Source organism: Streptomyces sp. NPDC004721, from assembly GCF_053601495.1.
Genome location: NZ_JBSGBZ010000009.1, coordinates 1 through 57671 on the forward strand (window position 1 = coordinate 1; position 57671 = coordinate 57671).

General features: G+C 70.2%; 54 protein-coding genes and 2 pseudogenes (1 of these 56 running past the window's edge). 13 read left to right on the top strand and 43 right to left on the bottom strand.

What is annotated here, in order from left to right:
- Positions 1-581: 581 nt before the first annotated feature.
- A complete protein-coding gene (locus ACWEK3_RS10190) occupies positions 582-3722 on the bottom strand; it encodes an ATP-binding protein (protein ID WP_453249463.1) in 3141 nt (1046 codons plus the stop codon).
- Between the two features lie 13 nt (positions 3723-3735).
- On the bottom strand, positions 3736-4164 hold the full coding sequence (locus tag ACWEK3_RS10195; protein ID WP_453249464.1) for a hypothetical protein: 429 nt from the start codon (positions 4162-4164) through the stop codon (positions 3736-3738).
- 385 nt (positions 4165-4549) lie between these two features.
- Here ACWEK3_RS10195 and ACWEK3_RS10200 point away from each other — a divergent pair, with 385 nt between their 5' ends.
- Both ACWEK3_RS10200 and ACWEK3_RS10205 read left to right on the top strand, forming a co-directional pair.
- Positions 4550-5242, top strand: a complete 693-nt coding sequence (locus ACWEK3_RS10200; RefSeq protein ID WP_453249465.1) for a hypothetical protein — start codon at positions 4550-4552, stop codon at positions 5240-5242.
- A gap of 37 nt (positions 5243-5279) precedes the next feature.
- Positions 5280-5498 carry a hypothetical protein gene (locus ACWEK3_RS10205; RefSeq protein WP_453249466.1) on the top strand — a complete coding sequence of 73 codons (219 nt, stop codon included), beginning with the start codon at positions 5280-5282 and terminating at the stop codon, positions 5496-5498.
- 2 nt (positions 5499-5500) lie between these two features.
- On the opposite strand, the gene ACWEK3_RS10210 is transcribed toward ACWEK3_RS10205, so the two are convergent.
- The 4 genes and pseudogenes from ACWEK3_RS10210 to ACWEK3_RS10225 form a co-directional block, all read right to left on the bottom strand.
- Positions 5501-7060 (bottom strand): UvrD-helicase domain-containing protein, encoded by a 1560-nt coding sequence (locus ACWEK3_RS10210; protein ID WP_453249467.1) that lies wholly within the window; start codon positions 7058-7060, stop codon positions 5501-5503.
- 380 nt (positions 7061-7440) lie between these two features.
- Entirely contained in the window at positions 7441-7848 is a 408-nt protein-coding gene (locus tag ACWEK3_RS10215) for a hypothetical protein (protein ID WP_453249549.1), read from the bottom strand.
- Between the two features lie 93 nt (positions 7849-7941).
- A pseudogene (locus tag ACWEK3_RS10220) lies at positions 7942-8400 on the bottom strand (DUF6083 domain-containing protein); the annotation flags it as partial.
- 87 nt (positions 8401-8487) lie between these two features.
- Positions 8488-8751, bottom strand: coding sequence for a helix-turn-helix transcriptional regulator (locus ACWEK3_RS10225; RefSeq protein WP_453249468.1), 264 nt, complete (start codon positions 8749-8751; stop codon positions 8488-8490).
- A 615-nt stretch (positions 8752-9366) separates the two neighbouring features.
- On the opposite strand from ACWEK3_RS10225, the gene ACWEK3_RS10230 reads away from it, so the two are divergent.
- Both ACWEK3_RS10230 and ACWEK3_RS10235 read left to right on the top strand, forming a co-directional pair.
- A complete protein-coding gene (locus ACWEK3_RS10230) occupies positions 9367-10023 on the top strand; it encodes a hypothetical protein (RefSeq protein WP_453249469.1) in 657 nt (218 codons plus the stop codon).
- A 337-nt stretch (positions 10024-10360) separates the two neighbouring features.
- Positions 10361-11097, top strand: a pseudogene (locus ACWEK3_RS10235) (IS5 family transposase).
- Between the two features lie 83 nt (positions 11098-11180).
- Here the strand turns inward: ACWEK3_RS10235 and ACWEK3_RS10240 are convergent.
- Positions 11181-12371 carry an ABC transporter substrate-binding protein gene (locus ACWEK3_RS10240; RefSeq protein WP_390873720.1) on the bottom strand — a complete coding sequence of 397 codons (1191 nt, stop codon included), beginning with the start codon at positions 12369-12371 and terminating at the stop codon, positions 11181-11183.
- Between the two features lie 256 nt (positions 12372-12627).
- A complete protein-coding gene (locus ACWEK3_RS10245) occupies positions 12628-14067 on the bottom strand; it encodes a gamma-aminobutyraldehyde dehydrogenase (protein WP_453249470.1) in 1440 nt (479 codons plus the stop codon).
- Between the two features lie 171 nt (positions 14068-14238).
- On the opposite strand from ACWEK3_RS10245, the gene ACWEK3_RS10250 reads away from it, so the two are divergent.
- From ACWEK3_RS10250 to ACWEK3_RS10275, 6 genes are all read left to right on the top strand, one after another.
- On the top strand, positions 14239-14757 hold the full coding sequence (locus tag ACWEK3_RS10250) for an Lrp/AsnC family transcriptional regulator (RefSeq protein ID WP_141357882.1): 519 nt from the start codon (positions 14239-14241) through the stop codon (positions 14755-14757).
- Complete coding sequence (locus ACWEK3_RS10255) at positions 14742-16121, top strand: aspartate aminotransferase family protein (protein ID WP_225079348.1); 1380 nt, start codon at positions 14742-14744, stop codon at positions 16119-16121. Before ACWEK3_RS10250 ends, ACWEK3_RS10255 begins: the two co-directional genes overlap by 16 nt.
- A 256-nt stretch (positions 16122-16377) precedes the next feature.
- Positions 16378-17121, top strand: a complete 744-nt coding sequence (locus ACWEK3_RS10260) for an ABC transporter ATP-binding protein (RefSeq protein WP_450541246.1) — start codon at positions 16378-16380, stop codon at positions 17119-17121.
- On the top strand, positions 17103-18608 hold the full coding sequence (locus ACWEK3_RS10265) for a hypothetical protein (RefSeq protein WP_453249471.1): 1506 nt from the start codon (positions 17103-17105) through the stop codon (positions 18606-18608). Before ACWEK3_RS10260 ends, ACWEK3_RS10265 begins: the two co-directional genes overlap by 19 nt.
- Positions 18609-18732: 124 nt before the next feature.
- Positions 18733-19140: a VOC family protein gene (locus ACWEK3_RS10270; protein WP_376550220.1), complete on the top strand. Its 408-nt coding sequence runs from the start codon at positions 18733-18735 to the stop codon at positions 19138-19140.
- 261 nt (positions 19141-19401) lie between these two features.
- Positions 19402-20139 (top strand): LAETG motif-containing sortase-dependent surface protein, encoded by a 738-nt coding sequence (locus ACWEK3_RS10275; RefSeq protein WP_453249472.1) that lies wholly within the window; start codon positions 19402-19404, stop codon positions 20137-20139.
- A gap of 59 nt (positions 20140-20198) precedes the next feature.
- Here the strand turns inward: ACWEK3_RS10275 and ACWEK3_RS10280 are convergent, their stop codons facing one another.
- The 5 genes from ACWEK3_RS10280 to rlmN form a co-directional block, all read right to left on the bottom strand.
- Positions 20199-20996: a maleylpyruvate isomerase N-terminal domain-containing protein gene (locus tag ACWEK3_RS10280; RefSeq protein WP_453249473.1), complete on the bottom strand. Its 798-nt coding sequence runs from the start codon at positions 20994-20996 to the stop codon at positions 20199-20201.
- 9 nt (positions 20997-21005) lie between these two features.
- On the bottom strand, positions 21006-22040 hold the full coding sequence (locus tag ACWEK3_RS10285; protein WP_450541239.1) for an ABC transporter ATP-binding protein: 1035 nt from the start codon (positions 22038-22040) through the stop codon (positions 21006-21008).
- 1 nt (position 22041) lies between these two features.
- On the bottom strand, positions 22042-23679 hold the full coding sequence (locus ACWEK3_RS10290; RefSeq protein ID WP_453249474.1) for an ABC transporter permease: 1638 nt from the start codon (positions 23677-23679) through the stop codon (positions 22042-22044).
- A gap of 47 nt (positions 23680-23726) precedes the next feature.
- Positions 23727-24803: a thiamine ABC transporter substrate-binding protein gene (locus ACWEK3_RS10295; protein WP_450541235.1), complete on the bottom strand. Its 1077-nt coding sequence runs from the start codon at positions 24801-24803 to the stop codon at positions 23727-23729.
- A 219-nt stretch (positions 24804-25022) separates the two neighbouring features.
- Positions 25023-26129: a 23S rRNA (adenine(2503)-C(2))-methyltransferase RlmN gene (gene rlmN, locus ACWEK3_RS10300; protein WP_361421491.1), complete on the bottom strand. Its 1107-nt coding sequence runs from the start codon at positions 26127-26129 to the stop codon at positions 25023-25025.
- Positions 26130-26558: 429 nt separating this feature from the next.
- On the opposite strand from rlmN, the gene ACWEK3_RS10305 reads away from it, so the two are divergent.
- Entirely contained in the window at positions 26559-26807 is a 249-nt protein-coding gene (locus tag ACWEK3_RS10305) for a hypothetical protein (RefSeq protein ID WP_450541233.1), read from the top strand.
- 732 nt (positions 26808-27539) lie between these two features.
- On the opposite strand, the gene ACWEK3_RS10310 is transcribed toward ACWEK3_RS10305, so the two are convergent.
- The 7 genes from ACWEK3_RS10310 to rpsB all read right to left on the bottom strand — a co-directional run bounded on the left by ACWEK3_RS10310 (position 27540) and on the right by rpsB (position 33569).
- Positions 27540-27755 (bottom strand): hypothetical protein, encoded by a 216-nt coding sequence (locus tag ACWEK3_RS10310; protein ID WP_453249475.1) that lies wholly within the window; start codon positions 27753-27755, stop codon positions 27540-27542.
- A 196-nt stretch (positions 27756-27951) separates the two neighbouring features.
- Entirely contained in the window at positions 27952-28470 is a 519-nt protein-coding gene (locus ACWEK3_RS10315) for a hypothetical protein (protein WP_453249476.1), read from the bottom strand.
- Between the two features lie 286 nt (positions 28471-28756).
- The gene (locus ACWEK3_RS10320) at positions 28757-29944 is read right to left on the bottom strand and encodes a phosphatidate cytidylyltransferase (RefSeq protein ID WP_453249477.1); all 1188 of its coding nucleotides are present in this window, start codon (positions 29942-29944) and stop codon (positions 28757-28759) included.
- Entirely contained in the window at positions 29944-30501 is a 558-nt protein-coding gene (gene frr, locus ACWEK3_RS10325) for a ribosome recycling factor (protein ID WP_100571789.1), read from the bottom strand. The genes ACWEK3_RS10320 and frr overlap by 1 nt, the downstream gene beginning before the upstream one ends.
- Before the next feature lie 190 nt (positions 30502-30691).
- On the bottom strand, positions 30692-31444 hold the full coding sequence (gene pyrH / locus ACWEK3_RS10330) for a UMP kinase (RefSeq protein WP_390723637.1): 753 nt from the start codon (positions 31442-31444) through the stop codon (positions 30692-30694).
- 209 nt (positions 31445-31653) lie between these two features.
- A complete protein-coding gene (gene tsf / locus ACWEK3_RS10335; protein WP_450541223.1) occupies positions 31654-32490 on the bottom strand; it encodes a translation elongation factor Ts in 837 nt (278 codons plus the stop codon).
- Between the two features lie 158 nt (positions 32491-32648).
- On the bottom strand, positions 32649-33569 hold the full coding sequence (rpsB, locus tag ACWEK3_RS10340) for a 30S ribosomal protein S2 (protein WP_384436707.1): 921 nt from the start codon (positions 33567-33569) through the stop codon (positions 32649-32651).
- Positions 33570-33839: 270 nt separating this feature from the next.
- Between rpsB and ACWEK3_RS10345 the strand changes: the two genes are divergently transcribed.
- Positions 33840-34580 carry a murein hydrolase activator EnvC family protein gene (locus ACWEK3_RS10345; RefSeq protein ID WP_453249478.1) on the top strand — a complete coding sequence of 247 codons (741 nt, stop codon included), beginning with the start codon at positions 33840-33842 and terminating at the stop codon, positions 34578-34580.
- Between the two features lie 93 nt (positions 34581-34673).
- Here ACWEK3_RS10345 and ACWEK3_RS10350 read toward each other — a convergent pair whose 3' ends face one another.
- From ACWEK3_RS10350 to ACWEK3_RS10430, 17 genes are all read right to left on the bottom strand, one after another.
- Positions 34674-35231 carry a TetR/AcrR family transcriptional regulator gene (locus ACWEK3_RS10350; RefSeq protein WP_450541302.1) on the bottom strand — a complete coding sequence of 186 codons (558 nt, stop codon included), beginning with the start codon at positions 35229-35231 and terminating at the stop codon, positions 34674-34676.
- Between the two features lie 75 nt (positions 35232-35306).
- Positions 35307-36149 carry an RNA polymerase sigma factor WhiG gene (gene whiG, locus ACWEK3_RS10355; protein WP_361425415.1) on the bottom strand — a complete coding sequence of 281 codons (843 nt, stop codon included), beginning with the start codon at positions 36147-36149 and terminating at the stop codon, positions 35307-35309.
- Between the two features lie 262 nt (positions 36150-36411).
- A complete protein-coding gene (gene dprA / locus ACWEK3_RS10360; RefSeq protein ID WP_453249479.1) occupies positions 36412-37572 on the bottom strand; it encodes a DNA-processing protein DprA in 1161 nt (386 codons plus the stop codon).
- Entirely contained in the window at positions 37569-39194 is a 1626-nt protein-coding gene (locus ACWEK3_RS10365; protein ID WP_453249480.1) for a YifB family Mg chelatase-like AAA ATPase, read from the bottom strand. The genes dprA and ACWEK3_RS10365 overlap by 4 nt, the downstream gene beginning before the upstream one ends.
- Complete coding sequence (locus ACWEK3_RS10370) at positions 39194-39556, bottom strand: YraN family protein (RefSeq protein ID WP_450545280.1); 363 nt, start codon at positions 39554-39556, stop codon at positions 39194-39196. Before ACWEK3_RS10370 ends, ACWEK3_RS10365 begins: the two co-directional genes overlap by 1 nt.
- 130 nt (positions 39557-39686) lie before the next feature.
- On the bottom strand, positions 39687-39995 hold the full coding sequence (locus ACWEK3_RS10375; RefSeq protein WP_008745401.1) for a DUF2469 domain-containing protein: 309 nt from the start codon (positions 39993-39995) through the stop codon (positions 39687-39689).
- A 56-nt stretch (positions 39996-40051) separates the two neighbouring features.
- A complete protein-coding gene (locus ACWEK3_RS10380; protein ID WP_376652188.1) occupies positions 40052-40591 on the bottom strand; it encodes an NUDIX hydrolase in 540 nt (179 codons plus the stop codon).
- Positions 40581-41357, bottom strand: a complete 777-nt coding sequence (gene lepB / locus ACWEK3_RS10385; RefSeq protein WP_450545277.1) for a signal peptidase I — start codon at positions 41355-41357, stop codon at positions 40581-40583. The genes ACWEK3_RS10380 and lepB (ACWEK3_RS10385) overlap by 11 nt, the downstream gene beginning before the upstream one ends.
- A gap of 148 nt (positions 41358-41505) precedes the next feature.
- Positions 41506-42516, bottom strand: a complete 1011-nt coding sequence (lepB, locus tag ACWEK3_RS10390; protein WP_450545276.1) for a signal peptidase I — start codon at positions 42514-42516, stop codon at positions 41506-41508.
- Complete coding sequence (gene lepB / locus ACWEK3_RS10395; protein WP_450545274.1) at positions 42404-43495, bottom strand: signal peptidase I; 1092 nt, start codon at positions 43493-43495, stop codon at positions 42404-42406. Before lepB (ACWEK3_RS10395) ends, lepB (ACWEK3_RS10390) begins: the two co-directional genes overlap by 113 nt.
- Complete coding sequence (lepB, locus tag ACWEK3_RS10400; RefSeq protein ID WP_453249481.1) at positions 43488-44219, bottom strand: signal peptidase I; 732 nt, start codon at positions 44217-44219, stop codon at positions 43488-43490. Before lepB (ACWEK3_RS10400) ends, lepB (ACWEK3_RS10395) begins: the two co-directional genes overlap by 8 nt.
- A 45-nt stretch (positions 44220-44264) precedes the next feature.
- Entirely contained in the window at positions 44265-44615 is a 351-nt protein-coding gene (gene rplS, locus ACWEK3_RS10405; protein WP_361425388.1) for a 50S ribosomal protein L19, read from the bottom strand.
- A 135-nt stretch (positions 44616-44750) separates the two neighbouring features.
- Positions 44751-45584 carry a tRNA (guanosine(37)-N1)-methyltransferase TrmD gene (gene trmD, locus ACWEK3_RS10410; RefSeq protein WP_390723625.1) on the bottom strand — a complete coding sequence of 278 codons (834 nt, stop codon included), beginning with the start codon at positions 45582-45584 and terminating at the stop codon, positions 44751-44753.
- Positions 45584-46162 (bottom strand): ribosome maturation factor RimM, encoded by a 579-nt coding sequence (gene rimM / locus ACWEK3_RS10415; RefSeq protein ID WP_450545270.1) that lies wholly within the window; start codon positions 46160-46162, stop codon positions 45584-45586. The genes trmD and rimM overlap by 1 nt, the downstream gene beginning before the upstream one ends.
- A 111-nt stretch (positions 46163-46273) precedes the next feature.
- Positions 46274-46513 carry an RNA-binding protein gene (locus tag ACWEK3_RS10420; RefSeq protein WP_005479813.1) on the bottom strand — a complete coding sequence of 80 codons (240 nt, stop codon included), beginning with the start codon at positions 46511-46513 and terminating at the stop codon, positions 46274-46276.
- A 5-nt stretch (positions 46514-46518) separates the two neighbouring features.
- Positions 46519-46947: a 30S ribosomal protein S16 gene (rpsP, locus tag ACWEK3_RS10425; protein WP_365419675.1), complete on the bottom strand. Its 429-nt coding sequence runs from the start codon at positions 46945-46947 to the stop codon at positions 46519-46521.
- Between the two features lie 341 nt (positions 46948-47288).
- Complete coding sequence (locus ACWEK3_RS10430; protein WP_453249482.1) at positions 47289-47885, bottom strand: hypothetical protein; 597 nt, start codon at positions 47883-47885, stop codon at positions 47289-47291.
- A 542-nt stretch (positions 47886-48427) separates the two neighbouring features.
- Between ACWEK3_RS10430 and ACWEK3_RS10435 the strand changes: the two genes are divergently transcribed.
- A complete protein-coding gene (locus tag ACWEK3_RS10435) occupies positions 48428-49285 on the top strand; it encodes an SAM-dependent methyltransferase (protein ID WP_450545266.1) in 858 nt (285 codons plus the stop codon).
- Positions 49286-49340: 55 nt separating this feature from the next.
- On the opposite strand, the gene ftsH is transcribed toward ACWEK3_RS10435, so the two are convergent.
- The 6 genes from ftsH to nsdA form a co-directional block, all read right to left on the bottom strand.
- Positions 49341-51290 (bottom strand): ATP-dependent zinc metalloprotease FtsH, encoded by a 1950-nt coding sequence (ftsH, locus tag ACWEK3_RS10440; RefSeq protein WP_453249483.1) that lies wholly within the window; start codon positions 51288-51290, stop codon positions 49341-49343.
- 130 nt (positions 51291-51420) lie between these two features.
- Positions 51421-52968, bottom strand: coding sequence for a signal recognition particle protein (ffh, locus tag ACWEK3_RS10445; RefSeq protein ID WP_361416417.1), 1548 nt, complete (start codon positions 52966-52968; stop codon positions 51421-51423).
- 91 nt (positions 52969-53059) lie between these two features.
- Entirely contained in the window at positions 53060-55507 is a 2448-nt protein-coding gene (locus ACWEK3_RS10450) for a [protein-PII] uridylyltransferase (RefSeq protein ID WP_453249484.1), read from the bottom strand.
- 22 nt (positions 55508-55529) lie between these two features.
- The gene (locus ACWEK3_RS10455; protein ID WP_361416405.1) at positions 55530-55868 is read right to left on the bottom strand and encodes a P-II family nitrogen regulator; all 339 of its coding nucleotides are present in this window, start codon (positions 55866-55868) and stop codon (positions 55530-55532) included.
- On the bottom strand, positions 55865-57229 hold the full coding sequence (locus ACWEK3_RS10460; RefSeq protein ID WP_450545260.1) for an ammonium transporter: 1365 nt from the start codon (positions 57227-57229) through the stop codon (positions 55865-55867). The genes ACWEK3_RS10455 and ACWEK3_RS10460 overlap by 4 nt, the downstream gene beginning before the upstream one ends.
- Before the next feature lie 316 nt (positions 57230-57545).
- Positions 57546-57671, bottom strand: the end of a protein-coding gene (nsdA, locus tag ACWEK3_RS10465) for a transcriptional repressor NsdA (protein ID WP_450545258.1). It continues 1359 nt past the right edge of the window; the window shows 126 of its 1485 coding nt (coding positions 1360-1485); its start codon lies off the right edge, out of view — the gene reads right to left on this strand; it ends in the stop codon at positions 57546-57548.

The window sequence follows — 57671 nt, forward strand, 5'->3', positions numbered from 1 at the left end:
TCCGAATAGTCTTTCATCGCCATCGGCGGTGTTCTCGCTTCCTCCGGATCAAGCAGATCCAGTATCAGCGTGTCCACCACTCAGGGGGAGGCCCCGTTCTGTCACTCGTCACTTGTACCGGTCCCGATGCGACTCATCAATGGCGGCCGGTCCAAGCCCGCACGCGGCAAGGCTTCGGCGTCGTCGCACGATCACGAACCGGACATCCCGCGACTACGCCGAAGCCAGTACCAGGGCCCGGATCACCCGCGGAGCCCGCCGCCTACGCCTCCGGATCGCCGCCACCTGGCCCTGGCGTCACGAACTGACCGCGGCGTTCAGCCCCCTCGTCGCACTGCCCCGACCGGCCACCTGACCGACGACGTCGCCGCTGACCGCCCACGCCCCGAGGACCCAGGAGCACCCGGCCCCAGCGCCGGGACCTCGCCATGCCCAACGTCCGACGGCAGCCCCGCGACCCCCGGCACATGGATCACCCCAGATCAGCCGACGCCAACCGAAACAGCGAGGCTAGCTGTTGGGGACTCGCAGGGTCGCCGCGAACGAACGAGAGGTGGTGGAGCGCCTTCGTGCTCGCTTCACTATTGCAGGAGGCCCTGAAAGTAGTCCGCGAGCGGCGTGCCGAGAACAGGCGCGTCGTCTGCTGTAGATGGCATACCTGTCTTCGACTCTCGCATAAGGTCGGAGACCGCCCGGCGCACGGTTGCCGGAGGCGCTTGGGGCTCGGCCGTCAGCATGTGCTGTCCGAAGCACAGAGCCACCCGGTCAGCGACCTCGCGGAGACGTGACGCCGTCTCCGAGTCCGTCTCCGTCTCCGGAAACTCCACCAGCTGATAGGAGGCGTCCTTGCAGAGGTCCCACAGTGCAGGACGGCCTGGCGTTTCCGAGGCTCGGTCGGCTTCCCGCGCCCTGGCCCAGGCGTCCGCGAAGTCGCCTGATGCGACAAGTTCGGCAACCGGCGCACGGCACAGGCATGGCGCCGGTCGCCCAGCCCATATGCGGGGGCAATCCTGGAAGGGGCCGCAGCTGCCCCCTTGCTGAGCGAGCAGCCTCCCCCGCAGTTCCTCCACGGCAGCGTCTGCCGGTTCGCCGTTGAGGTGTTTGCCCACAACCTGGCTCATGAGGTTGGCGGTCGTCGCCGTCTCGCCATAGCTCCAACCCATCCGGGCCCCACGGATGTCGGCGAGCCGTCGGCAGGCATGGCGTGCGAATCTGTGCAATACGGTGGGTGCGTCAACCCAGCATGGCAGTGATGGTGAGACCACCGCGAGTACATCCGGCCACGTACGGGCCAGTCCGCCCGGCGTCAGCACCGCGGACAGCAGTGTCCGGGCAAACGTCCTCAGCACCTTCGCGTCATCGACGAGGGGGCGGGCCGCCTCGCACGCCGACGGGTCGGCCAGGCATCCGCCGTCGCAGTCGCCGGACGCCGACAGCGGCTCTGCCCCCTGCGCGCGCATGTGCTCACGCACGTCTGTGTCGGTGGGCCAGGCGCGGGAGCCGCCCTTGACCTGTGGCACCTGCACGAGCAGGGGAGCGTCCTCGCCGTCGGTGAAGACCGCGGCCCGGCCGGCAGGCAGGCTCGCCATCGCCACGTCCTGACGGGCGGTCATCACCATGGCATCGCCGAGTACCTGGCGGTCATCGCCGGCGACAATGCGGTGAGCGACCTTCAGGTTGGTGTTCTTCAGCACGTCTCGGGCGACCTTGGTGGGGATCTGGTCAACCACGACGACACCTTGCCCATAGGCACGGATTTCCGACAGCAGGCTGGTGAACGTCTCCACGGCCTTGCCCTTGACGTCTGCCTCTGCCTCCGAACGGGCAGCCGCGGAGCCGGTGTCGGCGAGCAGCCGGTGGGCCTCCTCCACGATGAGGAGGTGCCTTAGCTCTTCCGTGTCTCCCTGGGTGCGGCGCTGCTCTGCCAGCCGGATCATCAGCAGGCCCATCATGAAGGCCTTGTCGTCGTCATCACCCATACCCTCGAGTTCCAGCACGGTCGACTGCCCAAGCAGGCTGGATATCGGCAGCGAGTGGCGGGTGTCGAGCATGCGCCCCTTTCCGCCGGTGCGCAGGCTGTTCAGCCGAGTGCAAAGCGCCGCGCGCATGTCACCGGTGACCTTGTCCTCGTAGCCGAGCCGCGGGACAATCTCCTCTACCTTCCGAACCAGGTCGCTCAGCGTGGGAAAGGCGTCGGCGCGGTCGGCGGTGGCATCCAGGCGTCGGTTACCGCCAGTGGTGATGTCCCACCCCCGGTCCGTATAGATGCCGTGCAGGCTCATCTCCAAGATCTGCGGCAGCGGCGTCCACATGCCGAAGCTCGCGTTGAACACCGAGCGCAGCAGATCGAGGTGGACCGCGACGGGGATGCCCTCGGGCACCTCGAAGGGGTTGAGGCGGAAGGGCGAGACGTTCTCGTTGCCGAGGGTGAGGACCCGCAACACCGGGCCAAGGCGAGGATCCCGCAGAAGTGCGCGATACTCGGTCTTCGCGGGCTCCAGCACCAAAAACGGCACCGCGAGTGCGCCTGCCTGCCGAAGGAGATGGAAGACCGTGTTGGTCTTGCCAGAGCCGGTGACGCCGGTGACGAAGGCGTGCCGCGTGAGTTTGGCCGGGCAGATCCCGTACCCGGTCGGTGTGACGGCAGCGCGCTCGACGACCGAGCCGAGCATCAGTGCGTCCGCGCCGTTGGTCGGGGGCACGGTGTCGAAGTTGGGGATCTCGGAAATGCCGAATCCGTGCGTCTCCGTCTCGGGGAAGCGTACGTACGTCGCCAACTGGGACGACGTCAGCAGCGTCTGGTGTTCGAAAGGCCGCTGGTACAGGCCCGGGGCCGGGTGGTTGTCCACGAGGTCGGGCATCGCCCACGCCGCCGCCAGCCCTGGAACGTTGTCACGCTCCCACACCCGTACTGGCTCGGGCAGCGAGTCCTGCCCGGAGAACACGCCCCGCCACAGACTGCTCGTCTCGGCGAAGCCGTCGCCGTCGGACAGCAGATACACGGCTGTGCGCCAGGCGCCGGTGCCCAGCCCCTCGGTGAGGCGGTGCAACTGCCGGGCGAGCAGTTCGACGTAGTGCTCGGCGAGTGGGCTGGGCACTCCGTTCAGCTCCACGCCGGTCTGCACCGAGCGCATTTCGTTGATCAGGCTCATCCGCAGTTCGCGTACGACTTCCTCGGCCACGGGCTGGGCGAGGACCAGGGCGCTCCAGCGGGCGCTCCCGAGGCCCTGCAGGAGCCGGTCGAGCTGTCCGAGGCCGTCCGTGTCAGCGGTCGCCTTCAGTGTGGGCATGCCCAGCGCAAGGCCGCCAAGGGGCCAGCCGCCGGTGTCCGCTTCGTCTGGGGCGAGGACGACGGCGGGGTAGAGGGCCCGTAGCGCAGACTGCAGCAGGCGGCAGTTGCGGCATGCCAAGGGCTCCTGTCCGCCGGCGGGAAGCCAGGTTGCGATCCGCAAACTCACCCTCCCTGGCTCGCCCCCGGCCAGAAACGCCACCGGAACCTTGTACTGGTGCAGCCCCACGAGCAGGTCCCGGGTGACCGGGGCAACCGGATCCTTCGCATCGGATCGGCGGCCCTTGTCGAACCGTCCAATGCTTTCGACTCGTAGCAGGATCCGCAGCCCGGGCGGTGCCCCGGTGTATGTGACGGAGTCAGGCAACGGGGGCGGGGAGTCGGCGCGCTGCAGATAGTCCAGGCTGCCTGCGGTCAGACCCTCGATCGGCATGGCGACCCCGCCTTCAGGGACCCGAGAACCCAGGTCCGGGATTCATCTGCATATAGGCGAGGAAGCCGAACCACCCGAGCATGAAGAGAATGAAGAATGCAATGGAGACTTTGGCGGCCCTGGGAAGGCCTTTGGCGAGCACGGACGCTCCCGTGCTCAGGTTCTCCAGGCGGGAGACGCGCAACGTGCCGGACCGCACCCGCCCGCGGGCTCGCACCCAGTCACCGTCGTTGATAGAGCCTTCGAAGGTTCTGCCCCGCATCTCCACGGGCACGAGCAGGATGCGGTTTCCCTCACTGTCGTACCGCTCGATGCGGAAGGTCCAGATCTCTTTGGTCTGGTTCTCTCCACGGTTCTCAGACCGCACCTGCACCGCACGGACCTGTCCCTCTGCGAAGGTCGTACCGCCAGCGACGGCGGTCGGCCCGAGGGACCGGCGCAAGGGAGCGTGGCTGCCGTCGCCCGCAGGAGGCGTGCCACTCGACTCGCTGTTCCGGGTCGGGGGGCGCCAAGCACCATCATTGGGACGGCCACTCTCCTCAGGGGCCAGGGCCGTGAAGACCGTCTGGCCGCAGTGCCCACATACCCGTTCACCCGGCGCCAGCGCTGCACCACAGTGAGCACACGCTAAAGAATTAGCCATGCGACCATTTTACCCCAGACCAAATTCTTCGCAGGTCGACACTGAGCGGAGAAGGGTACCCCAGCCACCTGCATCATTCTCGCATTGACCGGAAGGCTCAATAGGTATGTGATGGGAAGGCAACTAGCTGTTCCTCCGGGGCTCACCGTGAGTGATGGCAAATCCTGAAAAAGGAGGGAAAGAGATGGGGGAAGCGACAAGCGATCGCAGTCGACAATCCGAGGCGAGCAGGGATGCCCCGCGATCTGGCGCCCAGGACCGTGGCGAGCCTGCGATTAGGACAGTCGATCGCCCATTCGAGAACGAGAGGGAGCAGCAGGAATACCAGAGGGGGGATAGATCCATCATTGTCTCCGATCGATACACGAAGACGGACAGTCAGGGCGGAAAGAAAGAAGGCACTGTCGATTCCATCGCAACAAAAGGGCAAGATGGAAAGACGCACATCGATACCACTGTCAGGGACGGCAAGGGCAATACCACCGAATGGTCCAAGTCGACGACTGAAACAAAGGATGGTCAAACATTGACCCATACCGACAAATTCGACAGCAGCGGAAACAAGACGGGCAGCTCCGACTCACAGTCCGGCAAGACGCCTGACGGGAAAACGCACACCTACACTAACCACAACGATGCCAATGGCGCCAAGACGGGCAGTTCCGCATCGACGTCTTGGACTGACGGAAAGGGAGCGACGCATACTCATACCGACAACTATGACGCCAAAAACCATAAAACGGGGAGCTCCGACTCGACATCATGGACGGACAAGAAGGGAAATACTCACACCACCATCGTGTCCCATGACGAAAATGGGAAGCAGACCGGAAGTCAGTCCCACACAAGCAGCGTGACCTCCGGCGTGCGCTCGTAGCCCGGCTCGACCACGAGCGGTCAGGTGCGCCAGAACCGTGTCCCAGGTGCCGCCAGCCGCCCACCTGCGATGGCATTTTAGGCGATCCGGACGACCACCACCGTGCGCATTCCCCGGCCGGGAGTGGGAGGACCTGGTCTCCTACGAGGGACCCACCCTCGTTGACGAGGCCCGCCGGGCGGTAGCCGTCCTGGTGCAGCACATCAACGACGAGGCCGGACCGGTGGTCGCCTCACTCCTCGCCAACGCGGCGTAGCCCTATGGCCGGAAGGTCCAGCGCCCCCAGGGGGAGGGGGTGTGCCAGGCCCGGCATGAACCGGCAGCTGACCGTGCAGGAGTCCCGCCTCCGCCTGGCCCGCGGCTGGCTTGGGGGTGGCTGTTGAGCCATGACAGGCCGCCGAGATCGAGTCGGCTGCGGGCGCGGGTGACGGCGACGTAGGCGAGGCGGGCGTCGGTGACGCTGACCGGTTCCGGAATCGGTCGGCCCCGGTGGTCGTGCTGGTCGGTGTCTTTCGGTTCCGGGAAGTCGTCTGCGATCTTCACGGTGGACCATTCGCGGCCCTTGGCCTTGTGGGCGGTGGAGACGGTGACATCGGCGGTCGACTCGTCGGTGAGTTCCTCGACGGCGGTGAGGATGGCGTCGGGCCCGTGAGTGTCGACGAGATCGACGAACGGCTGGAGGTCACGGCCGGCCGGGTCGTAGGCGGCGTAGTCCTGCAGTTCGCTCCAGGAGGCGAACAGCACCAGCTCGGGGTGGTTTGTGCGGCGGCCGCCCTTCAGGTCGCGGGCGGCTGTGGCCAGTGCGGCCAGTTGTTGTCCTCCCCGGGTGAGGGCGACGCGCCGGCCGTCGGCGAGTAGACGCATGACTTCGGCCATGGCGCCGATGTTGGTGCGGCACAGCACCGCGTCGGGACAAGTGACGTTGCCGACTTCGGCCGGGATGGTGTCCGTGCCGGTCAGCCGGATGGGGGCGTCGGCGAGGGTGAGCCACCGGTTGGCCTGGTCGGCGATTTGGGGGCCGAAGCGGAAGGAGCGTGTCAGGGTCAACTGGGCCGCGTCGAATCCGGTCATCACGTCGCGTGCTCCGCGCCAGCCGTAAATGGCCTGGGCGGAATCGCCGACCATGACCAGCTGAGCGTGGTTGCGCTGGGCGGCGAAGATCTGTTCCAGGACGGGGTTGGTGTCCTGGGCCTCGTCGAGGAAGAGGAAGTCCGCTTCGATCTTCGGTCCGGTCAGGGCCCACATCTTCAGGTAGTGGTCGTGCTCGAAGCGGAGCACGCCCTGCTCGGGGTTCTGGAGGTCTGCCCAAGCCTTCACGGCAAAGGGCAGGATCACGTCCTGGAGTTGGGCATGCTCGCCAGGCGTATCCAGGCCGCGGAACCGTGGCACGTGGTGGCGTGCCAGGGCGGGGTCGGCCGAGTAGCAAAAACGTGTCACCGTACGCACGACTGCATGGGAGAGCGTCCGCTGGCTGATGTCGCGGTGCCCGATGCGGACGGGGCGGGTGATGCCGAGGGCCTCTCCGGTTCTCCATGCGGGCTGGCGGGGGCTGTTGAGGCGGCGAGCATAGCGGTAGCCGAGGGCGGCGTAGGCCGTGGCGTGGGCCGTCTTGCATCGCACCGTGTTGGGGAACCGGCCTGCGGCATCGTGGGCGATGTCCTTGTTGAAGGCCAGGTACCGGCCCCTGCGTGGAGTGCTGGCGGCGAGCAGGGCGAGGGTACTGGTCTTTCCGGTGCCGGCTCCGGCCTGCAGGACGAGGTGGTGGCCAGCGCGAAAGGTCTCGGTGGCGTGAGCCTGTTCATCTGTCGGGGTGTGCAACAAGAGCTCCGTGGAACAGAAGAGCCAGGAAAGAGGACAGGCGCCCGGTTTCGGCCAGGTGCTGCCTGAGGTACTCACGGGGCCGTTGACCGCGGGCCGTCGCCTGCTTGCGGACGGTCCGTCTGGCGGCGCGGCCCAGGTCCACGTTGAGTAGAACCTGGCCGCTCTGGTCGGGGTTGTGCGTGGGCAGGACGTCGATGGGCAACTGTCCATCGAGTCGGCGCTGCACGCGGCGCGTGCATTGCCAGGGCTCTTCGCACATCGGGCGGTTATCAGCTGGGTGCGGTCAGCGTTCTCGGAGCGCCACACGCTTGCGAGCCCGCGCAGTTCGTCGCAGGACACAGCCCTGGTCAGAGTGACGTCGACGGCGTAGCACTGGGTCATGTCTGCAATCCCTGGCGTGCGTGGTCCGCGGGCCCGCTCCGGCGCTTGAGCGTGGGCAGCCGGGTGTGGATGTGCTCGCTGTGCAAGAACGGATCAAAGCGCTCCCAGTCCGCCACGGCTAGGTCGGCGGCGGTAGGAATGGCAGCGTGCTGCGGGCAGCGCTGGAAGCGCCAGCGTAGCTGCTCTTCGTAGGGCAGGGCGGCGAGGCTGTAGACGGCCATGGTCTCGGCGGGCCGGGCCAGCTGGCCGACTTCTGCGGCGACGGGCATCAGAGTCCACTGCCCGCCGCGGGCCTCCGGAGAGAGCACGGGGCTCGTACAGCGGTGGCGGCGCCGGGTCTGCGCAATGCACTGGATCGCGTCGACCGGGCAGGCGGCGAGGTAGCGGACGTACAGGATCTGCACGATGGGTCGGGCCGGCCGGCACTCAGGCGCGGCCGGCGCTGGGCGGTCAGTGGGGGTGGAGGGCGGAGTGAAGGCTCCGGTGTCGATGAGGCGGCGGGTGTTGACGGCCAGCCTCCGCCTCAGCCCGGCGAGACCTGGGGCCGTTCCCGGCGCGGGCCGAGTAGGACACAACAGGGCATGGGGTAGGCGGCACCAGCCGGTGCCGTCCTCCGCGGGGTGGGCAATGCCCGAGCTGACGTGCCACCGGCAGACGGTCGGTACGGCGGTCACCGGCAGTTCGCGTGGGTGGAGGCGCACAGTGCGCTGACTGCTGCGGTGGTACCACTCGATCCGATTGCCGCAGTCACGGCACCGGCCGCTCTGACCGCAGCGCAGCAGCCGGCTGACGCCGCTTGGGTCGACGCGCAGGGACCGGCGCGGGGGGACATTGATGAGGCTGCCGTCCCAGTGCCGAGGAGCAGGAGGGTGTGTGGAGCACATGCAGGGGAACCTGCCAGCCAACACTCCGTCAGAGCCGGACCTGCGCCGCCATATCGCTCGGTCGGCCCTCATTAGGACGACGTGCGTGCGAACAAAGGATCAGACGTTCGATGCGGAGTGACCACTTCGGGTGATCTTCAGTGAGCGCCAGACCACCCATCACTCTTCATGTGGGCCGGGTAGTTCATGGCCGTGACACAGCACGCCGAAAAGGTCATCGAAGGACGTACTGAGGGCGTGCGCCAAGGCGTGCCAGGTCTTGAGGCTGCCCACGGTGCGGCCCTGCTCGATCTCGATGACAGTCCGCCTGGCCAGGCCACTTCGAGCCGCAAGCTCGTCGTAGCTCCACCCGTGCTCAGCCCGCAGACTCGCGAGCTTCAGGCGCAGCGCGTCGAGGTCCGGCTCGGGCGGCAAGATCGTCACCCGACCATCCGACGGTGCAGACCCTTGCCCTGTCAGTGCAGACCTCTGCCCTATTTGTGTGGGCGAGCATGACGGCGACAGGGCAGAGGTCTGCACTACGGTGGGCGCCCCCCTGCTCACCTGGGTGGGGACGGGCACAGGAGGCAACGGGAGGAGCACGCGCCCATGAGGCTGCACACACCCTGTCTTGCGACGGCGCGCGCATGGACCGTAGAACTGCGTTCCCATGCTGGCGGCATCGCCCTCATCTGTCCGCACTGCCCGCACGACAACGGACGCGTCAGCCCGGCATTCGCCCGCGCAGCCGCCCTGGCTCACCTTGCCCGGCACGCCCGCGCAGATCTACGGGCGGCCCACCTGCGCACCTGCCAATGCCACGAACGCGGCTGTCGCTGGCACCCCCGTCACCGCGGCTGCGCCGGCCCCATCCGACTGCTCCTCGCGCGAGAGCAAGGCGGTCGGGTGTGGAGGCTCGCCGACGCCTGCACTGCCTGCGCGGCGGCAACGGAGCAGGCCGCAGTGGTTCCAGACACGATGCTGGCTTCACCACAGAAACCTCCTGGTGCCGCCCGTCGCCGCCAGCGCCAGGCCAGGGGGCCGGGCAACCATATTCGGGTGGCGGAGATGCTCAGCTACCTCGCCGCCGTACTTCCCTACGGCGTTTCGGCAGGGGCCAGACTGGTCGCCCTGCAGTGCGCGCTGCGCATGGACTCCCTTATGCGCGTCCGGTTGCCGGTGGGCGTCCTGCGCAGTCTTCGCCTGAGCACCCCGCAACCATGGCGGGAGCTCGACCAGGCCCGCTGGCTTCGCATGCTTCCCAGCCAACGTCCAGGCGACGTGATGGCCGAACTGCAGGATCCCGCGCTGCTCGGCCAGTCTCCCTCCCTGCCCGACCGAAAGCGCGCTGCGGACTGGGCCCTGCGCGCTGGATGCAGAGCGCGCACAGCCGACGCAGACGCACACTTGCAGCTGCTGAGCGTTCACATTGCTGCGCACAGCGACCCCGCAATCGGGCGAGGCCAGGGCGAGGTCGACCGAATGGCCCACGAGTGCGGGGTAGAGGAGCAGGGCGTGTTCGAGGCGTTCGACCGCCTGGTGTCGATCGGCTCCCTCGAGCAATGGCAGCTCTGCCCAAACACCGGGGATTTGCGGTGGAGTTGTATCCCGCATCCCCGAATGGCGGCACAAATCCGTGCAGATAGTCCCGATTCAGGACAGGGACTTCGCGGCAGTGCCCAATCCGCCGCCGCACCGGATTCCCCGGTACGGTGACGGCTGCGCTCCCAGGCTCGTGCCCAAACTCACCGAGATCAAAGACAACCTCGTAGAGGTCGTTTTCACCTGGAATAGAGATTTATATAGCGGTTTCTTCCGTACCAACGTTTGTTGCTGGCGGGATCGCCGAGGCGGTGGCTACTGCGGGGACACATGATGTGACGTATGAGGCCGGAGGCAGCTTGCACCTGTCTCATTCCAGGACGTCGCATTCATCCCGTGCTTCCACAAGGTACAACCCGCGCCTGGGCGCACATGGCTGCGGCGCGGTACGTCCTGAGTCATGGCGGAACGACGTGCGTATCCGAGTGATCTGTCCGATGCCCGCTGAGAGTTGATCGAGCCGGTGCTGGCGGCCTGGCGCTTCGAGCGCCGAGGCCGGGCCCTGGACTTCGGCCGGCCGCCCGAGCACGAACTGCGCGAGATCATGAACGCGATCTTGTATGTCGACCGCACCGGTGTGCAGTGGCGTTACCTGCCACACGACTTCCCGCTCTGGGAAACCGTGGGGGCCGAAGCGCACAGCCATCGGCCTGCGTGATCGACGCACAAAGCGTCAAAACATCGACCAGCGTTCCCGCCGCGAGCCAGGGCACGGATGGGGCGAAGAAAATCGTCGGCCGAAAGCGGAGCATCATCACCGACACCCTTGGCCTCCTGCTCGCGGTGCTGGTCACTGCGGCCAGTGTCCAGGACTCTGCCGCAGGCCAGGCCCTCCTCGACCAGGTGGCCGCCGCCCATCCCACGATCCGCAAGGTCTGGGTCGACGGCGGCTACCGCAAACACTTCGTCGAGCACGCCGCCACCCTCGGCATCGACCTCGAAATCGTCCAACGTACCCCTCGGGCCAAGGGGTTCACGCCGATCCCGAAGCGCTGGACGGTCGAGCGAACCTACGGCTGGCTCATGCTCAACCGCCGCCTGGCTCGTGACTACGAAACCCTCCCCGCTCACTCCGAAGCCATGATCCACCTCGCTATGGCGGACCTCATGGCCCGCCGCCTTACCGGCGAGAGCACCATCTCCTGGCGCGACCCGACATCACCGGACCAAGCCCGCATCACGGGGTGAAACAATGGGAGAAAACGACCTCTTAGTGCCAACTATCCCTCTTTTGTGTCAACTAAAATTCTTCGTCACAGCCAGTGAGTCTGCTACAGGCCCACGATGGCGTTCCAGCGCTTGGCGAACTCCACGCGCTCCTCGGAGGACATGTCCCGGGCGATGGCGAGGCGCTCGCGCATGGTGGCGTCGGGGAAGATCAGCGGGTTCTCGGCGAGTTCGGCGGTGTCCTGGTCCTTGGAGTCGGCGAGCACGGCCTGGGCCGCCGGGACGGGGCAGACGTAGTTGACCCAGGTGGCGAGCTCCGCGGCCACCTCGGGGTCGTAGTAGTAGTCGATCAGGCGTTCCGCGTTGGTCTTGTGGCCGGCCCGGTTGGGGATCATCCAGGAGTCCGACCACAGTTCGGCGCCCTCCTCGGGCACGACGAAGCGGATGTCGGGGTTGTCCGCCTGGAGCTGGATCACATCGCCCGAGTAGGCCTGGCAGGCCAGGACGTCCCCGCTGACCAGGTCCTTGGTGTAGTCGTTGCCGGTGAAGCGGCGGATGTGGCCCTTGCGGACCTGCCGCTCGACCTGGTCGCAGACCTTGTCGAAGTCGCGGGTCTTCCACTTGGTGATGTCCACGCCGTTGGCCTGCATCAGCAGTGCGAACGCCTCGTCCAGGCCGGACAGCAGGGTGACCCGGCCCTTGAGGTCGCTCGCCCACAGGTCGGAGACCTGGCGTATCTCGCGGCCGAGCTTGCGGCGGTTGTAGGCGATGCCGGTGATGCCCGACTGGTACGGCATCGTGAACTTGCGTCCCGGGTCGAAGGCAGGGTCGCGCAGCAGCGGGTCGAGGTACCTGGCCACCCGCGGCTGACGGGCGCGGTCCATCTCCTGCACCCAGCCGAGCCGGACGAACCGCGCGCACAACCAGTCGCTGATCACGATGAGATCGCGGCCCGGATCCTGATGGTTCATCAGGGACGGGCTGATCTTGCCGAAGAACTCGTCGTTGTCGTTGATCTCCTCGACGTAGTCGACGGCGATGCCCGTGTGCTTCTCGAAGGCCTCGAGAGTGGGCCGCTTGTTCGGGTTCTTGTCGTCGGTGTCGATGTAGAGCGGCCAGTTCGCCCAGGTCAGCCGGTGATCGGTGGCGGAGGCGTCCGGGATGGCGCGGTCACCGGGCTGGACGTAGGCGGCAGGCACCCCGCAGCCGGCGAGCGCACCGAGCGCGGCCGTGCCGCCCAGGGCGCGCAGCAGGGAGCGGCGGGAGAGCGGGGGCGTCTTCGGAGTCTTGGGCACCGGCCCAGGATGCCGCTTGTGTCCACCGCCGGACAATGGACGCAGCGTCGAGCACCCCGGGAGGGAGCCGACACCTTGTCGATCACTGCCCGGCCACGGACACACCTGGTCAGCCACTGCCCGGCCGTGGACACACCGCGGCCCCGGACGGTCCGTCCTCCGTCCGGGGCCGCGAGCGGGCGAGCCACGCGCTCAGCGCGTCACGTGGTCAGTGCCACGTGCTCAGTGACACGCGGTCAGTGACACGGGGTCGGCGTCACGCGTCGAGCGACGTCATGACGTGCTTGATCCGCGTGTAGTCCTCGAAGCCGTACGCCGACAGGTCCTTGCCGTAGCCGGACTTCTTGAAGCCGCCGTGCGGCATCTCGGCCACCAGCGGGATGTGGGTGTTGATCCACACGCAGCCGAAGTCGAGCCTCTTGGACATCCGCATGGCGCGGGAGTGGTCCTTGGTCCACACCGAGGAGGCCAGCGCGTACTCGACGCCGTTGGCCCACTCCACGGCCTGGTCCTCGTCCGAGAAGGACTGCACGGTGATGACCGGGCCGAAGACCTCCCTCTGGATGATCTCGTCGTCCTGCTTCAGGCCCGAGACGACGGTCGGGGCGTAGAAGTAGCCCTTGTCGCCGACCTGGTGGCCGCCGGCCTCGACCTTGGCGTGGGCGGGCAGCCGCTCGATGAAGCCGGCCACCTGCTTGAGCTGGTTGGGGTTGTTCAGCGGGCCGAACAGGACGTCCTCGTCGTCCGGCTGCCCGGTCTTGGTCTCGGCCGCGGCCTTGGCGAGCGCGGAGACGAACGCGTCGTGGATGGACTCGTGGACGAGGACGCGGGTGGCGGCCGTGCAGTCCTGGCCGGCGTTGAAGAAGCCGGCGACCGAGATGTCCTCGACGGCCTTGTCGATGTCGGTGTCCTCGAAGACCACGACCGGGGCCTTGCCGCCCAGCTCCAGGTGGACCCGCTTGAGGTCCTTGGAGGCCGACTCGGCGACCGACATGCCGGCGCGCACGGAACCGGTGATGGAGGCCATCGCGGGGGTCGAGTGCTCCACCATCAGACGGCCGGTGTCGCGGTCGCCGCAGATGACGTTGAAGACGCCCTTGGGTAGGACCGAGCCGATGATGTCGGCGATCAGGACCGTGGAGGCGGGGGTGGTGTCCGACGGCTTCAGGACGACCGTGTTGCCCGCGGCGAGCGCCGGGGCGAACTTCCACACGGCCATCATCATCGGGTAGTTCCACGGCGCGACCTGGGCGCAGACGCCAATCGGCTCGCGGCGGACGATCGAGGTCAGCCCCTCCATGTACTCGCCGGCCGAGCGGCCTTCGAGCATCCGGGCCGCACCCGCGAAGAAGCGGATCTGGTCGACCATCGGCGGGACCTCCTCGGAGCGGGTCAGCCCGATCGGCTTGCCCGTGTTCTCCACCTCCGCCGCGATCAGTTCCTCGGCGCGCTCCTCGAAGGCGTCCGCGATCTTCAGCAGGGCCTTCTGGCGCTCCGCCGGGGTGGTGTCGCGCCAGCCCGGGAAGGCCGCGGCCGCGGCCGCCATGGCGGCGTCCACGTCCGCCTGCCCGGAAAGCGGCGCGGTCGCGTACGCCTCGCCCGTCACGGGGTTGACCACCTCGGTGGTCCGTCCGTCGGCGGCGTCCCGGTACTCACCGTCGATGTAGTTGCGCAGACGACGCAGCTCGGTGCTCACTGCCGGCCCTCCTGGTCCTGTTCAAGATGTCCCGTCGCTGAGGCACCCACCCTAGTCCGGGGTGCCGCGTTTTCAACACCCCCGTCCCCGCGAGTTCTGCGAAATCCGCACGTCTCGGTCTCGCAAACAACGAATTTCATTGCATCGGCCTTGCGGAACTGTCGATACGTCGTGCACAGTGAGGTCGTGCCCAGTCGAAGCGCAGAACAGAGGGACTCCCGCGAGTCCAGGAACGGGAGCAGCCCGCACCTGGACGCCGTCTCCCTCGCCATCATCGAGCAGTTGCAGGAAGACGGCCGCCGTCCGTACGCCGCCATCGGCAAGGCCGTCGGCCTGTCCGAGGCGGCCGTGCGCCAGCGCGTCCAGAAGCTGCTCGACCAGGGCGTGATGCAGATCGTCGCCGTCACCGACCCGCTCACCGTGGGCTTCCGCCGGCAGGCGATGGTCGGGATCAACGTCGAGGGCGACACGGAGTCCGTGGCCGACGCGCTGACCGGCATGTCGGAAGTCGAGTACGTGGTGATGACCGCGGGCTCGTTCGACATCCTCGCCGAGATCGTCTGCGAGGACGACGACCAGCTGCTGGACGTCATCAACAAACGCATCCGGGCACTGCCCGGCGTGCGCTCCACCGAGAGCTTCGTCTACCTCAAGCTCAAGAAGCAGACCTACATGTGGGGAACCCGATAACCGTGAGCAAGGACCTCAGCCGTACCGCGTACGATCACCTGTGGATGCACTTCACCCGCATGTCCTCGTACGAGAACGCCCCCGTGCCGACGATCGTGCGCGGCGAGGGCACCTACATCTACGACGACAAGGGCAAGCGCTACCTCGACGGTCTCGCGGGTCTGTTCGTGGTCCAGGCCGGTCACGGCCGCACGGAGCTGGCCGAGACCGCGTTCAAGCAGGCGCAGGAGCTGGCGTTCTTCCCCGTCTGGTCCTACGCCCACCCCAAGGCCGTCGAGCTGGCCGAGCGCCTGGCGGACTACGCGCCGGGCGACCTGAACAAGGTCTTCTTCACCACCGGCGGCGGCGAGGCCGTCGAGACCGCATGGAAGCTCGCCAAGCAGTACTTCAAGCTGACCGGCAAGCCCACCAAGCACAAGGTCATATCCCGTGCGGTCGCCTACCACGGCACCCCGCAGGGCGCCCTGTCCATCACCGGTCTGCCGGGCCTGAAGGCGCCGTTCGAGCCGCTGGTGCCGGGCGCGCACAAGGTCCCGAACACCAACATCTACCGCGCCCCGATCTTCGGCGACGACCCGGAGGCCTTCGGCCGCTGGGCCGCCGACCAGATCGAGCAGCAGATCCTCTTCGAGGGCCCGGACACGGTCGCCGCGGTCTTCCTGGAGCCGGTGCAGAACGCCGGCGGCTGCTTCCCGCCGCCGCCCGGATACTTCCAGCGGGTGCGCGAGATCTGCGACCAGTACGACGTGCTGCTCGTCTCCGACGAGGTCATCTGCGCCTTCGGCCGCCTGGGCACCATGTTCGCCTGTGACAAGTTCGGCTACGTGCCGGACATGATCACCTGCGCCAAGGGCATGACCTCGGGCTACTCCCCGATCGGCGCGTGCATCATCTCCGACCGCCTGGCCGAGCCGTTCTACAAGGGCGACAACACCTTCCTGCACGGCTACACCTTCGGCGGCCACCCGGTCTCGGCCGCGGTGGGCCTGGCCAACCTCGACCTGTTCGAGCGCGAGAACCTCACCCAGCACGTGCTGGACAACGAGGGCGCCTTCCTCTCCACCCTGGAGAAGCTGCACGACCTGCCGATCGTCGGCGACGTCCGCGGCAACGGCTTCTTCTACGGCATCGAGCTGGTGAAGGACAAGAACACCAAGGAGTCCTTCAACGACGAGGAGACCGAGCGGGTCCTGTACGGCTTCCTGTCCAAGGCGCTGTACGACAACGGCCTGTACTGCCGTGCCGACGACCGCGGCGACCCGGTCGTCCAGCTCGCCCCGCCGCTGATCTCCAACCAGGAGACCTTCGACGAGATCGAGCAGATCCTGCGCGCGACCCTGTCGGAGGCGTGGACCAAGCTGTGACCGCGGCGGCCCGACCGCCACGCGAAAAGCGCACACCTGCGATCAGATGATCAACACCGGCCCCGGTGCCGTCCGTTCGAGTGAGAAACGGCGGCCCGGGGCCGTGTGCTGTCCGGGCTCTCCCCAGGGGCTGCCTAGCGTGCCCTTGACGCGTCACTCTGCGTCGGACCGGCTCCGTGACCCGAGGTCTTCATACTCGTTCGCCCGTACGGGGGACACGGCACGGAATTCCCGATGAGAACCGAGGTGTACGCCCATGGACGTCCCACCCGACAACGAGGTGCTCTGGGCGCGGGCCCTGCACTACACCCACGACGACGGCTCGCCCGCCCTCGGCGGTGTCTCCCTCGGTGTCGCGCAGGGCGAGATCCTCGCCGTGAGCGGGCCGAGCGGCAGCGGCAAGACGACCCTGCTGCGGTGCCTGTCCGGTTTGACGCGGGTGCGGCACGGCGAGGTCTGGTTCAACAGCGTCCCGGTGCACACCCTGGGCCCGCTGGCCCGTGAGCGGCTGCGCCGCGACCGGTTCGGCTGGGTCGACCCCGCGCCCGCGCTCGTACCGGAGCTGAACGTCTGGGAGAACACGGCCCTGCCCCTGATGCTGCGCGGCACGAGCCGGCGGCGGGCCAAGGCGGCCGCCCTGGAGTGGCTGGAGCGCCTCGACATCGGCGACCTGGCCCGTATGCGCCCGCACCGGCTGCGCCAGGCCGAGCGGCAGCGCGTCTGCATCGCCCGCGCGCTCGCCCCCTCCCCCACGGTGCTGTTCGCCGACGAGCCGACGGCCCCGCTGCACCGCGCCGACCGCGCCCACGTGCTGCGCACGCTCACCACCGCCGCCCGCTCGCACGGCATCACGGTCGTGCTCGCCACCCACGACCCGGAGACCGCGGCCTTGGCGGACCGGACGGTGGCGGTGCTCGACGGGCGGTGTGTGAAGACCGTGCACCTGCCCCCGGTCGGCGACACCGCGGAAGGCCGGGCCGCGTGCTCGCTCTCCGTCTGATCCGCGTCGCCCGCCCGGGCGTCCAGCTGCGCCGCCTGACGGTCGCGGCGGCGTCGGCGGGCACGGGCTTCCTGCTGCTGTCCAGCCTCGGCTACGCGCTCGGCCACCCGGAGCACTCGGCCGCGGCGGCCCTGCGGCTGTCCTGGTGCGTGCTGCCCCTGGCCGCGACGGTGTACCTCGCGGTCGCGGTGGCCCGCACCGACCCGGGGACCCGTCCCCGGCCGGGCCTGTCGGCGCTCGGCCTCGGCCCGGGCCGCCTGATGGCCGTCTCGGCGGCCACGACCGCCCTGGCCTGCGGGCTCGGCTCGCTGCTCGCGCTGCTGCTCTTCATGTACCTGCGCGGCGACGGTACGGAACTGCCGTTCGACGGCGCGGCACCCGCGTTCCTGGCGGCCGGGGAGCCGCTGCCGGTGCCGGCGGTGCTGACGCTGCTGGCCGTCGTCCCCGCCCTCGCCTCGGTGGCGGTCGCGCTGGTGCTGTGCCCCCGGGAGTCGAGGCCCGCGGCGGCCCGGAACACCGGCCGGAAGTACGGCCGCTTCGGGGCGTACCGGCGCACCGGCACGCGGGAGACGTTCGGGGCGTACGGCCGGTTCGGGGCACGCCTCGGCGCCGGGACCGCCGGGCGACAGAGCCGGTCGGCGACGGAGGGCCGGTCGGCGACGGCGTGCGCGATCCGGCCCCAGGACACGGCCGACGGCACGGCGCGGACCGGGGACGACCTGCCCGGTGATGACCAGCCCGGGGACGACCCGCCCAGGGCCGACCTGTCCGGCGCCGATCCGACCGGGGACGCCCTGTCCGGCGACCCGGAGGACGCCGGACACGAACCCGCGCACGACGACCCGGATCCCCACCGGCCCCCGGCCCCGCGGCAGCCGCCCACCGGGCTCCCCTGGGGCATCGCCGTACTCGCCGCCGGCCTGACCGTGGAGGCGTACGCCGGACGGTCCGCCACACCCGGCGCCGCCCCCGGTCCGGCCCTCCCCGGCGGCCTTGCGGTCGGCTCCGCCCCGGTCCTCATCGGCTGGCTGATGACCGCCCTCGGCCTCGCCCTGGCCGGCCCCGGGCTCACCCACCTGTGCGGCCGTGTGCTCCAGTCCGCGCGCCCGGGCGCCCTGCGCCTCCTGGCCGGGCGCGTCCTGATGGAGGAGGCGGGCCGCGTCGGCCGCCCGCTGGGCGTGGTCTGCGCGGTGGCGTCGGGGACGTACGCCATGATCGCGGCCTACGACGGCACCGCCCGGGCGCTCGGCCCGCTGACGACGCTGGGCACGCTGCTCGTCGCCGGCTGCGCCGTGGCCACCCTGCTGATCGCCGCCGTCGAGGCGAGGCAGTCCCGTGCCGACGCCATCGCCGCGCTGCTGCGGCTCGGCGCGCCGGCCACGATGCTGCGCTCCGCCGCCCTCCTGCGCTGCGGCGCCCTGCTGGCCCTGTTCGTCCCGCTGACCCTGGTGGTCGCCGATCTCGCCGCCCTGCCGCTGGTCCCCTGAACCACCGGCCGGCCGGCCCAGCAGAAGACGCGTGAAAGAAACCCCGGGGCCGCCGATGAGTTCCGCGCGGACCCCGGGTCTACCCCTGTGAACGGCAACGAACCGCGATGGGAGAGACCCCGCCATGTACCAGCAGATGATCTTCGTCAACCTGGCGACGAACGACGTGGCCGCGTCCAGGAAGTTCTTCACCGATCTCGGCTACACCATCAACCCCCAGTTCTCCACCGACGAATGCACCTGCGTCGTCATCAGCGACACGATCATCGCGATGCTGCTCAGCAAGCAGCACTACGCCAACTTCACCAAGAAGGAGATCGCGGACTCGACGAAGTCCAGCGAGGTGCTGATCTGCCTGAGCGCGGAGAGCCGCGAGAAGGTCGACGAACTGGTGCAGAAGGCGGTCGCGGCCGGCGGCACCGCAACCGACGAGGCCCAGGACCAGGGCTTCATGTACGGCCGCTCCTTCGACGACCTCGACGGCCACACCTGGGAGGTCATGTGGATGGACCCGGCGGCGGTGCAGGGCTGAGCCCACGGGGGGTCGAGGCCAGGAGCGATCTGGGCGGGTGCGTCGGCACCCGCCCAGACTCATGCCAACACGTTGAAACCTTTGCGTAGTTAATAATGAGGTAAAGTCAACGCCGTTGGGAGGCTGGCGGATTGACACTCCCGTCGGAGCGCTTATAAATCTGAGCCTCCTGGGGTTACTGGGAGCTCAACCTCATCGTTGCCCCCAACGCCCCTTAAACCCCCCGCAATTGGGCATCCCGTGAAGGGCACAGTGGCCATCTTGTCCATATCCCGTCGTACCGCACGCACCGTGCGCATCCTCGGTGTCGCCTCCGCGTCCGCCGCTCTCGCTCTCGGCGCCGCGGGCAACGCGCTCGCCTGCAACATCAAGGAGTTCTCCGCCGAAGCCAAGTGCGACGGCGAGAAGGGCGTCATCGTCGTCACCGACAAGGACCCCTCCCGCACCGAGGCCGTCGTCTCCGTGTTCCTCCAGAACAACGGCGCCGACGCCCGTGAGGTCGGTGAGCTCACGGTGAAGGGTTCCCGTGAGGGCACCACCATCACCTTCGCCGAGGGCTGGCAGCCGAACGCCACCTACCGCATCCACGTCAAGGCCGGCAAGGACGGAAAGCTGGTCAACGAGGACATCAAGCCGAACTTGACCACTCCGTCCACGGCCTGCAAGACGGAGACCCCGAGCACTCCGGCCACGCCGTCGGCCCCGGAGACGCCGGCCCCGTCGGCGACGGAGTCGGAGTCGCCGTCGGAGTCGGGGTCGGAGTCGGGGTCGGAGTCGGAGTCCGCGGCCCCGACCGCGTCCGCCTCGGAGAGCACCACCGCTCCCGCCGGCGCCGAGAACAACGCTCCGTCGCCCGCGGTCGGTGACTCCAACCTCGCCGAGACCGGTGCCGACTCCAACACCGGCATGATCGCCGGCATCGCGGCCGCCCTGGTCGTCGTCGGCGGTGGCGCGGTCTTCTTCGGTATGCGCCGCCGTGGAGCGAACAGCAACAGCTGACGCCCCACCAGCGCACCACCCGTGGCCCGCCCCCGAACTCGGTGGCGGGTCACGGTAGTTCACTCGAAGGTCGCCCGCGCCAGCCAGAACTCCAGCAGCTCCCGCTCGCCGACCACCTCCAGCTCGGGGCTGTCCAGGGGCAGCCGGCTGTAGAACGCGAGCAGCACGGAGGTGAGCGGCCCCCGCAGGGCGACGGTCGCCTTCTCGTGACCGCGGCGCCAGGTGACGCCCTCCTCGGCCAGCTCAATGACCCACTCGGCGTTCAGCCCGGGATCGCCGTCGGTGGCGTGCAGATGGATGCTGCGGCCCGGACCGCGCAGCTCCTGGGCATCCGGGGACGCCTTCTTCCGCTGGATGAACTCCACGATCTGGAGCCACTCGTCGATGGCGTCGGCGGCCACGTCCGCGGCGACCTCGTAGGGCCGGCCCGCGGCGAGCGCCGCGTCGGCACGGTGGATCGTGATTTCGTGGGTCATACGACGGGCCCAGAAGCCGGTGTCGAGGATCCCGGCCCAGGTCCACACCTTCGTGTCCGGTCCGGCCTCGCGGAGGGCGTCGACGACCATCCGGCCGGTCTCCGCCAGCCAGGCGTCCAGCGCGGCCGGGTCGCCCTGCTCCTTCGGCCCGTTGGCCAGCGGGACCGCGTCGTCCGGGACGTTCTCCAGCGCGCGGGTCCGGACCAGCGCCTCCACCCAACGCAGGGCCCCGCCCATATGCCGTACGAGCTCCTCCAGCGTCCAGTCCGGACAGGTCGGCACGGTGCCGGACAGGTCGGCGCCGGAGGCGATCAGGGAGCGCAACTCGTCGACCTGGTAAGCGATTTCGTCACAGTAACGTTCGTAGGAAAGCAGCGTCATGCCCGCACACTAGGTGGCCTGCGGTCGATCAAGCACCACGATTTCGGTCGTGTCGAACTCCACGGCCACCTCGTCCCCGACCTCCGGTGCCGCGCGCAGGGCGCAGGCCGCTTCCAGGCGGGGGGCGTTGTCGGGCTGGAGGTGGACGGTGACGTGGGTGCCCTTGAAGGTGCGGGCGGTCACCGTGCAGGGCAGTCCCTCGGCGGTGGGGACGAGGCGGACTCCGGCGGGCCGGACGAGGAGGGTGCGGGTGCCCTGGGCCGAGCCGACGGGGACCGGCACCTTGCCCCACGGAGTGACCGCCACCTCGCCCTCCACGTTCGCCTCCACCACATTCTCGAAGCCGAGGAAACGGGCCACGAAGGCGTCGGCCGGCCGCTGCCACACCTCGAGTGGCGTGCCCCACTGGGCGATCCGGCCGTCCCGCATCACCACGACCCGGTCGGCGAGGGCGAACGCCTCGCCCTGGTCGTGCGTGACCGCGAGCACGGTGGTGCCCAACCGCCCGAACAGCTCCCGCAGTTCGACGACGAGACGCTCCCGCAACGAGCGGTCGAGCTGGCCGAGCGGCTCGTCCAGCATCAGCAGCCGCGGCCGAGGGGCGAGCGCCCGGGCGAGGGCCACCCGCTGCTGCTCCCCGCCGGAGAGCGCGGCCACGGCCCGCCGCCCGGCACCGGGCAGCCCGACCAACTCCAGCAACTCCCCCACGCGGGCGTCCCGTTCACTCCTCGCCGCGCCGTGCATCCGCAGCCCGAAGCCGACATTTCCGGCCACGTCCCGCTGCGGGAACAGCTGGTGGTCCTGGAACATCAGCCCCACCTCGCGCCGGTGCACCGGCACCCCCGACTGGTCCCGCCCGTCCAGCAGTACCCGCCCGGAGTCCAGCGGCTGAAGCCCGGCCACCGCGCGCAGCAGGGTCGACTTGCCGCTGCCGCTGGGTCCGAGCACGCACACGATCTCGTGCTCGGCGACCGACAGGTCGACCGCGTCCAGCGCGGCCCGCCCGCCGAAGCGCACGGTCGCGGCCTCAAGGCTCAGCAGCATCTCAGAACTCCCCGCTCCGGTCGGTGCGCAGGCGTTCCAGCACCAGCAGCGCCACCGCGCACACCACCATCAGAATCGTCGACAGGGCCATCGCCTGGCCGTAGTTGAGGTCGCCGGGCCGGCCGATCAGCCGGGCCACGGCGACCGGCAGCGTCGGCCGGTCGGGCCGCGCGATGAACACGGTCGCCCCGAACTCCCCCAGTGACACCGCGAAGGCGAACCCGGCGGCGATCAGCAGCGCCCGCCGTACCAGGGGCAGGTCGACCTCCCGCCACACCCGCCACGGCGAGGCCCCGAGCACGGCCGCCGCCTCCCGTAGCCGTACGTCCACCGCGCGCAGCACGGGCAGCATGGTCCGTACGACGAAGGGCACGCCGACCAGGGCCTGTGCCAGCGGGACCAGGATCCAGGACTGCCTGAGGTCCAGCGGCGGGCGGTCCAGGGCGATCAGGAAGCCGAAGCCGACGGTCACCGCGGAGACCCCGAGCGGCAGCATCAGCAGCGCGTCGAAGCCGCGTACGAGCCGGCCCACGATGGGGGTCCCCCCGTTGGAGCGAAGGCGAGAAGGGGGGAGGCGGGTGAGGGCCGCGGCGGCGAGCGCGCCGATCACCACGGCGATGGCGGTCGCCGCGGCGGCATAGCTCAGGGAAGTGCCGACGGCGTCGATCGGCGCGACCAGGAAGGTGCCGCCGTCCGCGTTCGTCAGCGCCCGGTAGTAGCCGAACCCGGGCGCGGTGAGCGACCGCTGCACCAGCACGGCGAGCGGCAGCACGACGAGGACGGCGATGGTGGCGAGGACCCCGGCCAGCAGCGTCCACTGCCCGGCACCGCGCGGCCGACGGGCGGTCAGCGAGGCGTCCACCAGTTTCAGCGCGGTCTCGCGGCGCCGTACGGTCCAGGCGTGCACGGCGAGGATCGCGCCCACCGCGGCGAACTGGAGGATCGTCAGGACCGCGGCGGTGGCCAGGTCGAAGATCTCGGACGTCTGCCGGTAGATCTCCACCTCGAGGGTGGAGAAGGTGGGGCCACCGAGGATCTGCACCACACCGAAGGAGGTGAACGTGAACAGGAAGACCATGAGTGCGGCGGCGGCGACCGCGGGCGCCAGCGCGGGCAGGGTGACCTTGCGCCAGGCTGCGAGCGGCGAGGCGCCGAGCATCCGGGCCGCCTCCTCCTGGCGCGGGTCGAGCCCCGCCCACAGACCGCCCACGGTCCGTACGACGACGGCGTAGTTGAAGAAGACGTGGGCGAGCAGGATCGCCCAGACCATGGTGTCCAGCCGTACGCCCCACAGTTCGTCGAGCAGGCCGCCGCGCCCGACCAGCGCGAGGAACGCGGTGCCGACCACGACCGTGGGCAGTACGAACGGCACGGTGACGACGGCCCGCAGAACCTGCCGGCCGGGGAATTCGAGGCGCGCGAAGACATAGGCGCCGGGCAGGGCGACGAGCAGGGTGAGCACGGTGGAGGCGAGCGCCTGCCAAGTGGTGAACCACAGGACGTGCCGGATGTCGGACTGTCCGAGCACATCGGCGATCCGTCCCAACTGCCAGACACCGTCGGCCTCCAGGCCACGCCGGACGATCGCGGCCACGGGGTAGGCGAAGAACACCGCGAAGAACGCGACGGGCACGGCCATGAGACCGAGCCGCGCCGCGTTCCCCGTCCGGCGGCCGCGTCCGCGGCCTACCTGAGGACGAGCGATGTCCACGACTTGACCCACTGGTCACGGTTGGCGGCGATCTCGGCGGGGGCCATGGTCGCGGGGTCCTTGGCCTGGGGGCCGTACTTCACGAACTCCGGGGGCACCTGGGCGCCTTCGCGCACCGGGTAGACGAACATGTTCAGCGGCATGTCGTCCTGGAACTTCTTGGTGATCAGGAAGTCCAGGAAGGCCTTGCCGCCCTCGGTGTTCCCGGCGTTGCTCAGCAGTCCGGCGTACTCGACCTGGCGGAAGCAGGTGCCCTGCGCGACGCCGGTCGGCGCGGTCTTCGGCCGCGGGTCGGCGTAGATGACCTCGGCGGGCGGCGAGGAGGCGTAGGAGACGACGAGGGGACGGTCGCCCTTGGCCTTCCTGCCGCCGGCGGAGCCGGAGAACTCCTGGTTGTAGGCCTGCTCCCAGCCGTCGACGACCTTGACGCCGTTGGCCTTGAGCTTCTTCCAGTAGTCCTGCCAGCCCTTGTCCCCGTACCGGGCGGCGGTGCCGAGCAGGAAGCCGAGGCCGGGCGAGGAGGTGGCGGCGTTCTCGGTGACGAGGAGGTTCTTGTACTCCGGCTTGACCAGGTCGTCGAACGAGGCGGGCGGGGTCAGCTTGTGGTCGGCGAAGTACTTCTTGTCGTAGTTGACGCAGATGTCGCCGGTGTCGATGGGCGTGACCCGGCGCTTCGCCTCGTCGACGCGGTACTGCGGCAGGATCAGGTCCGAACCCTTCGGCTCGTACGACTGGAACAGCCCGTTGTCCAGGGCGCGGGACAGCAGCGTGTTGTCGACGCCGAAGAAGACGTCGCCCTGCGGGTTGTCCTTGGTGAGGATGGCCTTGTTGACCGCCTGGCCGGCGTCGCCGTCCTCGAGGACCTTGACCTTGTAGCCGGAGCTCTTCTCGAAGTCCGCGATGACGCTCTTGGAGGCGGCCCACGAGTTGTGGCTGACCAGGGTCACCGTCCTGGAGCCGGCCGAACTCTTGTCGCCCGGCGACGAACCGCACGCCGACAGCGTGACCAGGCCGAGCCCGACCGCCACGACGGCGAACGTCTTGGTGTGCACTGAAGTCCTCCTGGGGGTTGGCCAGGAAGAGACGCGGCCCTGCCCGGGATCCGCGAGGGACACCCGGGCAGGGCACAACAGCTTGAGTGATGACCGAACTTCCTACCCAGAATGACCTGGGCGAGGTTCAGAGGGTCTGCGGCCGGTGCCGCACTCTCAGCGCTGTGGCGCTCCCCTGTCGGAATATGAAGATGTGTGCGGTATCAGCCTACCGTCCGGCTACCTTTCGGTGGCAGCCAGCTGACCGCAGGCGCCGTCGATCTCCTGACCGCGGGTGTCCCGGATGGTCACCGGCACACCGTGGGCGGCGATCGCCTCGACGAACGCCTTCTCGTCCTCGGGCCGGGACGCGGTCCACTTGGAGCCGGGCGTCGGGTTCAGCGGGATGAGGTTGACGTGCACCGGCCTGCCCTTGAGCAGCCGGCCGAGCCGGTCGCCGCGCCACGCCTGGTCGTTGATGTCCCGGATCAGCGCGTACTCGATGGACAGCCGGCGCCCGGACCTGGCGGTGTACTCGAATCCGGCGTCGAGCACCTCCCGTACCTTCCACCGCGTGTTGACCGGGACGAGCGTGTCGCGCAGTTCGTCGTCCGGCGCGTGCAGGGAGATGGCGAGCCGGCACTTGAAGCCCTCGTCGGAGAACCGGTGGATGGCCGGGACCAGGCCCACCGTCGAGACGGTGATCCCGCGCTGGGACAGGCCGAGCCCGTCCGGCTCGGGGTCGGTCAGGGCGCGGATGGCGCCGACGACGCGGTTGTAGTTGGCGAGCGGCTCGCCCATGCCCATGAAGACGATGTTCGACAGGCGAGCGGGACCACCGGGGACCTCTCCGTCCCGCAGGGCGCGCATCCCGTCCACGATCTGGTGCACGATCTCGGCGGTGGACAGGTTCCGGTCGAGGCCGGCCTGTCCCGTGGCGCAGAACGGGCAGTTCATGCCGCAGCCCGCCTGCGAGCTGATGCACATGGTCACCCGGTCCGGGTAGCGCATGAGCACCGACTCCACGAGCGTGCCGTCGAACAGGCGCCACAGCGTCTTGCGGGTGGTCCCCTGGTCGGTCGACAGATGCCGTACGACCGTCATCAGCTCGGGAAGCAGCGCCTCCTGGAGCTTGGCGCGGGATCCGGCGGGGATGTCGGTCCACTGCTCCGGGTCGTGCGCGTACCGCGCGAAGTAGTGCTGCGCGAGCTGCTTGGCACGGAACGGCTTCTCGCCGATCGCGGCGACAGCCTCCTTGCGCTCGGCAGGCGACAGATCGGCAAGGTGCCGCGGCGGCTTCTTGGCACCGCGCGGGGCGACGAAAGTGAGTTCTCCGGGCTTAGGCATGGCTGTACCAGTGTCGCAGATCAAATCCGGTGACCTGGGGCTGCCGGTCGGGACACCTGTCGCCGGTGGTCGCCATCCGTCGCCGCCGGTCCCTCTCGGACGGGTACACTTCCCGACGCTCGGTCCTGAGAGCGCTGCGGTGGGTGACCCTTCCCTGGTCATAGGCCTGCTTGCGAGCCGCCGGATACGTCAGAACGGCCGTTCCTACTGTCCCGGGCACACCGACACTCGCTCCGAGCACCGCCGATACACCTTGATCCATGCGCTTGTCGAGCCGTGATCGCGGCGGGCGACCGACCGCTCGGTACCCGCTGATATGGCGGCGAGTGATGGAGCGGTGGGGTCCGCTCGTCGCGGCTGACCCCCTCAAGGCGACCTATGGGCACGGGGGTTGCTGTACCTCCCTGCTGTACAGCAGCCAGATGCGCGATGTACAACATCGGCATGACGACTCAACCGACGCGGGCGATGTGGTGGGCCGAGACAGCCGTCTTCCTCACCGCGGCCGCCGCGACCCTCACGGCGATCGCGTTTCTGGTGTCGTTGGCAGCCGGGGGCCGCCACGTGACCCTCGACATCGTGTCGATCGCGCTGTCCATCGGCGTCGGTATCTTCGTGAGCGGTCGGTTCAGGGCGTGGGGGTTGCGTCGCAGAGCCGCGTGCCACACACAACCTTGAAAACCGTCGTGGCGCGAGTCACCGTGAGTTCAAATCCCCCACCCACCGCACAGATTGACGGCCCCTGACCAGGTAAACCGGTCAGGGGCCGTCGTGCCGTGCGCTGTCCGTGAGTGCCCGTCGTTCCCCGGTGTTCCCCGCTCGATCGGGCGCGTGATCACCAGCACCCAGCCCGCGACTCCGTCAGCCGCAAATCGCTGCTGCACCGCACAGGCGCCGGTGACCCCTACCTGTTCTGCCTCTCTGCCTTCCTGATCCGGAGAAGGTGCACGGCTCCAGCAATCCAGCTCAGGAACAGCATGGCAGAAGCGGACTCGAGCATCTGGACCCAGCGGTCACCATCCGTGATCAACTCGGCGAGGTAAATCCCCGCGTAAAGGCTCCCCGTCGCGAACAAGAGGACCGAGCTTCTACCAAGCGATCCCCGCGTCTTGCCGGTTTTTGCTCCCACCTGGACACTCTGCATGCCGCTCATGATCTGTGCGATCGGGCCGCATGGCTATAACCCGACAGTCGTCGCTGCCATACCCGGCTGACCGCTGCCGTTCGCACTGCCGTCAGCGGTCGTCACTGGTCGCCGCTGATCGCCCTCGGACGGCCCACAGACGGCCCGGCCGATGGGCCGTGCGCCTCCGGTGTCAACGTTCTGTATCCGGCGGAAGATGTTTGCCGCCTTTTGACTCAAAACGCCATCCAATTCCCACTCCGGGACGTATCACCTTCAAACATGTCTCATATGCCTCTGGCATATTCAGGAGGAACGCGATGGCGATCTTCAATGTTCTCTTCCCCGCCCGTGGCCATGACCACGGCCACGGCCACGGGGGCCACCGTGGCCACGGAGAGCGTGGCGAGCGCGGAGAGCGCGGAGAGCGTGGCGGGCGCGGAGAGCGTGGCGAACGCGGAGAGCGTGGCGAACGCGGCGAACGCGGCGAACGCGGCGGGCACGGTTACTGATTTTGGTCACTACTAGTCCCCTGGGAGCGGAGCGGACCGAAGCCCGAGGGAGCCGGTCCGCTCCGTTGGCACGTCCCGCGGCGGCTGCTGTCGATGGGAACGGATCCGCAGGCCGTGGTTCGAGGCCGCGCCGCCGGCCGTCCGCGCCCGCCCGGAGGAGCGAAGCGACGACGGGTGGGTGCTTGCTCTAGCAGCACGCCTCGACGCCGCTGTTCACGAACGAGTCGACATTGATCGAGTAGCCGGCTCCGGTGGTGAGGTCGGGGCGGCTTCCGTGACCGTCCTCCGCGAGGCCCTCGGCGGTGAGGAAGACGATCTGCAGGACCATGTTCTCTCTGGCGAAGCACAGGTCATCGGGCAAGGCCTCGGGGTCCGGATTCCATCCGTCCCGTACCACCGCCGTCCGGTAGTACGCGGCCACTTCGGCCTGCGTGCCGGGGAAGGCGTATGTCCGGTTGGCATACACCGAGACATCGCCGCTGTCCGCCCAGCAGCCGGCGTCAACCTTCTCGAAGCCCCGGGCGACGGTGGCCCCGGCGGGCCGGGAGTCGAGGATGTCGAGCGCCGCCATCTCCTTCACCCGGTCCTCGGTCCCCTCGCAGTCCCCAGCGAGTTCCACCAACGCGCAGCCGGTGAGCGTTACGGCCGCCAGCGCGGTCGACAGGAGCAGGGATATCGGGCGGGTGGTACCTGTCGGCAGAGGCAAAGCGGGCTCCAGGTCAAGGTCGGGGCGGAGGGAGGAGGCGGTACGCCGGGCAAAATAGTCATCCGTGCCCGCTCCGGAGCAGGCACCGCCCAGTTCTACCTAGCAGCCGTCACCCTCGCATCGCTTCGCACCATCGGCACCGCAGATCGCCGTGATAGATGCCGTCATCCCCCAGCCGAGCCTGCCCCATGGGGAGGACCTTAACGTCTCAGGCCCGGCACGTGGTCCAGGCGGTGAACGGCGTCGAGCCCCCACCCGGCGGGGTGGGGGCTCGGTGGTCGTGGGTTCAGGCGGAGCCGACGAAGAGGACCATCAGGAGCCAGACCACCGGCGCGGTGGGCAGCAGGGAGTCGAGGCGGTCCATGATGCCCCCGTGGCCGGGAAGCAGGGTGCCCATGTCCTTGATGCCCAGGTCCCGCTTGATCATGGACTCGCCGAGGTCGCCGAGGGTGGCGGTGGCGGCGACCGCGAGGCCGAGCAGCAAACCCTGCCACCAGGCGCCGTCGTCGATCAGGAACTGCATGCACAGCGCGCCGGCCACCATCGCGAAGGCCACCGCGCCGAACAGGCCCTCGCGGGTCTTGCCCGGGCTGATCCGCGGGGCGAGCTTGTGCCGGCCGAAGCGCCAGCCGACGGCGTACGCGCCCGTGTCGCTGACCACCGTGAGCACGAGGAATGTCAGCACACGGCGCGGACCGTCGTCCGCGGTGAGCATCATCGCGACGAACGTGGCCAGGAACGGCACGTAGAACGCCGCGAAGACACCGGCCGTGACGTCCTTGAGGTAGCCCTCCGGCGGTTCCGTCATGCGCCAGACCAGGACCGCGAGCGCCGTCAGCGCCATCGCCACCCAGGCGCCCTCTGCGCCCCGGACGTACCCGGCGACCACCATGGCCGCGCCGCCGACCGCAAGTGGCACGAGCGGCGCCTTGATGCCCTTGCGCTCCTCGAGCCGGCTGGTGAGTTCCCACAGGCCGACCACGACCGCGATCGCGATGACACCCACGAAGACGGCCTTGACGACGAACAGCGACACGACGATCACCGCGCCGAGCCCGAGGCCGACGCCTATGGCGGCACCCAGGTCGCGGCCCGCGCTCTTCTTCTGCGGCGCGGGCGCCGGCTGCGGGGCGTCGGGCATGGGCTCCGGATTCTGCGACGCCGCCCCGTGGAAGGACGGTGTCTGCGGCGTGTCATGGGACCACGGCTGCGGCACGCGGTGCGGCTGCTGCGGCGTGTCGTCGCGGAACGAGGCGCCGCCCGGCTGGGCGGCGCCCCGGTCGTCATCCTGGTTTCCGCCGTGAGCGGGCACGTCGGGCACGACGGGCATGGGGCGGGTCCGCTGGGCGTCATGCGCATCGTACGCGGGACCCGCCGGAGCGGCCCCCGGGACGGGTCCCTGATGGGCGGGTGAACCGTCCGCGGGCCCCCAGTACCCGGCTTGCCGCGGCGCTCCCCAGGAAGTGTCGTCCATCAGACTTCGAGCAGCTCCGCTTCCTTGTGCTTCAGGAGCTCGTCCACCTGCGCCACGTACTTCGCGGTGGTGTCGTCGAGCTCCTTCTCCGCACGACGGCCCTCGTCCTCGCCGACCTCGCCGTCCTTGATCAGCTTGTCGATGGCGTCCTTGGCCTTGCGGCGCACGGAGCGGATGGACACCTTGGCGTCCTCGCCCTTGCCCTTGGCGACCTTGATGTAGTCGCGGCGGCGCTCCTCGGTGAGCTCGGGGAACACCACGCGGATGATGTTGCCGTCGTTGCTCGGGTTGACGCCCAGGTCGGAGTCGCGGATCGCCTGCTCGATGTTGCGCAGCGCGGTCTTGTCGAACGGGGTCACGACGGCCATGCGCGGCTCCGGCACGGAGAACGAGGCCAGCTGGTTGATCGGCGTCGGCGCGCCGTAGTAATCGGCCACGATCTTGTTGAACATCGCCGGGTGCGCACGGCCGGTGCGGATCGCGGCGAAGTCCTCCTTGGCGACCACGACGGCCTTCTCCATCTTCTCCTCGGCCTCGAGGAGGGTCTCTTCGATCACCACTTGCTCCTGCGTGTCTTGAGTAGGCCCGGCCGCGGTTTCCCTGTCGGGACCGGCGGCCGGCTTCGTCGCGTCATCTTCCTGCACGGTTCCCGACCGGCAGGACATTGTCCATCCCCCGGCCAGGGTCCGTCCCGTCCGTCGCCCGGACAGGTCTCTTTCCGGCTTCCCGCGGTGCGGGCTCCGCCGGTCAGTCCCGGTGGTCACCCACAAGCGTGCCGATCTTCTCACCCTTGACGGCGCGGGCGATATTGCCCTCCTTCAGGAGCTCGAAGACGACGATCGGGAGCTTGTTGTCACGGCACAGCGTGATCGCCGTGGCGTCGGCGACCTTGAGGTCCCGTGTGATGACCTCCCCGTAGCCGAGGGAGTCGAACTTCACGGCGTCCGGGTTGGCCTTCGGGTCGGAGTCGTAAACCCCGTCCACGCCGTTCTTCCCCATGAGCAGCGCCTCAGCGTCGATCTCCAGGGCGCGCTGGGCAGCGGTGGTGTCGGTGGAGAAGTACGGCATGCCCATACCGGCGCCGAAGATGACTACGCGGCCCTTCTCCAGGTGGCGCACGGCGCGCAGCGGGATGTACGGCTCGGCGACCTGGCCCATGGTGATGGCGGTCTGGACCCGGCTGTCGATGCCTTCCTTCTCCAGGAAGTCCTGCAGGGCGAGGCAGTTCATCACGGTGCCGAGCATGCCCATGTAGTCCGAGCGGGCTCGGTCCATGCCGCGCTGCTGGAGTTCGGCACCGCGGAAGAAGTTGCCGCCGCCGATCACGACCGCGATCTGCGCGCCGTCGCGCACGACGGCCGCGATCTCACGGGCGATGGCGTGCACCACGTCCGGGTCGACGCCCAGGCCCCCGCCGCCGGAGAAGGCCTCTCCGGACAGCTTCAGCAGAAACCGGCCGGGTACTTTGCCGTCGTCGCTCTTCTGGGCCTTGGTGGTCATGAGATCCCGCCTTTGTTATACGTGGTGCACATGCGAAGAAGGCCATTGCCGGTGGGGCGTGTTTCGCATCCCATGCAGCGGCAATGGCCTCCTCGTCAGATCTGCTGCCGTCCGTCACTCGCATGTACGTGGCTGCACACACGAGCGACATGGACGACTGCTGTCGACCCTATCGGGGTCGGGGGTCCGTCGCGGTACGGACCTTGGACTCAGATGCCGACCTTGATGCGCGTGAAGCGCTTCAGGGTGACACCGGCCTCGTCCAGGACCTTCTGGACCGACTTCTTGTTGTCCAGGGCGTAGGGCTGACCGAGCAGCGTCGCGTCCTTGAAGAAGCCGTTCAGGCGGCCCTCGACGATCTTGGCGATCGCGGCCTCGGGCTTGCCCTCGGCGCGGGTGGTCTCCTCGGCGACACGACGCTCGGACTCGACGATGTCGGCCGGCACGTCCTCCTTGGCGAGGTACTTCGGCGCGAAGGCGGCGATGTGCTGGGCGATGCCCTTGGCGACCTCGGCGTTCGGCTTGTCGAGCTCGACGAGGACACCGATCTGCGGGGGCAGGTCGGGCATCGTGCGGTGCATGTACGCGGTCACGAAGCCGTCGGAGAACTGCGCGAAGCGGTCCAGGACGATCTTCTCGCCGAGGTTGGCGTTGGCCTCGTCCACGAACGCCTGGACGGTCTTGCCGGGCTCGATCTCGGAGGCGAGCAGGGCCTCGAGGTCGGCCGGGGAGGTCTTGGCAACGTGCTCGGCGAGCGCGCGGGCGACGGACTGGAACTTCTCGCCCTTGGCGACGAAGTCCGTCTCGCACTTCAGCTCGACGAGGACACCGGAGGAGTTGTCGTCGGCGATGATCGAGACCACGGCGCCGTTCTCGGCGGAGCGGCCCTCGCGCTTGGCGACGCCCTTCTGGCCCTTGATACGGAGCGCCTCGACGGCCTTCTCGACGTTGCCCTCGGCCTCGTCCAGCGCCTTCTTGCAGTCCATCATGCCGGCGCCGGTGAGCTCGCGGAGCTTCTTGACGTCGGCGGCGGTGTAGTTCGCCATGAGTCTGTGAATCTTTCTCGAAGTCTGGAGGATCGAAGATCTGCACGGTCTGCGATCTACATGTAGATGCAGATGCCCGACTCTGTGCTGACCTACGGGTGAACGGCGGGAGCGGACTTCATGTCGCCGCTCCCGCCGTCAACGCTGGCGCTGACGGATCAGGCCTGCTCGCCCTCGGCAGCCGGAGTCTCGGCGGCCGGCGCCTCGGCAGCCGGTGCCTCGGCAGCCGGCGCCTCCGCAGCCGGCGCCTCGGCGGCGGGAGCCTCCGCAGCCGGAGCCTCCGCAGCCGGGGCCTCCTCGGCCTTCTTCTCACCCTCGAGCAGGTCGCGCTCCCACTCGGCGAGCGGCTCGCCCGCGGCCTTCTCGCCCTTGCCCTCGGTGGCGACGCCGGAGCGGGCGATGAGGCCCTCGGCGACCGCGTCGGCGATCACACGGGTGAGCAGGGTGACGGAGCGGATCGCGTCGTCGTTGCCCGGGATCTTGTAGTCGACCTCGTCGGGGTCGCAGTTGGTGTCGAGGATGGCGACGACCGGGATGTTGAGCTTGCGGGCCTCGCCGACCGCGATGTGCTCCTTCTTGGTGTCCACGATCCAGACGGCGCTGGGCACCTTCTGCATCTCGCGGATACCGCCGAGGGTCTTCTCCAGCTTGGCCTTCTCGCGGGAGAGGACCAGGAGCTCCTTCTTGGTCAGACCGGAGGCCGCGACGTCCTCGAAGTCGATCTGCTCGAGCTCCTTCAGGCGCTGCAGGCGCTTGTAGACGGTCGAGAAGTTGGTGAGCATGCCGCCCAGCCAGCGCTGGTTGACGAAGGGCATGCCGACGCGGGTGGCCTGCTCGGCGATGGCCTCCTGCGCCTGCTTCTTCGTACCGACGAACATGACCGTGCCGCCGTGGGCGACGGTCTCCTTGACGAACTCGTAGGCGCGGTCGATGTACGACAGCGACTGGAGCAGGTCGATGATGTAGATGCCGTTGCGCTCGGTGAAGATGAAGCGCTTCATCTTCGGGTTCCAACGGCGGGTCTGGTGACCGAAGTGGACGCCGCTCTCCAGCAGCTCCCGCATCGTGACGACGGCCATGGCCGTACTCCTTGAGTTTCTCGGTTGTGCCGCGGAAGCCGGACGGCTTCCGCGCCTGACGCCCTGGTGCGCCGTGCCACGAGGGACCGAGGGGCGCTGACACCCGCCGTTTCCGGTCATGGTGTCGGGGCGTGCGAAGTCGACCCAGTGACCCGGGTCGCCACCAGAAGTGTACGGGACCCGCGGGGCGCCGGGTGACGCCGCTGTCCACAACCGGTGAGTTGTCCACAGGTTCGGGCCGCCGTCGGCGGGGTGCGGGACGGTGGGCGCATGGTTCGGATGCGTGCGATGGGATGGATGGCCGCCGGTGCCCGGCGGCGGCTGCTGCCCAGGTGGGCGGCGGCGGTGGCGGCCTCTTTGGCGCTGGTGGCACTCATGGCCTCGGCAGCGCTGCTGGGCTCGGCGGCGTGGGCAGCCTGGGCGGACGGTGGCCCCGCCGCGCCGGCCGGCCCTGACTCCGATCCCGGCCTCGGCCCCGGCCCCGGCCCTGGCCCTGGCCCTGGCCCTGGCCCTGGCTCCGGCTCCGGCTCCGGCTCCGGGGAAGGGGATCCGCCGGTACCGGCCGTGGGCCGGGTATGGCCGGTGGGGGTACGCCCCGGGGTGCTGCGCGGCTGGGATCCTCCGGCGACGGTCTACGGGCCCGGGCACCGGGGCGTGGACCTCGGCGCGTCGCCGGGCGCGCCGGTTCGGTCGGTGGCGGCCGGGCGGGTGTTCTTCGCGGGCCCGGTGGCCGGCAGAGGCGTGGTGTCGGTCGAGCTGACGGGTACCGGCGACCCACCGCTGCGGACGACGTACGAACCAGTGAGGGCGTCGGTGAAGCGGGGCGACGAGGTGGCGGCCGGCGAGGTCATCGGCACCGTGGAGGCGACGGGCCGGCACTGCGAGGGCCCATGCGTCCACTGGGGTCTGCTGCGCGGCAAGACCTACCTGAACCCGCTTCTCCTGCTCCCGCCGTGGCTCCTGAACGGGCCGACGAGGCTGCTGCCGGTGCTGGGGGTGCCGCTGCCCTGACCGCGGGGCGGGCGGGCCTCCTGCCCCCGGCCGAGGGCTGGGGAGCCTCCTGCGGAGCCGGTCCGGCCCGTGCCGTCCCAGCCTCCGCCGGCGTCAGCCGCAGACGCCGTGCAGTGCCATCCCCACCGCGGCCTCGGCGATGGCCGCCGGATCCTCCGCGGCGCCCAGTTCGATCCGCCGCACCGCCGCGTCCACCACGCCCTGGAGCAGTATCGCCGCCAGCCGCGGCTGCTCGTGCCCCAGCTCCCTCAGCGCCTCCACGATCATGGCGACGAGCCCGCCGTGGGCGGCCCGGATCTTCTCCCGGGCACCCGCGTCCAGCTCACTCGCCGAGATCGCCACGACGGCCCGGTGCCGCCGGTCCCCGACCAGCTCCAGTTGCTTGCGCACATACGCCTCGACCTTGGCCGCGGGCCCGTCGGCGGAGGCCATCGCGGCCGCGACCTCCGCGGCCCACACCGGGAAGTCGACCTCGCACAGCTCCTCGACCACGGCGGCCCGTGACCGGAAATACTCGTACACCGACGACCGCGCGAGCCCCGTCCGCTCGGCCAGGGCGGGGAAGGTCAGCGCCTCCGTCCCGCCCTCGGACAGCAGGGTCCGCGCCGCGTCCAGCAGGGCGGCTCGCTGCATCGACCGGTGCTCGGCCACGGAGGCCGCTCGAATCCTTGGCACGTCGACCACTTTACGGACGCGTCACCCGGACCGGGAGGGACTCCGCCCGGGTCAGCGTCCGAAGCTCGCCAGCTTCGCACGCAGCTGAAGCACCGATTTGGTGTGGATCTGACTGACCCGGCTCTCGGTCACACCGAGCACGTTGCCGATCTCGGCGAGCGTGAGGCCCTCGTAGTAGTAGAGCATCACGACGGTCTTCTCCCGCTCGGGCAGCGTGTTGATCGCCCGGGCCAGAAACGTGCGCAGCTCCCGGTCCTCGGCCACCTCCACCGGGTTGTCGGCGGCGGTGTCCTCCAGCGTGTCCATCAGGCTCAGCCGGTCCCCGCCCTCGCCGCCGACGTGCAGCAGCTCCTCCAGCGCCACCACGTTGGCCAGCGACAACTGGCTGAAAACAGCGTGCAGTTCGTCGACGGCGATGCCCATCTCGGCGGCCACCTCGGCCTCCGACGGCGTGCGCCGCAGCCGGGCCTCCAGGGTCGCGTACGCCCGCTCCACGTTCCGCGCCTTTTGCCGCACCGAGCGGGGGATCCAGTCCAGCGCCCGCAGCTCGTCGATCATCGCGCCCCGGATCCGCGTGATCGCGTAGGTCTCGAACTTGATCTCCCGCTCGATATCGAACTTCTCGATCGCGTCGATGAGCCCGAAGACCCCGGAGGAGACGAAATCGGCCTGCTCCACGTTGGGTGGCAGTCCGACGCTCACTCGTCCCGCCACGTACTTCACCAGCGGCGAGTAGTGCAGGATCAGCTGCTCCCGCAGCCGCTCGTCCCCCGTCGCCTTGTACGACCGCCACAGCTCCTCGAGCGTCGAAGGAGCGGGCGGTCGCACGCTGCCACCGTCACGGGCGGCTGAGGGGATCGCCGCCCGGTCGGGCCCGGAGGTGTGCTGGGGCATTCGTCGCCTTGTGTCGTTCTGCCGTGGAATGCGGGCGTCTGCGTGAGTTGCCGGTCCGAGTCGTTTCTGTGGTCGGAACCACGTGAGCGTAGCGTGACTGATGTGTCGCGGTGCGCGAACGGCGGGGCGTGAAGCGTGCGCAGATTCGTTCCGCGATGCGCCCCGCCGGGTCACGCACGTCACCCTCGGTAACCGCGACAGCGCCCAACTGCGGGAATCCGCAACGACATCGGGTCTCCCCCGGACGGCCGAACACTCTCGGTCAGCACCGCTCGCGGCCCTCCCGGGCCGAGATCAGCGCCTGGCGTGTCAACTTCCATCCCTCGCCATGTCGTTCGACGTACCCCAGTGATCGGAGTTCGTACAGTTTCGCGATCGCGTCGTCCGCGGTCGTCCGGGCGCCGCGGGCGATCTCCTCCGGCGTCGCCCCGCCGCGCGCCGGCAACGCGGCCAGAACCTGCCGAGCGTCCGGTTCCAGCAGGTCGCGCGGGAGTACGGGACCGCGCCGGTCCGGGGCGAGTTCACCCATGTCGCCCACCAGTTCGACGACTTCCGCTGCGTCGCCGACCAGCACCGCCCCACCGCGCAGGAGCTCGTGGACACCGGCGGAGAGCGCGCTGGTGGCCGGGCCGGGCACGCCCATGGTGTGCCGTCCCAGCCGCTGCGCCGCCCGCGCGGTGACCAGCGATCCGCTGCGGTGGGCGGCCTCGACCACAACGGTGCCCCGGGTGAGCGCCGCGATCACTCGGTTGCGGACGATGAACCGGCTCGGCGTGGGGTGGTCACCGGGCGGCAGTTCGCCGACCACCAGACCCTGCCGCGCGATCCTGGTGATCAACTCGGTGTGCCCGCGCGGGTAGGGCCGGTCGACGCCGCAGGCCAGGACGGCGACGGTGGCGCCACCCGCGGCGAGGGCACCGCGGTGGGCGGCGCCGTCGACTCCGTAGGCGCCGCCGGAGACCACCACCCAGCCGCGCTCGGCGAGGCCGGAGGCGAGGGCCGCGGCCATGTGGGCGCCGTACTGGGTGCAGGCGCGGGCGCCGACGACCGCGACCGAGCGCAGCGCCCATATCCGCAGGCTGGGCCGGCCGCGCACCCACAGTCCCATGGGCCGCGCGTCGCCGAGGTCGTCGAGCTGGGCGGGCCACTCGGTGTCCCCGGGGCGTACGAACCGCACACCGGCGTCCCGGGCCGCGGCGAGGTCGCGTTCGGGCTCGGCCCGTGCCGCCCGGGCGCACAGCCCCGACCACCGCTTGCCGGAGACCCCGGCGAGCCGAGGGGCGCCGTCGCGCAGCCGCCGGGCCACCTCAACCGCCCCGAACTCCCGCAGCCAGCGCCCGCCGGCCTCGTCCCCGGGCTCGACGACCCGGCTGAGGAGGACCCGGGCGAGCAGTTCGCGGTCGGGGGCCCGGGTGGCGTTCACACCGGCGCCCCGATGGTCATGGGCACGCCCCGTGGCACTCCGGTGCGCAGTTGCAGCGCCAGGGCGACGTCCGACGCGTCGGGCCGGTCGTGGCCGGCCAGGTCCGCGACCGTCCAGGCGACCCGCAGGACGCGGTCCAGTCCGCGCGCGGTGAGAACGCCCCGCTCCAGGCCGCGCTCGGCCTCGTCCATCGCGCCGGCCGCCACGTGCCAGCGGCTACGCAGCTCGCGGCCGGGCACCTCGCTGTTGGTCCGCCACGGTGTGCCCGCGAGCCGGGCCGCCGCGCGTTCCCTGGCGGCCCGCACCCGGTCGGCCACCGCCGCCGTGGCCTCGCCCCGGGCGTCGCGCCGGGTGAGTTCGGAGCGGGTGACCGGGTCCACCTCCACCCGCAGGTCGACCCGGTCGAGCAGCGGGCCGGACAGCCTGGCCTGGTAGCGGCGGACCGCCGAGGGCGGGCACTCGCACAGGGTGTCGCGCAGTGAGAACCGGCCGCAGGGGCACGGGTTGGCCGCGAGCACCATCAGGAACTTCGCCGGGAACCGCACCACCCCGGCGCTGCGGGCGATCACCACATGGCCGGCCTCCAGCGGCTGGCGCAGGGCGTCGAGCGCGTGGCTGCTGAACTCGGGGGTCTCGTCCAGAAAGAGGACGCCTCGATGGGCGAGCGACACCGCCCCGGGCCTGGCGACGCCCGGGCCGCCGCCGACGAGGGCCTGCATGGTGGCCGAGTGGTGCGGGGCGCAGTAGGGGGCGAGGTCGATCAGCGGTCTGCCCGGCGGCAGGAGTCCGGCCACCGAGTGGATCGCCGTGACCTCCAGGGACTCCTCCCGGGCGAGGCGGGGCAGCAGTGCGGGCAGCCGCTCGGCGAGCATGGTCTTGCCCGCGCCCGGCGGCCCTTCGAGGAACAGGTGGTGCGCCCCGGCCGCGGCGACCTCCGCCGCTGTACGGGCCGAGACCTGGCCGACGACGTCGGCCAGGTCGTGCCCCTGGTCCTGCGGGGCGGCGCCCACGTTGTGCATTCCGGCGGCCGCGCCCGTGCCGGGCAGGCGCAGGCCGGCCAGCAGCGGGTCCGGTCGTCCCTGCTCGTCCGGTTCCTCCTCGGGCACCGGCTCGTCGGTCAGCACCGCGATCAGCTGCCGCAGGCTTCGCACGCCGAGGACGGAGACGCCGGGCACCAGCGAGGCCTCGGCGGCGGCGCACTCGGGCACGACCACCTGCTCGTACCCGGCGTCGGCGGCGGCCAGCACCGCCGGCAGGATGCCCCGGACCGGGCGCACCCGCCCGTCCAGGCCGAGCTCCCCGATCATCACGATGTCGGCGAGCACCCGGGGATCGATCCGTTCGGCGGCGCCGAGCACCGCGCAGGCCACGGCCAGGTCGAAGCCGCTGCCGGCCTTGGGCACCGAGGCCGGGCTGAGCCCGACCGTGAGCTTCTTCTGCGGCCACTCGCCACCGGAGTTGACCACAGCGGCCCGCACTCGGTCCCGGCTCTCGGTCAGGCTCTTGTCGGGCAGGCCCACCAGGGTGAAGGCGGCGACGCCCGGTTCGAGGTCGGCCTGCACCTCGACGACCACGCCCTCGACACCGACGAGGGTCACGGAGCACGTGCGCGCGAAGCCCATCAGGCGGCCCCCCGTACGTGCTCGACCACGGGGGCGCCGCGCCGGGGCAGCAGGACGCCGACCAGGTCGATGCGGACGCCTCCGGGCGGAGCCCCTCCGTGAGACTGGATCCACCGTTCTGCGAGGCCGCGCAGCCGCTCGGCCTTCTCCGCTGTGACCGCGGCCATCGGATGCTCGAAGAGCCCCTCCCGGCGGGTCTTCACCTCGCAGACGACCAGGACGTCGCCGTCCCGGGCCACGATGTCGATCTCGCCTGTCCTGCCGCAGCGCCAGTTGCGCTCCAGGACCGTCATGCCGGTCTGGGTCAGCCGCCGGGCCGCCAGGCCCTCTCCGTACCTGCCGAGCGCGCTTCGTGCGTTCATGTCGGCACCACCTCCGGCGCCCACGGTCACGTATCCGGCCTCACAGAGTGGATCTTGGTGGGTTACTCACCGGTTGTGGACAACGCCGTCACTCACACGAGTGACAGCGAGAGAGGATCGCTGACGCCCCTCACCCGCCCGGCAGCTCCAGATCGGTCTTGTTCAGCTCCTCAATGTTCACGTCCTTGAACGTGAGGACGCGTACCTGCTTCACGAACCGGGCCGGCCGGTACATGTCCCACACCCAGGCGTCGGCCATCGACACCTCGAAGAACACCTCACCCTGCACCGAGTGGACCTGCATCTCGTAGTCGTTGGTGAGGTAGAAGCGCCGCTCGGTCTCGATCACGTATTTGAACAGACCGACGACATCGCGGTACTCCCGGTAGAGCTTGAGCTCCATCTCGGTCTCGTACTTCTCGAGGTCCTCGGCGCTCATGGCATGTTCCCCTTCAGCCGTGCGATCCCACCATTGTGCGCCAGTCCCATGAGGCCCTAGACGATTTCGGTGTCGAGGGTCACGGGCCCGGCCGGGGGACCTTCGTCGAGCAGTGTGCGCAGAAGCTCGGCGAGTCTGGTCGGATACACCGTCTCATGTGCCCGGATCAGTTCCTGACACGTCCACCAGCGCGCTCCGGCGACGCTGCGCCGCTCCAACTCGGTCAGGGCCGTGGCCTCGATCGCGGTCCGGTCCGTACGGGCCAGGTAGTACCACTCGTCCTGGTTCCAGCGTCGGCCCGCGAACGGGAACGAGCACGTGCGGCGCCACAGCACCGGGCCGAGTTCGACCTCGGTGATGCCGGTCTCCTCGGCGAGTTCCCGCAGGGCGGCCTCCTCGCGCGTCTCGGCGCCCTCCAGGCCGCCGCCCGGGGTGAACCACCAGTCGTCGGCCGGGTCGTCCGGCTCGTGGCCGTGCAGCAGCAGGATGCGGTCCTCGGGGTCGAGCAGGACCACCCGGGCGACCTTGCGCAGTCCGCCGCGGTAACCGTCCGTGCCCGCTGCGTCCTCGGCGTCCCCGGCGTCCTCAGCGAGCACCGGCCGGCTCCGTCCGGGGGCGGGCGCGCGAGCCGCCCAGCCACGTCGCGATCGGGCCGTAGGCGCCCCCGGCGAGGACCAGGACGGCACCCGCCACGATCATCATGGTGATCGTGCGCAGCGGGCCCGGCTCGGACAGGGCGCCGAGCGCCTCGAAGCCGGTGGGACGCTCCAGCAGGCCCTTCATGGGCCAGACGACGGCGTCGACCCGGGCATCCACGGCGTCGCGCGAGACGGTGCCCGCGGCCGCGTCCGTGAGGTGGGCGGTGGAGTCCAGGGAGCCCTGGCGCTCGTCGCCGAGCAGGAACAGCCGGCCCTGGGGCACCTTCACGGTCGGGAAGCCGCCGGCCTCGGCGACGGCGCCCTTCAGGTACGGCTCGTCGACCTGCTTGCCGTTGACGGTCAGCCTGCCCTGCTCGCAGCAGGAGACGGTGTCGCCGCCGACGGCGACCACGCGTTTGATCACGGCGGAGTTCTGCACCCAGGTCTTGTCGTGGAAGACGACCACGTCACCGCGGTGCACCTGACCGCCGTCGACCCGCTGGGCCAGCACCCGGTCGCCGATGCCGATCGTCGGCACCATCGAACTGGTGGGCACGGTGTACGGGCGGTAGATCACCGCCGCCCACGCGAATCCCGCGAGGAACAGCACCAGCCCCAGGGCCACGGCGAGCCCGGACAGCCGCTGCCCGGCCTTGCCGCCCACCGGGTCCCTGCCTGTGCCGCCGCTGCGCGGGGCCGTACGCGTCGTGCTCTCGCCACCCATGGACCCGAACCCTACCGGGCGGTACCGGAACGGGGCAGCCCCTCCTTCCGGGCCACCGCCGCATGCTCCACGAGGACTTCACAGCGGCGGACGGTACCGGCGGAAGCGGCCGCGCCGCCGCACTGCCCCGGCTCGGCGGCCCAGCGGCTCAGCGGCTTCCCGTGGCCGTAGTCGGGGTGCCCGTACCGGCCACGGCCTTCGCGGCCCGCCTGCGCCGCCACAGCGCCACCGGCACGACCGCGGTCAGGGCCACGCCCTGGGGGGCCACCGTCAGGGCGCCCGCCGCCGAGGAGTGATCGTTGATGCCCTGCTGGTCGAAGGTCTCCGGGACCGGCAGCGTGCCCCAGCGGTTGATCGGCCAGGCCTTGACGATGGCGCGGCCGACGACGTCCTTGACCGGGACCATGCCGTGGTTCTTGTCGGTCTGGTTGTAGCGCGAGTCCCGGGAGTTCTGCCGGTGGTCGCCCATGACCCAGATGTAGCCCTCGGGCACGTGCACCGTGAACTGACCGCCCTGGTCGTCGACGCTGCACGGCGTGTTGCCCGGGTAGACGTACGGCTCGTACAGCGGCTTGCCATTGACCATCAGCGGGCCGGTGTTCCTGCACTCGACGGTGTCGCCGCCCACGCCGACGACACGCTTGATGAGGTCCTTCTCCTCCGCGGACGGCATCAGGCCGATCCAGCTGAGCACCGTCTGCAGCGCGTTCGGACTGGCCGCCGGCTCGCCCGCCAGCCAGTCGTCCGGGTCGTGGAAGACGACGACCTCGCCGCGCTCGGGCTCGGAGCCGAACCACGGGGTCAGCTTGTCGACCAGGACGCGGTCGCCCCGCTGAAGGGTGTTCTGCATCGAGTCCGAGGGAATCGAGAACGCCTGTACGAGGAAGGTCTTGATCAACAGCGCCAGCACCAGCGCGATAGCGATCAGGATGGGCAGCTCCTTCCAGAAGGAGCGGGGCTTCCTCGCCTCGGGGGTGCTGCCCCCGCTCCCCTGGTCACCGCTGTGGTTGTGCTCAGTCACCGTGCCGTCCTCGGCTGTCTCGCTCTCACTCCCGGAGGTCACGGCGCTGCGCGCAGCGGGGTCCGCCGCTCCCTCGGGGTGTCCGCGGTGCTCCTCGCCGTCGTGTCCGGACCGTGCGCCAACCGCCACATCCCCCACGCCAACTCCTCACTCCGTGCCGCCGCCTGCCCCGTGCGCGGCGCAGGCCCACCACTCCCATAACGAGCGGGAGTTCCGCAGGGCTCGGGAGTCGAACCGATCCATTCGGATCGTCTGGGGCAACCCTATGCGACAGGCGGGGAGCGGCGGTCGACCCAGCCGCCGCGTCGGGCACCGAAGAAAAGGTTTTCGGCTCCTTCAGCATGGTCCAGTGGCCGACGGGCCAGCCGATGACCATGGCCCGCCCCACCACAGAGTTCTCCGAGACGGTTCCGCCGTACGGGGTGTCCTGGTGGGCGCGCGAGTCGGCGGAGTTGGCCCGGTGGTCGCCCATCACCCACAGCCGGCCCTGGGGGACGGTGATGTCGAACTGGGTGTTGGAGGGGGCGTTGTCCGGATAGAGGTAGTCCCCCTCGTTCAGGGGAAGACCGTTGACAGTCACCCTGCCCTGCGTGTCGCAGCACTTGACGTGGTCACCGCCGACGCCGACGACCCGCTTGATGAGGTCCTTCTCGTCGTCGGAGGGCAGCAGGCCGATGAAGGTGAGGCCCTGCTTGACCTGCTTGACCCCGACGGGGTCGTCCTTGTGGGCGGTCTGCTCGCCGGCCAGCCAGCCGCCCGGGTCGTGGAAGACGACGACGTCCCCGCGCTGCGGCTTGGCGCCGAACCACGGGGTGAACTTGTCGACCAGGACCCGGTCGCCGATCTGGATCGTCTGCTCCATGGAGCCCGACGGGATCACGAAGGCCTGCACGAGGAAGGTCTTCAGCACCAGGGCTATGAGCACGGCGACGCCGACGAGGAGCGGTATCTCCCGGACCGCGGAGCGCCTGCGCCGCCGCTTGACCTTGCGTTGCAGCTTGCGCCGCTCCGCGCGGGTGCGGCCACCGGCCGAGCCCGCGGCGCGCCGCGCCCCGGTGGGCAGGAGGTTGTCGGCGGCGTTGGCGGAGACACCACGCGGCCTGCCACGGCTACCCATGGCCGCCGCCCGCATGGCCGGCGGCGGGCACACGCGCGTAGGCGTCCGGCCGGTGCAGGTGGGTCCGGTGGCCGAAGGGCCAGACGATCCAGTCGGCCCGGCCGATCACGTCGCCGACCGGGATCATGCCGCCGCCCGGCGAGCCCAGATGGTCGCGGGAGTCGCTGGAGTCGCCCCGGTGGTCGCCCAGGACGAACAAGGTGCCCTCGGGCACGACGACGTCGAAGGACACGGCGGACGGGCTGTCACCGGGGTAGAGGAACGTCGACTCGTCGACCGACCGGCCGTTCACCTGGATCCTGCCCTCCTCGTCACAGCAGACCACATGGTCTCCGCCTACACCGACAACGCGTTTGATGTAGTCGCCGTCCCCGAAGTACCCGGTGCCGTCGAACACGACGACGTCGCCGCGCCGCGGCACGGCTCCGAAACGGTACGCCAACTTGTTTACGGCAACGCGGTCCCCGATCCTCAATCCCGGCTCCATGGATCCGCTCGGAATCTCGAACGGCTGCATCACGAACGTGTTGAGGAGCAGCAGGAACATCAGGCCGCCCAGCGCGGCCAGGGTGATCCTCCCGCCGGGAAGCCACTCGGTGATCCGCGACATCAACGCGAAACGCGACCGTTCCTCCGGCCCCCGCGCCCCCGGGTTCTCACCGGGTTCGCCGTCACAAGGGCGGGAGGAGCGGTCGCGCTCCGTCTGCTGTGCTTCGGTGTCCATCGGGGCCGAATGTTATCCGGCCCCGCCATGAACTCCGCGAAGCGCTCAGTTCTCGCGCTTCTCCTTGATCTTCGCGGCCTTGCCGCGCAGCTCGCGCAGGTAGTACAGCTTGGCGCGACGCACGTCACCCTTGGTGACGAGCTCGATCTTCTCGACGATCGGGGTGTGCACCGGGAAGGTGCGCTCGACGCCGACGGAGAAGGAGACCTTGCGGACCGTGAAGGTCTCGCGCACGCCGGAGCCCTGGCGACGGATCACCACGCCCTTGAACTGCTGCACACGGGAGCGGTTGCCCTCGATGACGCGGACGTGGACGTTGACGGTGTCGCCCGGGCGGAAGGCCGGGATGTCCTCGCGCAGCGACGCGGCGTCGACGGAGTCGAGCAGGTGAGACATTTCGTCTGCTTTCTTCGTTGATGCCACAGGTCATCAACGGGCACTAGATGTACGGGGTCGGTGCTGCGCGGGTCGGGACGGGCGTCGTGTCCCCCTGTGGCAGGGGCGCACGCCGGACCGGCACACAGCAACGCCCTATTCTTCCACGCCGTCGGTCCTGCGCCAAAATCGGCCGTGCGCCTCACCCTCGGGGTCCGGCGACCAGCCCAGGATGGACAGCATCTCGCGGTCCTTCTTGTCGAAGGCCTTCGGATCGCAGCGCTCGATGAGGTCGGGCCGGTGGGCCGTCGTGCGCCGCAGGGCCTCGTCGCGCCGCCAGCGGGCGATCTTCCCGTGGTGGCCGCTGAGCAGCACCTCGGGGATGCCGTGGCCGCGCCACTCGGGCGGCTTGGTGTAGACGGGGCCTTCCAGGAGGTTGGCCATCGTGCCGGGCGCGAAGGAGTCGTCGCGGTGCGACTCGGCGTTGCCCAGGACGCCGGGCAGCAGCCGCGCCACGGCCTCGGTGACGACCAGCACGGCCGCCTCGCCGCCGGCGAGGACGTAGTCGCCGATGGAGACCTCGTAGACGGGCATCCGGGTGGCGTACTCGTCCATCACCCGGCGGTCGATGCCCTCGTAGCGGGCCGGAGTGAAGATCAGCCAGGGGCGCCCGGAGAGCTCCACGGCGAGTTCCTGGGTGAAGGGGCGGCCGCTGGGCGTCGGAACGATGAGCGCGGGCGCGTGGGAACCCGTCTCGTAGCCGTCGGCGAGGACGGTGTCCAGGGCGTCACCCCAGGGCTCGGTCTTCATGACCATGCCGGGACCGCCGCCGTAGGGCGTGTCGTCGACCGTGTGGTGGCGGTCGTAGGTCCAGCCGCGCAGATCGTGGACGTGCACGTTCAGCTGTCCACGCGCGCGTGCCTTGCCGACGAGGGAGACGTTCAGGGGTTCCAGGTACTCGGGGAAGATCGTGACGACGTCGAGCCGCATCAGGACTCTTCCTCCGCGGACGTGCCCGAGGACGCGCCGGGCCCGTCGGTGGCCTCGTCGAGGACGGCCTGGTCGTCGATGAGGCCGGGCGGCGGGTCGATGACCGCCCGCTGCTCCTCCAGGTCGACCTCGGTGACGATCTCCCCGACGAACGGGATCATCACCTCGGTGCCGTCCGCACGCTCGACGATCAGGAGATCCTGGGAGGGCAGGTGGGAGATCTCGGTGATCCGGCCGACCTCCTTGCCGTCCACGGTGACGACGTCGAGGTCCATCAGCTGGTGGTCGTAGTACTCGTCCTCGCCCTCGGGAAGCTCCTCCGGGTCGATCTCGGCGATCAGGAGGATGTTGCGCAGGGCCTCGGCGGCGTTGCGGTCGCCCACGCCCTCGAAGCGCAGCAGGAGGCGGCCGCTGTGGACGCGGCCCGTCTCGATGATCAGCGGGCCGGCGGACGCCGGGTCGGTGGCCAGGACGGCGCCGGGGGCGAGCCGCAGTTCGGGCTCGTCGGTACGTACCTCCACGGTGACCTCGCCCTTGATGCCGTGGGCGCGGCCGATCCGTGCGACTACCAGCTGCACGTGGAAGATCTCCTGTCGGAACTCTGTACGCGAGCCGCCGGGCGGCTCATACGACTACGGGCCGGGGACGGCCCAGCGGCCCTCCCCGGCCCGAGCCGGTTTCGAAAAGCGTCAGCGGACGTGGTCCACGTCGACGAGGTCGACACGGACACCGCGGCCGCCGATGGCGCCCACGACGGTGCGCAGGGCGCGTGCGGTGCGGCCGTTGCGGCCGATCACCTTGCCGAGGTCGTCCGGGTGCACCCGGACCTCGAGCACCCGTCCGCGGCGCAGGTCGCGCGAGGCGACCTGCACATCGTCAGGGTTGTCGACGATGCCCTTCACGAGGTGCTCAAGCGCCTCCTCGAGCATGCTGCTCAGGCCTCGGTCGACTCAGCCGAAGAAGACTCGGCCGCGGCCTCGTCCTTCTTCTCAGCCTTCTTCTTCTGGGTGATGGCCTCACCCTTGTTCTCGTCGTCACCGCCGAGGGCCTCGAACGACGGGCGCGCGGTCTTCTCGGCCGGCTGGAGCAGCGGCGCAGGGGCGGGCTCGCCCTTGAACTTCTGCCAGTCGCCGGTCTTCTTCAGGATGGCGAGCACGGGCTCGGTCGGCTGGGCGCCGACGGAGAGCCAGTACGCCACACGCTCGGCGTTGACCTCGATGCGCGAGGGGTTCTGCACCGGGTGGTACAGACCGATCTCCTCGATGGCCCGGCCGTCACGGCGGGTACGGGAGTCGGCGACGACGATGCGGTAGTGAGGCGAACGGATCTTGCCCAGACGCTTCAGCTTGATCTTGACTGCCACGGGAGTGGGTTCTCCTGGATTTGACGTGGTTGGGCACGGCGGAGACGCCGCGTGGGGTTGCGGTACCCGAGTGCCCGATGGACGCGTCAGCCGGAGGAGAGAGGGGTCCTGTGCGGCTGTCGAGTACAGCTAGCCATTGTGCCACACCCGGTGCGCCTGTCTGGGCGGAGGGTGCGGGGGCCGGCCGCCCCCGGGCACGACTGAGCGGCACCCGGCGCTCCGGGTGCCGTGGATGCGAGCGCCTGCTCGCGCCGACGGGGGTGCCGCCGCGTACGGCGGCACCCCGCGCACGTCCTGCTGCTCACCCGGCACCCACGAGATGCCGGTACGCAGTGAGCCGGTCAGCCGGTCGCCGCGCCCACCGGCTCCGGGATCCTGAACGGCTTGCCGCAGCCGCCGCACATGATCGGGGCCTGAGCCAGGACCGAGGGGACGACCCGCACATTGCGACCGCAGTCGCAGACCGCCTTGACCCTGACCCCGCCGCCGGACGAGCCGTGGCGGGCGGCCGGTCCGCGGAAGGAACGGCCGGTGTCGGCGGAGGTGGCGACCGAGTGCGCCTTCAGCGCACGCTGGAGGCGCTCGATCGTCGGGCGGTAGCGCCGCCTCGCCTCGGGGCTGAGCGAGACCAGTGAGAAGCCGCTGCTCGGGTGCGGCTCCTCGGGGTGGTCCAGGCCCAGCTCCTCGGAGATCGCGAGGAACCTGCGGTTGTGGTAACGGCCGGCACGGGACGTGTCGCGTACGCCGCGCGCGGCGGCGACGCCATGGACTGCCTCGTGAAGCAGTCGCTCGAAGGAGAGTTCGTGTCCGCACGCGGACGACGACTCCCCGATCAGGGACTCAGGCGCGGCAAGGTCCGGCAGCTCGGGGTGGTACCGCTGAATGTCGGCCCACGCCTGCGCCAGCTCTGCGGCGAGAACAGGTGGTGTCGTGCTCACGTAATGACAACGAGCCGGAGGGCCGCTGTGTTCCTATTCCGGGCCATCCCAAATAATTTGCACGTACCCGTCAGTCGTCGCTGATGCGTCCTGACGAGGGCGGGTGCGCTGATCTGCGGAGAAGCCGCACAGCTCCACCCAAGGTGGTGCGCAAAGGGAGTACGCACCGGCGCGTACGCCCCTCGCGCACGCGGGGGGCGTCGGGATCGCGCCACGCGCAAGAGGCGTTTCGGCCGCTTCCCGGCCGGGGACCCTCATCCCGGTCGGCGCTCGCGACGCCCGCGACGTTACCCGGTGTGCCTCCCCCGTCCGGCACCGGCCCAGAGGACAAGCCGACTTCCGGCCACGTCGATCCCGGAACCAGGTTGCCGGGATGTGAAATCTCTGCCCGCACCGCCACAGGACGCAAGCAGGGCCCCGCGACCCCTGGACGCGAGGAAGGGCTCGGAGTTACCTGGCATACGGGGGAAGTGGGAGCGCACGGCACGGGGGCCACGGAACCGGGCACAGCGACAGCACTCGGCGGATTGGGGCGCCTATCCATGACACCCGCGCTCGTGCGGCAGCACGTACGGCACACGGCAACAGTCCCCGACACGGAGCCACGCGCACGCGCGCGTGACTGGTCCGAGATCCAGGAGCGGATGCTGGTCCCGCTCTACGAGGCCGTCTACGCGCGACTGGACGTAGGCTCCGGCACACGGCTGCTGGCCCTCGGCTGCGGCTCCGGGCTCGCCCTGCTCCTGGCCGCGGCCAGAGGCGCGACGGTCACCGGTGTCGACTCCTCCCGCCCCGAGCGGCTCGCCCTCGCCCGCCGGCGGCTGCTCCCGGAACCGTGGGACACACGCACGCGTGCGACCGCCCGGATCGTCGACGGATCACCGCGGGACGCCGCCGTCCCCGGCAGCCCCGCGTACACCGTCGTGACCGCCTTCGAGCCGATCGGCTGCCTCGCGGGCGACTCGGAGGGGTTGGCCGGCCTGCTCGCCGCCGCGACACCGCTCGCCGAGAAGGGGACGCCCGTGGTCCTGGCCGGCTGGGGGCCGCCGGAGCGCTGCGCGACCGCGTCCGTGCTGCGGGTGGCGACCAAGCTCGCCGATCCGCTGCGCAGCCCCGGCAGCTGGCGGCCCGCCCTGCGCGACGACCTGGAGGAGGTGGCCCAGCGCGCCGGTCTGCGGCCGGACGGCTCCGGCCGCGTCGCCTGCCCCTTCGGGTACTCCGACCTCGACAGCGCGGTACGCGGACTGCTCTCCACCGGGCTGTTCGACGCGGCCGTCGCCGCCACCGACCGGAACCAGGTCGACAAGGAACTCACCGAGGCCCTGCACGCACACCAACGGCCGGACGGCACCGTGTGGATGCCCAACGTCTTCCGGTACCTGATCGCACGGACCCCCTGAACACGACGCCCCGAACCCGGACGCCCGGACACCGGCGCCCGCACACCCCCGAACCTCACGGGACGCCGCCGGCCTCCGCCTCCTTCCGCAGCCGTGTGATCCCGGCGACCCGGTAGGCGTCGGCCTCCTCCAGCGTCTCGTTCTCCAGCAGCGCCTGCGCCAGCGCGTCCAGCTGCCCCCGGTGGTCGCGCAGCTTGCGGCACGCCTCCTCGTAGCACTCGTCGACAATGCGCCGCATCTCGCTGTCGATGGTGTCCAGGGTCTGCGGGGCGGCGGCGAGCCCGTAGGCCTGCTGGGCGTCGTCCGGCAGGGCGGAGAGGCGGCCGAGGTGCTCGCTCATGCCCCAGCGGGCCACCATCCCGCGCGCGATGCCGGTGACCTGCTCGAGGTCGTGCTCGGAGCCGGTCGTGACGACCCCGTAGACGACGTGCTCCGCCGCCATGCCGCCCAGCGCGCCGATGATGCGGCCCCGCAGGTACTCCTCGGTGTACGCGTACTTGTCGGACTCCGGCGTCGACAGCGTCACCCCGAGCGCCCTCCCGCGCGGCACGATGGTGATCTTGCGAACGGGGTCCGCGCCGGGCTGGAGCATGCCCAGCAGGGCGTGCCCGCTCTCGTGGTACGCCGTGCGCCTGCGCTCCTCCTCGGGCATCACCAGCGCACGTTCGGCGCCGAGCTGGACCTTCTCCAGCGCCTCCGAGAAGTCGGCCGGCGTCACCTGGTCCTGCCGCCGCTTGACCGCGAGCAGGGCGGCCTCGTTGGCGAGGTTGGCCAGCTCCGCCCCGGTCATGCCCGGAGTCGTACGGGCCACCCGGGCGAGGTCCACGTCCGGGGAGAGCGGGATCTGGCGGGTGTGGATCCGCAGGATCGCCTCGCGGCCGCCCCGGTCCGGCGGCGAGACGCTCACCACCCGGTCGAAACGGCCGGGACGGGTCAGCGCGGGGTCGAGCACGTCGGCGCGGTTCGTGGCGGCGAGCACGATGACGCCCTCCGAACCGGAGAAGCCGTCCATCTCCGTCAGGATCTGGTTCAGCGTCTGCTCGCGCTCGTCGTGCCCGCCCACCGAGGCACCGCCGCCCCGGGCCCGGCCGATGGTGTCTATCTCGTCGATGAAGACGATCGACGGCGCCACCTTGCGGGCCTCCGCGAACAGCTCGCGCACCCGGGAGGCACCCACCCCCACGATCATCTCGATGAACTCGGACGCCGACGCCGAGAAGAACGGCACATCCGCCTCACCGGCCACGGCCCGCGCGAGCAACGTCTTGCCCGTGCCCGGCGGCCCCGTGAGCAGCACCCCGCGGGGCATCTTCGCGCCCATGTGGCGATAGGCGTCCGGATGCTCCAGGAAGTCGACGACGTCGTCCAGCTCGCCCTTGACCTCGTCGATGCCCGCCACGTCCGCGAAGGTGGTGCGCTGGGTGCCCGGCTGGAGTTCGACCGGCCTGGGCGGCGTCTTGCGCCCCAGCAGACCGCCCGGACCGCCCAGACCCGAGCCGATTCGCCGCGCGAAGAAGATCCACAGCGCCGCCAGCACCGCGATCGGCGCCAGCGAGAGCAGCAGATTCGACAGCAGGCCGCGCTCCTGCACGACCGGCTGCGCGGTCACCGTGACATGGTGGCTGCTCAGGCTATGCCAGAGCCTGTCGTCCGCGAAGGCCGGGCGCTGCGTCTTGAACTTGGTGTACTTCCCGCCGCCCTCGGGGTTGGCCTGGGCGCTCTTGAGCCGGCCCTGGATCGCGTCGCCCTTGGAGTAGATCGTGCCGACGTTGCCCGCGTCGAGCTGCCTGCTGAACTCGGTGTACGAGATCGTCGGCTCGTTGCCCTGGTTGTAGTAGCTCAGCCCGCCGTAGGCCACCAGGAAGACGATCACCGCGGTGACGAGCAGGCCCCACCACCTGCCGCGCATCCGTCCGCCGCCGGCCCGCCTGGGCGGCTCGTCCGGCGTGCCCTCGGTGCGCCACGGCTGGTCAGAGCCATTGCGCGGCGACGCGGCATTGCTCATATCTGGACGTTACGGCACATGGCGTACCCCGGCACGCGCTGAGGGCGCCCCTCCGCGGAAGGGCGCCCTCAGCGTCGTCCAGACGCCGTACGGGTGACACGCGTGTGCCGTACGGCGCTCGGGGTGGGCCTCAGCCCATGAACTTCTTGAACTCGTCCGGAAGCTCGAAGTCCTGGCCGCCCTGCTGCGGCAGCCCCAGGGCGCCGCCGGCCTGGGCGGCGGCACGGCGGGCCGCCTCCTCCTGCTCCTGCTGCTTGCGCTTCATCGGGTTGCCGGAGCGCTGCTTGCCCTTGGTCTTCTTCGGCTGCTTCTTGGTCCGGCCGGGACCGCCGCCCATGCCCGGGATCCCCGGCATGCCGGGCATACCGCCGCCCTGGGCCATGCGGGACATCATCTTGCGCGCCTCGAAGAACCGCTCGACCAGGTTCTTCACCGCGCCGACCTCGACGCCGGAACCCTTGGCGATACGGGCGCGGCGCGAGCCGTTGATGACGGTCGGGTCCTGGCGCTCGCCCGGGGTCATCGACTTGATGATCGCGGCCGTGCGGTCAACGTCCCGCTCGTCGATGTTGTTGATCTGGTCCTTGATCTGGCCCATGCCGGGCAGCATCCCGAGCAGCTTGCTGATGCTGCCCATCTTCCTGACCTGCTCCATCTGGGCCAGGAAGTCGTCCAGGGTGAAGTCCTGGCCCTTCTTGGACGCCAGCTTGGAGGCCATCTTCTCGGCCTCTTCCTGGCTGAACGTCTTCTCCGCCTGCTCGATCAGGGTGAGCAGGTCACCCATGTCGAGGATGCGGGAGGCCATCCGGTCCGGGTGGAAGGCGTCGAAGTCGTCGAGCTTCTCACCGTTGGACGCGAACATGATCGGCTTGCCGGTGATCTGCCGGATCGACAGGGCCGCACCACCGCGGGCGTCACCGTCGAGCTTGGAGAGCACCACGCCGTCGAAGCCGACGCCGTCGCGGAAGGCCTCCGCGGTGTTGACGGCGTCCTGACCGATCATCGCGTCGACGACGAACAGGATCTCGTCGGGGCTGACGACGTCCCTGATGTCCGCCGCCTGCTGCATCATCTCCTGGTCGATGCCGAGGCGGCCGGCGGTGTCCACGATCACGATGTCGTGGACCTGGGTCCGCGCGTGCTCGATGGAGTCCTTGGCGACCTTGACCGGGTCGCCCACGCCGTTGCCCGGCTCGGGCGCGTACACGGCGACGCCGGCGCGCTCGGCGACGACGCTGAGCTGGTTGACGGCGTTCGGGCGCTGGAGGTCACAGGCGACCAGCAGCGGGGAGTGGCCCTGCTCCTTGAGCCACTTGGCGAGCTTGCCCGCGAGGGTGGTCTTACCGGCACCCTGCAGACCGGCCAGCATGATCACGGTGGGCGGCTGCTTGGCGAAGCGCAGGCGGCGGGTCTCGCCGCCGAGGATCGTGACCAGCTCGTCGTTGACGATCTTGAGGACCTGCTGGGCCGGGTTCAGCGCCTTCGAGACCTCGGCGCCGAGGGCGCGCTCCTTGACGTTCTTGATGAACGAACGCACGACGGGCAGGGCGACGTCGGCTTCGAGCAGGGCGATGCGGATCTCGCGCGCCGTGGCGTCGATGTCCGCTTCGCTCAAGCGCCCCTTGCCCCTGAGGGACTTGAAGGTGGCTGAGAGGCGGTCGGAGAGAGTATCGAACACGGCGGCGTCGGTCCTCGGCATCGGCGACAGGATGGATCGCCCTCCAGGGTATCCGGCCCCGCAAGGAATTCGTCCCCGCCCGCCCGCGAGGTCACGTCCGCAGCGTCTCCTCCAGCCGTCGCGCCACGGACGCCGCCTCCTCGTCGGGCAGCGGGTCGCCCGTCGGGCCGGTGACGTAGAAGGCGTCCGCGGCGTTCGCTCCCAGCGTGCTGACGTGCGCGCTGCGCACCCGTACCTTCGCGTCCTCCAGAGCCCGCCCGATCCGGAACAGCAGCCCCGGCGCGTCCTGGGCGCGGACCTCGAGCACGGTGGCGTGCCGGGAGGCGGCCGGGGCGACCGTGACCCTGGGCGGGGGTGCCGCCACGCCGTGGCGGCGCGGATAGGCGGCGTCCCGTTCGGCGAGGCGGCTCGCGATGTCCAGGGAGCCGTCCAGCGCCCGGACGAGGTCGGCGCGCAGCCGGGCGGCCTGGGGCAGGGCGCCGTACTCGGCGGCGACGCGCCAGTCCAGCAGGAGTACGGAGCCGCGGGCGACGCCGTCCGGCAGGTCCAGGGGCCGCAGCTCGGCCGTGCGGACGGTGAGCCGGTGGGTCGCCAGTACTCCGGCGACCGAGGGCAGGACGCCGGGCTGGTCGGGGACGGCGATCAGCAGCTCCACCCCGAGCTGCTCGGGCTGCCCCGGGTACTCCTCGGTGGGCTGCTCGGTCTGCGCCCGCAGGGCCAGGGCCGGCCCGCCGGTGCGGAAGGCCTCGATGGCGAGCCGTTCCTGCTCGGCGGTGGGCGCGGCGGGCTCGGGCTCGCCGGGGGCCTCCCCCGCGAGGACCGCGCGGACCCGTCCGACCAGGTCGGTGACGAGGGAGCCGCGCCAGGACGACCAGGCGGCCGGCCCGGTGGCCAGGGCGTCCGCCTCTGTGAGGGCGTGCAGCAGTTCGAGGGTGCTCTGGGTGCCGACCGCCTCGGCGACGGCGCGGACGGTGGCCGGGTCGTCCAGGTCGCGCCGGGTGGCGGTCTGGACGAGCAGCAGGTGGTGGCGTACGAGGGCGGCGAGCACCCGGGTGTCCGCCGGGGCGAAGCCGATGCGCCCGGCCACGTCCGCGGCGATGGTCTCGCCGGCCGCGCAGTGGTCGCCGGGCAGGCCCTTGCCGATGTCGTGCAGCAGCGCGGCGACCAGGAGCAGGTCGGGGCGGCCGACCCGGCGGGTGAGGGCGGAGGCACGTACGGCGGTCTCGATCAGGTGCCGGTCGACCGTCCAGCGGTGGACGGGGTTGCGCTGCGGGCGGCAGCGCACCCGCTCCCAGTCGGGCAGGAACCGGGTGATCAGCCCTTCCGCCTCCAGCGCCTCCCAGACCTCGACGGTGGGGCGGCCGGAGCCGAGCAGGGTGACGAGCTGTTCGCGCGCCTCGGCGGGCCAGGGCGTGGGCAGGGGGCGCGCGGTGGCCGCGAGATGCCGTACGGCGTGCGGGGAGAGCGGCAGGCCCGCCTGCGCGGCGGCGGCCGCGGCGCGCAGCGGAAGCACCGGGTCGCGTTCGGGGCGCGCGGTGCGGGCGAGGCCGACCTCGCCGTCGTGCTCCACCACGCCTTCGGCGAGCGGGGTCCGCTCCGCGACCGGCTTTGGGCCGCCGAGCAGGGCGCGCAGCCTCGGCCGCACGGCGCGCGACCGGAGCACACGCCCCACCTCGCGCCAGGTGACGTCGCCGGCGTACGAGAGGACGCGTGCCGCCTCGTACACCTGGCGCAGGAGCGCGTCGGCGTCGGGCAGGTCCAGTTCCGCGGCGACCTGGTCCTGGTCCTGCAACGCGAGCCGGTCGGAGGCGCGGCCCGTCGTCAGGTGCAGGACGTCGCGCACGTCGAGCAGCCGGCGGCGGGCGTCTGCGAGGCCCTCGCGCGGGGCGTCGGCGAGCCAGGAGGCGGCGACGGCACGCAGGGCGGTGGCGTCCCGCAGGCCGCCGCGTGCCTCCTTCAGGTTGGGTTCCAGGAGGTACCTCAACTCGCCCTGCCGTTCGGCGCGTTCGGCGCACAGCTCCCGGAGTTCCGGCAGGCGTCTCGGTGCCTGGTTGCGCCAGTCGGCGAGGATCGCGGTGCGCAGTGCGGTCGTCAGTCCGAGGTCGCCGGCGAGGTGCCGGGCGTCCAGCAGTCCGAGCTGGACCTTGAGGTCGTCGCGCGCCGCCCCGCGGGCCTCGGCCGGGGTGCGGACAGCATGGTCGAGGGCGATGCCGAGGTCCCACACGGGGTACCAGAGGCGGTCGGCGACGGCGGCGATCTCCTCGGTGCCGCCGCCGTGGTGCAGGAGCAGCAGGTCCAGGTCGCTGCGGGGCGACAGCTCTCCGCGCCCGTAGCCGCCCACGGCGACGAGGGCGACGCCCCGCGGTCCCCCGGCCGCCCTGGTGAACAGCTCCGCGAGCCAGCGGTCGGTCAGTCCGGCGAGCGCGGCCCGGCGCGATGGCCCGGACCACGTCCCCTCGGTGAGGAGGCGCAGCCGGGCCGCCGCGTAGCCGCCGGGCCCAGCGTTCTCCGCTTCGCTTCGCACGTCCGCGCCCGTCACCGGCGGCTCCTGTCTCGCGCCTTCAGAGCGCGTCCGGGCCGCGCTCGCCGGTGCGGACCCGGACCGCCGTCTCGACCGGCACGGACCAGACCTTGCCGTCACCGATCTTGCCCGTGCGGGCTGCCTTGACGACGACCTCGATCAGCTGCTCGGCTTCGTCGTCCTCGGCCAGCACCTCGATGCGGATCTTGGGCACCAGGTCGACGGTGTACTCGGCTCCGCGGTAGACCTCGGTGTGGCCGCGCTGACGTCCGTAGCCGCTCGCCTCGGTGACGGTGAGGCCGTTGACGCCGTACGCCTGGAGGGCCTCCTTGATCTCGTCGAGCCGGTGGGGCTTGACCACGGCGGTGATGAGCTTCATGCGTCCACCTTCCTGCTCTGCGTGGCGGCCTTCTTGATCTGCGCGGCGGCCAGGGCCGGGGTCGTGACGGCGGTGACGACTCCGCCGCCCGCGCCGGTGAGGTCGTAGGCGGTCTCGGCGTGTTCGGCCTGGTCGATGCCGGAGATCTCCTCGTCCTCGGTGACCCGCATGCCGATGGTCCGGTCCAGGAGGAAGGCGAGAACCGCGGAGGCGATCAGGGAGTAGGCGAGGACGGCGAAGACACCGGCGCACTGCTTCCAGAACTGCTCCAGGCCACCGCCGTAGAACAGGCCCTTGACGGCGGACTGGCCCTTGCCGCTGGCGAAGAAGCCGATCAGCAGGGAGCCGACGACGCCGCCGACCATGTGGACGCCGACCACGTCGAGGGAGTCGTCGTAGCCGAACCGGTACTTCAGGCCGACCGCCATGGCGCACAGGACGCCGGCGACGGCGCCCACGGCCATCGCGCCGAGCGGGGAGACGGCGCCGCCGGACGGGGTGATCGCGACCAGGCCGGCGACCGCGCCGGAGGCGGCTCCGAGGGTGGTGAACGCGCCGTGCCGGATCTTCTCGTAGGCGAGCCAGGCGAGCATGGCGGTGCCGGTGGCGACCTGTGTGTTGACGAACATCAGCGGGCCGACGCCGTCGTCGTTGCCGAGCCAGGAGCCGGCGTTGAAGCCGAACCAGCCGAACCACAGCAGGCCCGCGCCGAGCATGACCAGCGGGAGGCTGTGCGGGCGCATCGGGTCCTTCTTGAAGCCGATGCGCTTGCCGATGACGAGGATCACGCCGAGTGCCGCCGCGCCGGCGTTGATGTGGACCGCGGTGCCGCCCGCGAAGTCGATCACGCCGAGCTTGTTGGCCCAGCCGCCGGCGCCCCAGACCCAGTGGGCGACCGGGAAGTACACGACCGTGGCCCACAGCACCAGGAACAGCGTCCAGGCGCTGAACTTGACCCGGTCGGCCAGAGCGCCGCTGATCAGGGCGGGGGTGATGATCGCGAACATCAGCTGGAAGACGGCGAAGACGAAGACCGGGATGGTGGATCCGGGCCACAGTTCGGTCTTGCCGATACCGCTGAAGCCGACGAAGTCGGAGGTCCAGCCGATGAGGGAGCCCCGGTCGGCGCCGAAGGCCATCGAGAAGCCGTAGAGCACCCACAGGACGGTGACGACGCCGAGGCTGATGAAGCTCATCATCAGCATGTTCAGCGTGCTCTTGACCCGGACCATGCCTCCGTAGAAGAAGGCCAGACCGGGGGTCATCAGCATCACCAGGGCGGAACAGATGAGCATGAAGCCGGTGTTGGCGGACGACAGTTTGGGCGCGTCCGCCGCCAGCAGGATGGCGGCTGATGCCATCGGCGTCTCCTCGTCGGTCGGTGCGGCCCCGTGCGGGCGGCCGGGCGAAGCCTTGCGCGGTCCGGTCGGCGAGGGGTGGCCGGCCGACCGTGCCACGAGACTGGCCCGGCGCGGTTTCGATGGACGCCTCGCGTTGTTTCGCCGGGGTGACGAAGAGGTCTGCTGTGTTACGTGCCGGTGAAGCGCATGGTGACGTGCCGTGAAGCGCGAGCGGAAAAACAGGCCGGCCGCGGGCGGCCTTCCGATGACCAGGCATGGGGGAGCCGAGTCGGGCAGTTCGGGAGGGCCGGCCGCGGCCGGGGTCGGGGAGGCGCTGTCAGACGGCCTCGACGGTCTCGGGCAGTTCGGCGGCGAGCTGTTCGGTCAGGTCGATGACCTCCGCGAGGTCCCCGTAGCCGCGTACGGCGTTGTCGACGGTCTTGCGGATACGGGTGTTCACGCG

Excerpts from the sequence above, each read along its gene's own strand:
- rpsB (WP_384436707.1), bottom strand. The coding sequence starts at position 33,569 with ATGGCCGTCGTCACGATGCGGGAGCTGCTGGAGAGCGGCGTCCACTTC.
- ACWEK3_RS10280 (WP_453249473.1), bottom strand. The coding sequence starts at position 20,996 with ATGACGCTGCTTTCCTACGAACGTTACTGTGACGAAATCGCTTACCAG.
- lepB (WP_450545277.1), bottom strand. The coding sequence starts at position 41,357 with ATGGGTGGCGAGAGCACGACGCGTACGGCCCCGCGCAGCGGCGGCACA.
- pyrH (WP_390723637.1), bottom strand. The coding sequence starts at position 31,444 with ATGACCACCAAGGCCCAGAAGAGCGACGACGGCAAAGTACCCGGCCGG.
- lepB (WP_453249481.1), bottom strand. The coding sequence starts at position 44,219 with ATGGACACCGAAGCACAGCAGACGGAGCGCGACCGCTCCTCCCGCCCT.
- ACWEK3_RS10320 (WP_453249477.1), bottom strand. The coding sequence starts at position 29,944 with ATGGACGACACTTCCTGGGGAGCGCCGCGGCAAGCCGGGTACTGGGGG.
- ACWEK3_RS10345 (WP_453249478.1), top strand. The coding sequence starts at position 33,840 with ATGGTTCGGATGCGTGCGATGGGATGGATGGCCGCCGGTGCCCGGCGG.
- ACWEK3_RS10455 (WP_361416405.1), bottom strand. The coding sequence starts at position 55,868 with ATGAAGCTCATCACCGCCGTGGTCAAGCCCCACCGGCTCGACGAGATC.
- tsf (WP_450541223.1), bottom strand. The coding sequence starts at position 32,490 with ATGGCGAACTACACCGCCGCCGACGTCAAGAAGCTCCGCGAGCTCACC.
- ACWEK3_RS10290 (WP_453249474.1), bottom strand. The coding sequence starts at position 23,679 with ATGGCCGTGCCCGTCGCGTTCTTCGCGGTGTTCTTCGCCTACCCCGTG.
- ACWEK3_RS10260 (WP_450541246.1), top strand. The coding sequence starts at position 16,378 with ATGGACGTCCCACCCGACAACGAGGTGCTCTGGGCGCGGGCCCTGCAC.
- ACWEK3_RS10370 (WP_450545280.1), bottom strand. The coding sequence starts at position 39,556 with ATGAACGCACGAAGCGCGCTCGGCAGGTACGGAGAGGGCCTGGCGGCC.
- ACWEK3_RS10270 (WP_376550220.1), top strand. The coding sequence starts at position 18,733 with ATGTACCAGCAGATGATCTTCGTCAACCTGGCGACGAACGACGTGGCC.
- whiG (WP_361425415.1), bottom strand. The coding sequence starts at position 36,149 with ATGCCCCAGCACACCTCCGGGCCCGACCGGGCGGCGATCCCCTCAGCC.
- ACWEK3_RS10365 (WP_453249480.1), bottom strand. The coding sequence starts at position 39,194 with ATGGGCTTCGCGCGCACGTGCTCCGTGACCCTCGTCGGTGTCGAGGGC.
- ACWEK3_RS10460 (WP_450545260.1), bottom strand. The coding sequence starts at position 57,229 with ATGGCATCAGCCGCCATCCTGCTGGCGGCGGACGCGCCCAAACTGTCG.
- ACWEK3_RS10200 (WP_453249465.1), top strand. The coding sequence starts at position 4,550 with ATGGGGGAAGCGACAAGCGATCGCAGTCGACAATCCGAGGCGAGCAGG.
- rplS (WP_361425388.1), bottom strand. The coding sequence starts at position 44,615 with ATGTCTCACCTGCTCGACTCCGTCGACGCCGCGTCGCTGCGCGAGGAC.
- trmD (WP_390723625.1), bottom strand. The coding sequence starts at position 45,584 with ATGCGGCTCGACGTCGTCACGATCTTCCCCGAGTACCTGGAACCCCTG.
- rlmN (WP_361421491.1), bottom strand. The coding sequence starts at position 26,129 with ATGCCTAAGCCCGGAGAACTCACTTTCGTCGCCCCGCGCGGTGCCAAG.
- ACWEK3_RS10190 (WP_453249463.1), bottom strand. The coding sequence starts at position 3,722 with ATGCCGATCGAGGGTCTGACCGCAGGCAGCCTGGACTATCTGCAGCGC.
- ftsH (WP_453249483.1), bottom strand. The coding sequence starts at position 51,290 with ATGAGCAATGCCGCGTCGCCGCGCAATGGCTCTGACCAGCCGTGGCGC.
- lepB (WP_450545274.1), bottom strand. The coding sequence starts at position 43,495 with ATGGGTAGCCGTGGCAGGCCGCGTGGTGTCTCCGCCAACGCCGCCGAC.
- ACWEK3_RS10435 (WP_450545266.1), top strand. The coding sequence starts at position 48,428 with ATGACACCCGCGCTCGTGCGGCAGCACGTACGGCACACGGCAACAGTC.
- ACWEK3_RS10420 (WP_005479813.1), bottom strand. The coding sequence starts at position 46,513 with ATGCTCGAGGAGGCGCTTGAGCACCTCGTGAAGGGCATCGTCGACAAC.
- ACWEK3_RS10375 (WP_008745401.1), bottom strand. The coding sequence starts at position 39,995 with ATGAGCGCCGAGGACCTCGAGAAGTACGAGACCGAGATGGAGCTCAAG.
- ACWEK3_RS10305 (WP_450541233.1), top strand. The coding sequence starts at position 26,559 with ATGTACAACATCGGCATGACGACTCAACCGACGCGGGCGATGTGGTGG.
- ACWEK3_RS10285 (WP_450541239.1), bottom strand. The coding sequence starts at position 22,040 with ATGCTGCTGAGCCTTGAGGCCGCGACCGTGCGCTTCGGCGGGCGGGCC.